At 72.7% G+C, this 56,534-nt stretch carries 56 protein-coding genes and 3 tRNA genes (2 of these 59 only partly in view); 38 read left to right on the forward strand and 21 right to left on the reverse strand.

From position 1 onward, the window contains the following. Window positions 1-1,091, reverse strand: partial view of a uracil-xanthine permease family protein gene (locus tag DEI93_RS00275; protein ID WP_111119582.1) — the 5' portion only. Its footprint begins 337 nt before the window's first position; the window shows 1,091 of its 1,428 coding nt (coding positions 1-1,091); the start codon lies at window positions 1,089-1,091; its stop codon lies off the left edge, out of view. 69 nt (window positions 1,092-1,160) lie between these two features. Between DEI93_RS00275 and DEI93_RS00280 the strand changes: the two genes are divergently transcribed. The 3 genes from DEI93_RS00280 to DEI93_RS00290 all read left to right on the forward strand — a co-directional run bounded on the left by DEI93_RS00280 (window position 1,161) and on the right by DEI93_RS00290 (window position 4,666). Continuing rightward, window positions 1,161-3,128, forward strand: coding sequence for a M13 family metallopeptidase (locus DEI93_RS00280; RefSeq protein WP_111119647.1), 1,968 nt, complete (start codon window positions 1,161-1,163; stop codon window positions 3,126-3,128). Between the two features lie 45 nt (window positions 3,129-3,173). Then, a complete protein-coding gene (locus DEI93_RS00285) occupies window positions 3,174-4,076 on the forward strand; it encodes a serine hydrolase (RefSeq protein WP_111119581.1) in 903 nt (300 codons plus the stop codon). Between the two features lie 296 nt (window positions 4,077-4,372). Then, window positions 4,373-4,666: a hypothetical protein gene (locus DEI93_RS00290; RefSeq protein ID WP_111010353.1), complete on the forward strand. Its 294-nt coding sequence runs from the start codon at window positions 4,373-4,375 to the stop codon at window positions 4,664-4,666. A 12-nt stretch (window positions 4,667-4,678) separates the two neighbouring features. On the opposite strand, the gene DEI93_RS00295 is transcribed toward DEI93_RS00290, so the two are convergent. Both DEI93_RS00295 and DEI93_RS00300 read right to left on the reverse strand, forming a co-directional pair. Next, the gene (locus DEI93_RS00295; protein WP_111119580.1) at window positions 4,679-5,074 is read right to left on the reverse strand and encodes an NUDIX hydrolase; all 396 of its coding nucleotides are present in this window, start codon (window positions 5,072-5,074) and stop codon (window positions 4,679-4,681) included. 35 nt (window positions 5,075-5,109) lie between these two features. Then, window positions 5,110-6,393 (reverse strand): glutamyl-tRNA reductase, encoded by a 1,284-nt coding sequence (locus DEI93_RS00300; protein ID WP_111119579.1) that lies wholly within the window; start codon window positions 6,391-6,393, stop codon window positions 5,110-5,112. 104 nt (window positions 6,394-6,497) lie between these two features. Between DEI93_RS00300 and hemE the strand changes: the two genes are divergently transcribed. The 13 genes from hemE (at window position 6,498) to DEI93_RS00365 (ending at window position 17,937) form a co-directional block, all read left to right on the forward strand. Next, window positions 6,498-7,646, forward strand: coding sequence for a uroporphyrinogen decarboxylase (gene hemE / locus DEI93_RS00305; RefSeq protein WP_258372219.1), 1,149 nt, complete (start codon window positions 6,498-6,500; stop codon window positions 7,644-7,646). Then, window positions 7,643-8,992, forward strand: a complete 1,350-nt coding sequence (locus DEI93_RS00310) for a protoporphyrinogen/coproporphyrinogen oxidase (RefSeq protein WP_111119578.1) — start codon at window positions 7,643-7,645, stop codon at window positions 8,990-8,992. The genes hemE and DEI93_RS00310 overlap by 4 nt, the downstream gene beginning before the upstream one ends. A gap of 97 nt (window positions 8,993-9,089) precedes the next feature. Next, window positions 9,090-9,350 carry a hypothetical protein gene (locus DEI93_RS00315; protein ID WP_111010349.1) on the forward strand — a complete coding sequence of 87 codons (261 nt, stop codon included), beginning with the start codon at window positions 9,090-9,092 and terminating at the stop codon, window positions 9,348-9,350. Window positions 9,351-9,402: 52 nt separating this feature from the next. After that, window positions 9,403-9,867, forward strand: coding sequence for a phage holin family protein (locus DEI93_RS00320; protein ID WP_111011966.1), 465 nt, complete (start codon window positions 9,403-9,405; stop codon window positions 9,865-9,867). Window positions 9,868-9,880: 13 nt separating this feature from the next. Then, window positions 9,881-10,129: a hypothetical protein gene (locus DEI93_RS00325; RefSeq protein ID WP_111010347.1), complete on the forward strand. Its 249-nt coding sequence runs from the start codon at window positions 9,881-9,883 to the stop codon at window positions 10,127-10,129. Between the two features lie 153 nt (window positions 10,130-10,282). Next, on the forward strand, window positions 10,283-11,017 hold the full coding sequence (gene hemQ / locus DEI93_RS00330) for a hydrogen peroxide-dependent heme synthase (RefSeq protein WP_111026561.1): 735 nt from the start codon (window positions 10,283-10,285) through the stop codon (window positions 11,015-11,017). Further along, window positions 11,014-12,267, forward strand: a complete 1,254-nt coding sequence (locus DEI93_RS00335; RefSeq protein ID WP_502868533.1) for a ferrochelatase — start codon at window positions 11,014-11,016, stop codon at window positions 12,265-12,267. The genes hemQ and DEI93_RS00335 overlap by 4 nt, the downstream gene beginning before the upstream one ends. Beyond that, window positions 12,264-13,238: a hydroxymethylbilane synthase gene (hemC, locus tag DEI93_RS00340; RefSeq protein WP_111011969.1), complete on the forward strand. Its 975-nt coding sequence runs from the start codon at window positions 12,264-12,266 to the stop codon at window positions 13,236-13,238. Before DEI93_RS00335 ends, hemC begins: the two co-directional genes overlap by 4 nt. 60 nt (window positions 13,239-13,298) lie before the next feature. Next, window positions 13,299-14,090: a uroporphyrinogen-III synthase gene (locus tag DEI93_RS00345; RefSeq protein WP_111119577.1), complete on the forward strand. Its 792-nt coding sequence runs from the start codon at window positions 13,299-13,301 to the stop codon at window positions 14,088-14,090. Beyond that, window positions 14,087-15,184, forward strand: coding sequence for a porphobilinogen synthase (gene hemB / locus DEI93_RS00350; RefSeq protein WP_502868534.1), 1,098 nt, complete (start codon window positions 14,087-14,089; stop codon window positions 15,182-15,184). Before DEI93_RS00345 ends, hemB begins: the two co-directional genes overlap by 4 nt. After that, window positions 15,181-16,512: a glutamate-1-semialdehyde 2,1-aminomutase gene (gene hemL, locus DEI93_RS00355; RefSeq protein ID WP_111119576.1), complete on the forward strand. Its 1,332-nt coding sequence runs from the start codon at window positions 15,181-15,183 to the stop codon at window positions 16,510-16,512. Before hemB ends, hemL begins: the two co-directional genes overlap by 4 nt. A gap of 102 nt (window positions 16,513-16,614) precedes the next feature. After that, window positions 16,615-17,109: a MarR family winged helix-turn-helix transcriptional regulator gene (locus DEI93_RS00360; RefSeq protein ID WP_111119575.1), complete on the forward strand. Its 495-nt coding sequence runs from the start codon at window positions 16,615-16,617 to the stop codon at window positions 17,107-17,109. 21 nt (window positions 17,110-17,130) lie between these two features. Then, a complete protein-coding gene (locus tag DEI93_RS00365; protein ID WP_111119574.1) occupies window positions 17,131-17,937 on the forward strand; it encodes a nucleotidyltransferase domain-containing protein in 807 nt (268 codons plus the stop codon). A gap of 45 nt (window positions 17,938-17,982) precedes the next feature. Here DEI93_RS00365 and DEI93_RS00370 read toward each other — a convergent pair whose 3' ends face one another. Together DEI93_RS00370 and DEI93_RS00375 are read right to left on the reverse strand one after the other, a co-directional pair. After that, window positions 17,983-19,341 (reverse strand): 6-phospho-beta-glucosidase, encoded by a 1,359-nt coding sequence (locus DEI93_RS00370; protein ID WP_111119573.1) that lies wholly within the window; start codon window positions 19,339-19,341, stop codon window positions 17,983-17,985. After that, a complete protein-coding gene (locus tag DEI93_RS00375; protein ID WP_111010339.1) occupies window positions 19,338-20,114 on the reverse strand; it encodes a DeoR/GlpR family DNA-binding transcription regulator in 777 nt (258 codons plus the stop codon). The genes DEI93_RS00370 and DEI93_RS00375 overlap by 4 nt, the downstream gene beginning before the upstream one ends. Before the next feature lie 200 nt (window positions 20,115-20,314). Between DEI93_RS00375 and DEI93_RS00380 the strand changes: the two genes are divergently transcribed. The 4 genes from DEI93_RS00380 (at window position 20,315) to DEI93_RS00395 (ending at window position 24,582) form a co-directional block, all read left to right on the forward strand. Beyond that, window positions 20,315-21,373: a carbohydrate kinase family protein gene (locus DEI93_RS00380; RefSeq protein WP_111119572.1), complete on the forward strand. Its 1,059-nt coding sequence runs from the start codon at window positions 20,315-20,317 to the stop codon at window positions 21,371-21,373. A gap of 85 nt (window positions 21,374-21,458) precedes the next feature. Beyond that, window positions 21,459-22,820: an extracellular solute-binding protein gene (locus tag DEI93_RS00385; RefSeq protein WP_111119571.1), complete on the forward strand. Its 1,362-nt coding sequence runs from the start codon at window positions 21,459-21,461 to the stop codon at window positions 22,818-22,820. Between the two features lie 2 nt (window positions 22,821-22,822). After that, on the forward strand, window positions 22,823-23,761 hold the full coding sequence (locus DEI93_RS00390) for a carbohydrate ABC transporter permease (RefSeq protein ID WP_111010336.1): 939 nt from the start codon (window positions 22,823-22,825) through the stop codon (window positions 23,759-23,761). Then, window positions 23,758-24,582 carry a carbohydrate ABC transporter permease gene (locus DEI93_RS00395; protein ID WP_111011977.1) on the forward strand — a complete coding sequence of 275 codons (825 nt, stop codon included), beginning with the start codon at window positions 23,758-23,760 and terminating at the stop codon, window positions 24,580-24,582. Before DEI93_RS00390 ends, DEI93_RS00395 begins: the two co-directional genes overlap by 4 nt. 34 nt (window positions 24,583-24,616) lie before the next feature. Here DEI93_RS00395 and DEI93_RS00400 read toward each other — a convergent pair whose 3' ends face one another. The 7 genes from DEI93_RS00400 to DEI93_RS00430 all read right to left on the reverse strand — a co-directional run bounded on the left by DEI93_RS00400 (window position 24,617) and on the right by DEI93_RS00430 (window position 29,895). Beyond that, window positions 24,617-25,420, reverse strand: a complete 804-nt coding sequence (locus DEI93_RS00400) for an ABC transporter ATP-binding protein (RefSeq protein WP_220037868.1) — start codon at window positions 25,418-25,420, stop codon at window positions 24,617-24,619. Between the two features lie 5 nt (window positions 25,421-25,425). Further along, on the reverse strand, window positions 25,426-26,148 hold the full coding sequence (locus DEI93_RS00405) for a GntR family transcriptional regulator (protein WP_220037867.1): 723 nt from the start codon (window positions 26,146-26,148) through the stop codon (window positions 25,426-25,428). Between the two features lie 110 nt (window positions 26,149-26,258). Next, the gene (locus DEI93_RS00410; protein WP_111119570.1) at window positions 26,259-27,248 is read right to left on the reverse strand and encodes an acrylyl-CoA reductase family protein; all 990 of its coding nucleotides are present in this window, start codon (window positions 27,246-27,248) and stop codon (window positions 26,259-26,261) included. 30 nt (window positions 27,249-27,278) lie between these two features. Next, window positions 27,279-28,262, reverse strand: a complete 984-nt coding sequence (locus DEI93_RS00415; protein WP_111010331.1) for an aldo/keto reductase — start codon at window positions 28,260-28,262, stop codon at window positions 27,279-27,281. A gap of 38 nt (window positions 28,263-28,300) precedes the next feature. Continuing rightward, entirely contained in the window at window positions 28,301-28,561 is a 261-nt protein-coding gene (locus DEI93_RS00420) for a Txe/YoeB family addiction module toxin (protein ID WP_111119569.1), read from the reverse strand. Beyond that, window positions 28,558-28,809, reverse strand: coding sequence for a type II toxin-antitoxin system Phd/YefM family antitoxin (locus DEI93_RS00425; RefSeq protein ID WP_111010329.1), 252 nt, complete (start codon window positions 28,807-28,809; stop codon window positions 28,558-28,560). The genes DEI93_RS00420 and DEI93_RS00425 overlap by 4 nt, the downstream gene beginning before the upstream one ends. Before the next feature lie 57 nt (window positions 28,810-28,866). Continuing rightward, window positions 28,867-29,895 (reverse strand): 6-phosphofructokinase, encoded by a 1,029-nt coding sequence (locus DEI93_RS00430; RefSeq protein ID WP_111011990.1) that lies wholly within the window; start codon window positions 29,893-29,895, stop codon window positions 28,867-28,869. 124 nt (window positions 29,896-30,019) lie between these two features. Between DEI93_RS00430 and DEI93_RS00435 the strand changes: the two genes are divergently transcribed. The 4 genes from DEI93_RS00435 to DEI93_RS00450 all read left to right on the forward strand — a co-directional run bounded on the left by DEI93_RS00435 (window position 30,020) and on the right by DEI93_RS00450 (window position 36,112). Next, window positions 30,020-30,991, forward strand: a complete 972-nt coding sequence (locus tag DEI93_RS00435; RefSeq protein WP_502868535.1) for a DNA-3-methyladenine glycosylase family protein — start codon at window positions 30,020-30,022, stop codon at window positions 30,989-30,991. A 146-nt stretch (window positions 30,992-31,137) separates the two neighbouring features. Continuing rightward, window positions 31,138-34,689 carry a proline dehydrogenase family protein gene (locus DEI93_RS00440; protein WP_111119568.1) on the forward strand — a complete coding sequence of 1,184 codons (3,552 nt, stop codon included), beginning with the start codon at window positions 31,138-31,140 and terminating at the stop codon, window positions 34,687-34,689. Between the two features lie 149 nt (window positions 34,690-34,838). Continuing rightward, window positions 34,839-35,624: a TIGR04255 family protein gene (locus DEI93_RS00445; RefSeq protein ID WP_111119567.1), complete on the forward strand. Its 786-nt coding sequence runs from the start codon at window positions 34,839-34,841 to the stop codon at window positions 35,622-35,624. Next, window positions 35,624-36,112: a hypothetical protein gene (locus DEI93_RS00450; protein WP_146244381.1), complete on the forward strand. Its 489-nt coding sequence runs from the start codon at window positions 35,624-35,626 to the stop codon at window positions 36,110-36,112. Before DEI93_RS00445 ends, DEI93_RS00450 begins: the two co-directional genes overlap by 1 nt. A gap of 475 nt (window positions 36,113-36,587) precedes the next feature. On the opposite strand, the gene DEI93_RS00455 is transcribed toward DEI93_RS00450, so the two are convergent. The 4 genes from DEI93_RS00455 to DEI93_RS00470 all read right to left on the reverse strand — a co-directional run bounded on the left by DEI93_RS00455 (window position 36,588) and on the right by DEI93_RS00470 (window position 39,172). Then, window positions 36,588-37,385 (reverse strand): YqjF family protein, encoded by a 798-nt coding sequence (locus tag DEI93_RS00455; protein WP_111119566.1) that lies wholly within the window; start codon window positions 37,383-37,385, stop codon window positions 36,588-36,590. Next, on the reverse strand, window positions 37,382-38,242 hold the full coding sequence (locus DEI93_RS00460; protein ID WP_111119565.1) for a nitroreductase family protein: 861 nt from the start codon (window positions 38,240-38,242) through the stop codon (window positions 37,382-37,384). The genes DEI93_RS00455 and DEI93_RS00460 overlap by 4 nt, the downstream gene beginning before the upstream one ends. A 64-nt stretch (window positions 38,243-38,306) precedes the next feature. After that, window positions 38,307-38,732 carry a hypothetical protein gene (locus DEI93_RS00465; RefSeq protein ID WP_220037866.1) on the reverse strand — a complete coding sequence of 142 codons (426 nt, stop codon included), beginning with the start codon at window positions 38,730-38,732 and terminating at the stop codon, window positions 38,307-38,309. Between the two features lie 2 nt (window positions 38,733-38,734). Continuing rightward, on the reverse strand, window positions 38,735-39,172 hold the full coding sequence (locus tag DEI93_RS00470) for an Lrp/AsnC family transcriptional regulator (protein WP_111010397.1): 438 nt from the start codon (window positions 39,170-39,172) through the stop codon (window positions 38,735-38,737). Between the two features lie 253 nt (window positions 39,173-39,425). On the opposite strand from DEI93_RS00470, the gene ddaH reads away from it, so the two are divergent. Next, window positions 39,426-40,295 (forward strand): dimethylargininase, encoded by an 870-nt coding sequence (gene ddaH / locus DEI93_RS00475; protein WP_181436018.1) that lies wholly within the window; start codon window positions 39,426-39,428, stop codon window positions 40,293-40,295. Window positions 40,296-40,323: 28 nt separating this feature from the next. Here the strand turns inward: ddaH and DEI93_RS00480 are convergent, their stop codons facing one another. The 4 genes from DEI93_RS00480 to DEI93_RS00495 all read right to left on the reverse strand — a co-directional run bounded on the left by DEI93_RS00480 (window position 40,324) and on the right by DEI93_RS00495 (window position 42,235). Next, complete coding sequence (locus DEI93_RS00480) at window positions 40,324-41,601, reverse strand: MFS transporter (RefSeq protein WP_111119564.1); 1,278 nt, start codon at window positions 41,599-41,601, stop codon at window positions 40,324-40,326. Window positions 41,602-41,906: 305 nt separating this feature from the next. Further along, a tRNA-Phe gene (locus DEI93_RS00485) sits at window positions 41,907-41,982 on the reverse strand. A gap of 60 nt (window positions 41,983-42,042) precedes the next feature. Beyond that, window positions 42,043-42,119, reverse strand: a tRNA-Asp gene (locus tag DEI93_RS00490). A 43-nt stretch (window positions 42,120-42,162) separates the two neighbouring features. Further along, window positions 42,163-42,235: transfer RNA gene (locus DEI93_RS00495), tRNA-Glu, on the reverse strand. A gap of 292 nt (window positions 42,236-42,527) precedes the next feature. Here DEI93_RS00495 and DEI93_RS00500 point away from each other — a divergent pair. Together DEI93_RS00500 and DEI93_RS00505 are read left to right on the forward strand one after the other, a co-directional pair. Further along, entirely contained in the window at window positions 42,528-43,895 is a 1,368-nt protein-coding gene (locus DEI93_RS00500; RefSeq protein WP_146244380.1) for a M23 family metallopeptidase, read from the forward strand. Window positions 43,896-43,926: 31 nt separating this feature from the next. Further along, window positions 43,927-45,420: a C40 family peptidase gene (locus DEI93_RS00505; protein ID WP_111119563.1), complete on the forward strand. Its 1,494-nt coding sequence runs from the start codon at window positions 43,927-43,929 to the stop codon at window positions 45,418-45,420. 168 nt (window positions 45,421-45,588) lie between these two features. On the opposite strand, the gene DEI93_RS00510 is transcribed toward DEI93_RS00505, so the two are convergent. After that, window positions 45,589-46,077, reverse strand: a complete 489-nt coding sequence (locus DEI93_RS00510; protein ID WP_111010321.1) for an inorganic diphosphatase — start codon at window positions 46,075-46,077, stop codon at window positions 45,589-45,591. Window positions 46,078-46,140: 63 nt separating this feature from the next. Between DEI93_RS00510 and tilS the strand changes: the two genes are divergently transcribed. From tilS to lysS, 11 genes are all read left to right on the forward strand, one after another. Continuing rightward, a complete protein-coding gene (gene tilS / locus DEI93_RS00515; RefSeq protein ID WP_111119640.1) occupies window positions 46,141-47,265 on the forward strand; it encodes a tRNA lysidine(34) synthetase TilS in 1,125 nt (374 codons plus the stop codon). Between the two features lie 50 nt (window positions 47,266-47,315). Further along, complete coding sequence (gene hpt / locus DEI93_RS00520; protein ID WP_111010320.1) at window positions 47,316-47,867, forward strand: hypoxanthine phosphoribosyltransferase; 552 nt, start codon at window positions 47,316-47,318, stop codon at window positions 47,865-47,867. Window positions 47,868-47,993: 126 nt separating this feature from the next. Then, window positions 47,994-49,991: an ATP-dependent zinc metalloprotease FtsH gene (gene ftsH, locus DEI93_RS00525; RefSeq protein WP_111010319.1), complete on the forward strand. Its 1,998-nt coding sequence runs from the start codon at window positions 47,994-47,996 to the stop codon at window positions 49,989-49,991. A 9-nt stretch (window positions 49,992-50,000) separates the two neighbouring features. Further along, a complete protein-coding gene (gene folP, locus DEI93_RS00530; RefSeq protein ID WP_111119562.1) occupies window positions 50,001-50,975 on the forward strand; it encodes a dihydropteroate synthase in 975 nt (324 codons plus the stop codon). Beyond that, window positions 50,972-51,349 carry a dihydroneopterin aldolase gene (folB, locus tag DEI93_RS00535; protein ID WP_111010317.1) on the forward strand — a complete coding sequence of 126 codons (378 nt, stop codon included), beginning with the start codon at window positions 50,972-50,974 and terminating at the stop codon, window positions 51,347-51,349. Before folP ends, folB begins: the two co-directional genes overlap by 4 nt. Continuing rightward, entirely contained in the window at window positions 51,346-51,885 is a 540-nt protein-coding gene (gene folK, locus DEI93_RS00540; RefSeq protein ID WP_111119561.1) for a 2-amino-4-hydroxy-6-hydroxymethyldihydropteridine diphosphokinase, read from the forward strand. Before folB ends, folK begins: the two co-directional genes overlap by 4 nt. Next, complete coding sequence (locus DEI93_RS00545) at window positions 51,882-52,358, forward strand: DUF3180 domain-containing protein (RefSeq protein WP_111010315.1); 477 nt, start codon at window positions 51,882-51,884, stop codon at window positions 52,356-52,358. Before folK ends, DEI93_RS00545 begins: the two co-directional genes overlap by 4 nt. 38 nt (window positions 52,359-52,396) lie before the next feature. After that, window positions 52,397-52,903 (forward strand): PH domain-containing protein, encoded by a 507-nt coding sequence (locus DEI93_RS00550; protein ID WP_111119560.1) that lies wholly within the window; start codon window positions 52,397-52,399, stop codon window positions 52,901-52,903. Continuing rightward, on the forward strand, window positions 52,900-54,621 hold the full coding sequence (locus DEI93_RS00555; RefSeq protein ID WP_258372216.1) for a PH domain-containing protein: 1,722 nt from the start codon (window positions 52,900-52,902) through the stop codon (window positions 54,619-54,621). Before DEI93_RS00550 ends, DEI93_RS00555 begins: the two co-directional genes overlap by 4 nt. After that, window positions 54,618-55,316 carry a Rossmann-like and DUF2520 domain-containing protein gene (locus DEI93_RS00560; RefSeq protein WP_111010313.1) on the forward strand — a complete coding sequence of 233 codons (699 nt, stop codon included), beginning with the start codon at window positions 54,618-54,620 and terminating at the stop codon, window positions 55,314-55,316. Before DEI93_RS00555 ends, DEI93_RS00560 begins: the two co-directional genes overlap by 4 nt. 111 nt (window positions 55,317-55,427) lie before the next feature. After that, on the forward strand, window positions 55,428-56,534 hold the 5' portion of the coding sequence (lysS, locus tag DEI93_RS00565) for a lysine--tRNA ligase (protein WP_111119559.1). 453 nt of this gene lie beyond the right edge of the window; only the first 1,107 of its 1,560 coding nucleotides appear in the window; its start codon is at window positions 55,428-55,430; the stop codon falls past the right edge of the window.

Here is a 56,534-nt window from a genome sequence, read left to right on the forward strand (position 1 = left end):
TCGACGCGGTTCTCGACCCAGATGCGGATGCCGATGATGCCGATCAAGCCGTAGAGCGCGGTCGTCGCGCCACCGAGCACCCCGGTCGGGACGGTCGCGATGACGGCGCCGATCTTCGGCGACAGCCCGAGCAGGACCGCCACGATCCCCGCGACCCAGTACGCCGCCGTCGAGAACACGCGCGTCGCGGCCATGACGCCGATGTTCTCGCCGTACGTGGTCGTGGCCGAGCCGCCGCCGAGCCCCGCGATGACGGTCGCGACGCCGTCGGCGAGGAGCGCACGCCCCGTCAGCGGGGTGAGGTCCCGTTCGGTGAGCTGCCCCACGCCCTTGACGTGCCCCACGTTCTCGGCGATCAGGGCGAGCACGACCGGGAGGAACCCGAGGTACACGGCGAGGTGCCCGCCGTCGAAGCGCGGCGCGGTGAACGTCGGGAGGCCCACCCACGCGGCCCGCGCGACCGCCGAGTAGTCGATCTGGCCCGCCAGGACCGCGGCGACGTACCCGACGACCACCCCGACGACGATCGAGAGCCGGCCGATCATGCCCCGGAACAGGACCGTGCACAGCACGATCGCCGCCAGGGTGACGAGCCCGATGACGGGGGACTTCGTGAAGTCCGCCTTCGCCGTCGGGGCGAGGTTGAACCCGATGAGCGCCACGATCGCCCCGCTGACGACGGGTGGCATGAGGACGTCGATCCACCGCGAGCCCGCGAGGTGCACCACGACCCCGACCACGGCGAGCAGCGCACCGACGAGCACGATGCCGGACAGGGCCACCGGGATGCCCCCGACCTTGGTCGCCGCGGCGATCGGGGCGAGGAACGCGAAGGAGGACCCGAGGTAGCTCGGCAGCCGGTTGCGCGTCACCACGAGGAACAGCAGCGTGCCGATGCCGCTGAACAGCAGGGTGGTCGACGGCGGGAACCCGGTGATGAGCGGGACGAGGAACGTCGCACCGAACATCGCCACGACGTGCTGGACGCCGAGGCCGACCGTCCGACCCCAGCTGAGGCGTTCCTCGGGGGCGACGATGGTGGTGGCGGAGACCGTCCGGCCGTCCCCGTGGAGCGTCCAGGGAAGGGGCATGGCCGAACCCTACCGGGGCCGGGCCGCAGCCCGGGGGAACGCCATGGGATCGTGGCTATGGTGGTCGGCATGACTGCCGAGCGCGAGCGCCCCTCCGGGATCCAGACCGACGACATCGACGCGACGGTCCGGCCGCAGGACGACCTCTACCGGTACGTCAACGGGCGGTGGATCGCCGACACCCCGATCCCGGACGACAAGGCGCGGTACGGCTCGTTCACCGTGCTCGCCGAGGCGGCGGAGGAAGCCGTCCGCTCCATCATCGAGCGGTCGCAGCAGGCCCTTCCGGGGACCGAGGCCCGCAAGGTCGGCGACCTCTACACGAGCTTCATGGACGAGCAGGCGCTCGAGGTCCTCGGCAGCGGCCCCATCGACCCCCTGCTCGGCGAGATCGACCTCGTGCAGGACGTCTCGGACGTGCTGCGACTCGTCGGCCGGTTCGAGCGCCTCGGGGTCTCGAGCTTCGTGCAGCTGTTCGTCGACAACGACCCGGGTGACCCCGAGGCCTACGTCGTGTTCCTGGAGCAGGGCGGGCTCGGGCTGCCGGACGAGTCCTACTACCGCGAGGACCGGTTCGAGGACATCCGCGGTCGCTACCGCGAGTTCGTCGGGGCCATGTTCCCGCTCGCCGGTTTCGACGAGGGCGCGATCCGCACCCAGAACGTCATCGACCTCGAGACCGCGCTCGCTGCGTCCCACTGGGACAACGTGACCACGCGGGACAGCCAGAAGACCTACAACCGCATGACCTGGGCCGAGGCCGAGGCGCTCGCCGAGGGTGTCCGGCTGTCCGAGTGGGCCGAGGCCGTCGGCGCGCCGGTCGGCGTGTTCGACACGGTGGTCGTCCGCGAGCCGCGCTTCCTGACCGGGCTGGCGCACGAGCTCCGCACGCGGCCCATCGGCGCGTGGAAGGACTGGCTGCGCTGGCAGGTCATCCGGTCCTCGGCGCCCTACCTGACCACGGCGTTCTCGGCCACGAGCTTCTCGTTCTACGGCACCGCACTCACCGGCGCGCCGAAGCAGCGCGACCGCTGGAAGCGCGGTGTCTCGCTCGTCGAGGGCGCGATGGGTGAGGCCGTCGGCAAGATCTACGTGCAGGAGCACTTCGACGAGACCGCGAAGGCCGCCATGGACGCCCTCGTCGCGAACCTCGTCGAGGCGTACCGGCAGAGCATCACGGGCCTCGACTGGATGACCGACGAGACCCGGCAGCGTGCGCTCGACAAGCTCGCCAAGTTCACGCCGAAGATCGGCTACCCCGTCCGGTGGCGCGACTACTCGGCGCTCCAGGTGACGCCGGACGACCTGCTCGGGAACGTCCGCGCCGTCGCGTCGTTCAACGTCGACCGCGAGCTCGGCAAGATCGGCAGGCCGATCGACCGCGACGAGTGGTTCATGACGCCGCAGACGATCAACGCCTACTACAACCCCGGGTTCAACGAGATCGTGTTCCCCGCGGCGATCCTGCAGTTCCCGTTCTTCGACCAGCAGCGCGACGCCGCGGCGAACTACGGGGCCATCGGCGCCGTCATCGGACACGAGATCGGACACGGGTTCGACGACCAGGGCTCGCAGTACGACGGCGACGGACGCCTCCGCAACTGGTGGACGGAGGCCGACCGCGCCGCGTTCGAGGAGCGCACGAAGGCCCTCATCGCGCAGTACGACGCGCTCGTGCCGACAGAGGTCCCGGACGGCCACGTCAACGGTGCGCTGACGATCGGCGAGAACATCGGTGACCTCGGCGGACTCGCGATCGCGTGGAAGGCCTACCTCATCTCGCTCGACGGCCAGGAGCCCCCGGTGATCGACGGCATGGCGGGTGCCCAGCGGTTCTTCCTCAGCTGGGCCCAGTCGTGGCGGATGGCGATCCGCCCGGAAGAGGCCGCGCGCCTGCTCAGCATCGACCCGCACTCCCCGAACGAGTTCCGCTGCAACCAGATCGTGCGCAACATCGACGAGTTCGCGGCGGCCTTCGGGGTCACCGAGGGCGACGCCCTGTACCTCGCTCCGGAGCAGCGCGTCGCCATCTGGTGACGAGCCGCGACCGGTCAACCCCGTCTCGAGGAGCGTGTGGGCCCAGTGGTCGAACGCGACGTGTCGCCACGGCGGCACCAGGCACGGTCGCGTGCTGCCGGGCGGCACCGCGGTGACGTCGAGGCCGCATTCGCCGCGACGGTCGACGCGCTCGGGTCACTCGCGTACGACGGAGCCCGCGTCAGTGCGTCGGTGATCGACACGACGACGGGGCGCGCCCTGCTCGCGGTCGACGAGCGGGTGGTGCTCCCGGTCGCCGGGGTGGGGAGGCTCCTCCTGCTCATCGAGGTCGCGGCCCAGCTCGAGGAGGGCCGGCTCCACGGCGACCGGCTCCAGCGCATGGCCCGGGACACCGCCGGCGGCCCTGGGCTGTGGCAGTTCCTCCAGGAGCCCACGCTGCAGGTCCCCGACCTCGCGACCCTCGTCGGGGCGACCGCCGACGCCTGGGCGACGAACGCGCTGCTCTCCACCGTCGGCATCGAGGCGGTCCGGCTCCGCGCCGAGTCCCTCGGCGTCGACCGCAGCGCCGTGCTCGACCGCGTGCGCGACCGGCGCGGCCCGGACGACGCACCCGACCAGGCCGTCGCCGCCGTGGCGGAGCTCAGCTGGCTCATGCGGGGTCTGGCGCTCGGCGAGGTCGTCGACGAGGCGACGAGCAACCGCGTGCTCGGCTGGGTGTCGCTCGGGATGGACACCACCCTCGTCGCCGGGGCCTTCGGGCTCGATCCGTTGGCGCACCGCGGGCTCGACCACGGCCTCCAGCTCGTCGCGGTGACCGGGACCGGGCCGGGCATCCGCAGCGAGACCGGGGTGCTGCGCGGGCCGTCGTCGTCCGTCAGCTACGCCGTGACCGTCGGCTTTGAGGACGACTCCCTGCAGCGGCGGCTCGCGGTCGTGGAGGCGCTCCGCACGATGGGCGCGGACATCCTCGACCACGTCCACGCCTGACGAGCTCGCCCCGCCCCTTCCGCCTGTTCTCGACGGTGCGGGCGTCGGTCGACAGCGGGGGTGTCGAACGTTCGCGTGTGCAGAGGGTGCGGGTGCATGCACCGACGAAGCAGTCGTCGTTCGACAGCGGCACCGTCGAGACAGGGCGGAGAGGGTGTGGGGCCGCTGGTGCGCCGCGGAGGCCGGGACCAGGCGGGAGGGGGAGACTGGCACCGACCGGACGCGGTGCCGACGACGACGCCGGACGGTGACCACGGCCGCCCGCGCGAGACGGACGGCCAGGAGGGCGGTTCCCGATGGCTGGCAAGCACGAGCAGACCCGGAACGACGACGGCGGACGCGAGGACGGCCCCGCGGTCGTCGCGGGCGAGTACGTCGACTCCGACATCCCGGGCGAGCAGCCACAGGCCGACGCCGAGCCGGTGGGGGAGTACGTGAGCAGCGACGTTCCCGGCGAGCTGCGGGTGGGCGACACCGACCCCGCGGGCGAGTACGACGACTCCGAGATCCCCGGCGAACCCCGGATCCGGACCGAGGAGCCCATCGGGGCCTACGACGACGCGGACGTCCCGGAGGACCGCGGGGCGTGACTCGCGCCGCCCTCAGTCGACCAGGTCGGCCTCGACCATGCGGCGGAGGGTCTCGACCCCGGCGGGCGGACACCGGTGTGCGTCGGCGGAGGTCACCCAGTCGACGGTGTCCACCTCGGCCGACGGCACGGGCTCCTGGCCGACGAGGGCGGACGGCGCGACGAGGAACAGGTCCATGGCGACGCGTGTGCCCGGCGCCTGGCCGTGTGCGTCCTCGGTGACCGTGCCGAACGGCTGGCAGTCGGCGGGCGTGAGGACGAGCGCGGTCTCCTCACGGGCCTCCCGGACGGCCGCGTCGACGGGCGTCTCGCCCGGTTCCACCTTGCCGCCGGGCAGGTACAGGACGTCGCGACCGCGCGACCGCACCATGAGCACACGGCGGTCGCGGACGACGAGCACCGCGCTCACGCGCAGCGTCCGGGAGGCCGTGCCCGGGTCGGTCGTCAGGACGCGTCCGCCGCGTGGTCGCCGAGGTCGCGGGCGCGCTCGCTCAACGGCACGACGGGCGCCGCCGGTGCCTCGGGCTCGATGCCGAAGAGCGCGTCGACCGCGGCGGTGAAGTCCTCGGCACGGCCCTGCCGACCGAGGTCGCGTGCGCGGACGGACGGGCGGTGCAGGAGCACGCCGGCCAGGTGCCGGAGGGCCTGCTCGGTGCGGTCGGACGAATCGCCGCGGTCCCGGGCGCGGGCGATCTCGGCGTCGAGGACGTCGAACACGTGCTTGCGGAGCGCGACGAGCGCGGGGGTGGCGGACTGCTCGAGTGCCGCGGTGTGGAAGCGCGTGACGGCGTCGTCGACGATCGCGCGGGCCTCCGACTCGGCGTTCAGCTCGGACAGCGGGGCGTGCAGGCTGATGGTCTCGAGGTCGAGCAGCTCGACGCCGTCGACCGATGCGGCCGCGGGGTCGACGTTCCGCGGCAGCCCGAGGTCGATCACGAGCCGACGCCCGGGGTGGTCGAGGTCCGAGGCGTGGACGACGGGCACCTCGCTCGAGGTGCAGGTGATGACGACGTCGCTCGCCGCGGCCGTGCCCGCCAGGTCCGCGACGGGCACCAGGTCGTGCTTGGCGGCGAACACCGGAGCGCGCCCGGACGGCGAGTACACCGCGATGTCGGCGACGCCACGGTCGCGGAGGGCGGCGACCGTCGTGGCGGCGTACCGGCCCGTCCCGACGAGGAGCACGTGGGTGTCGGCCCAGTCCGTGACGCGGGACGACGCGAGCTCGAGCGCGAGACGGACGATGGAGCGACCGGCGGCGCCGATGCGCGTGCGCGTCTTGACGCCGCGCGAGGTGTGGGCGGCCTCTTGGAAGAGTCGTTCGAGGTCCGACGTCGTGGTGCCGGCGGCCCGGGCGCCCTCGAGCGCGCGACGCACCTGACCCGAGATCTCGGTCTCGCCGACGACGACGGACTCGAGACCGCTCGAGACGGCGAAGAGGTGGTGGACGACGTCGGCGCCGTCGAGCACGCGGACGGAGGCGCGGACGTCGTCGGCGGCGAGGTCGCTGGCGGCGCTCACCGCGTCGATCGTGGCCGCGACGGCGGAGTCGCGGTCGCCCGCGACGTCGAGGTAGGCCTCGAACCGGTTGCACGTCGCCAGGACCACGGCGCCGTCGAGGACGTCCGATCCGCTCACGAGACCGTCCGCGGCAGCCGGTGCTCCGATGCTCAGTCGCTCCAGGAGGTCGAAGCTGGCGTTGCGATGCGACGCCGTGAGACAGATGAGCACGTACTCGATGGTACCGCGGCACGCCGACGGCCGGGGTCAGCGGGGGTCCCCCGGGCTGAGGACACGGCAAGGTGTGCACGGCGAGCGGGTGGGAGACTGGGCGCGTGATCGACTCCACGACCGTCGCGTTGCCCCCGACGCACCCGCTCGCCGACGGCCGGACCGCGGATGCCCCGCTCGTCCGGGCGCTCCGCGGGGACCGCCCCGAGCGCCTGCCGGTGTGGTTCATGCGGCAGGCCGGGCGGTCGCTGCCCGAGTACCGGGAGCTCCGTGTCGGCACCGCGATGCTCGACGCCTGCCTCGACCCGGCGATGGCGTCCGAGATCACCCTGCAGCCGGTGCGGCGCCACGGCGTCGACGCGGGCATCTTCTTCAGCGACATCGTCGTCCCGATCAAGCTCGCGGGCGTCGACGTCGACATCGTCCCCGGTCGGGGTCCGGTGCTCGGCCGGCCGATCCGCACCGCGGCGGACGTCGCGGCGCTCGAGTCCCTCGACCCGAGTGCCCTCACCCCGATCGCGGAGGCCGTGGCCCGGACCGTCGCGGAGCTCGGCACGACGCCGCTCATCGGGTTCGCCGGTGCCCCCTTCACGCTCGCCGCCTACCTCGTCGAGGGCGGCCCGAGCAAGGACCACATCCGTGCACGGACCCTCATGCACGCCGACCCCGAGACCTGGGACCGCCTGCTCGGATGGGCAGCGGACGTCTCGGGGGTGTTCCTCCGCGCGCAGGTGCTCGCCGGCGCGTCCGCGGCGCAGCTGTTCGACTCCTGGGTCGGGTCGCTGTCCCGCGCCGACTACACGGCGCGGGTCGCGCCGCACTCCGCGCGGGCCCTGGCGCACGTGGCCGACCTCGGTGTGCCGACGATCCACTTCGGTGTCGGCAGTGGCGAGGTGCTCGCCGACATGGCGGCCGTCGGGGCCGATGCGGTCGGCGTCGACTGGCGGATCCCCCTCGACGACGCCGCGCGCCGCGTGGCCGACGCCGACGTGACCCTGCAGGGCAACATCGACCCCGCGATGCTCGCCGCGCCGTGGCCGGTGCTCGAGGCCCACGTGCGGGACGTCGTGGCGCGCGGTGGTGCCGCGCGTGCGCACGTCGTGAACCTCGGGCACGGCGTGCCACCCGAGACGGACCCCACGGTGCTGACGCGCGTCGTCGGCCTCGTGCACGACCTCGGCGACGGCCGCGCGACCGGCGACGGCCGCACGACCGGTGCCGGCCGCAGCGCGCACGAGGGGCCCGGCGCATGACCGCCGTCGTGGTGGTCGGCGGCGGCGTGGGCGGCCTCGTCGCCGCGCGTGACCTCGCCAAGGGCGGCGCCGACGTGGTGCTCGTCGAGGCGTCCGACCGGCTCGGCGGGATCGTCGACCGGCACACGGTGGCGGGCATCGAGCTCGACCTCGGCGCGGAGTCGTTCGCGACCCGCGGGGACACCGTCGGCACGCTGGCGATCGAGCTCGGCCTCGGCAACGAGATCGTGACCCCGGACCCCCGCGGTGCCTGGCTCATGACGCGTGACGGACGGGTGGCACCGCTCCCGCAGGCGGGCCTCCTCGGGATCCCGGGGAGCCCGACGGCGGCGGACGTCATCGCGGTCGTGGGCACGTCGGGGGCCCTGCGTGCGCAGATGGACTCGCTGCTGCCCGGACCGGTGGGCGCGAAGGCCCGGACGCTCGGCGAGCTCGTGCGCCGACGCATGGGGGACCGCGTCCTCGACGACCTCGTCGTGCCGGTCGCGGCGGGGGTGCACTCGACCCACCCGGACGAGCTCGACCTCGACCGCGTCGCGCCGGGCCTCCGCGCCGCCCTCCTGCGCGAGGGGTCGCTCGGCCGGGCGGTCCTGGCGCAGCGGGCCAAGGCGCCGGCGGGGTCGGCGGTCGCGGGGATCCGTGGTGGCATCGCCCGGCTCGTCGACGAGCTCGTGGCGGACCTCGACACGTACGGGGTCGACGTCCGTCTCGGAACCCGCGCCGTCCGGATCGACCGCACGGCGGTGGACGTCGTCCCCGTCGACGACGGGAGCGGCACGGGACGCCCGGGTACGGCCGAGCGGCTGGTGGCGGACCACGTCATCGCGGACGTCGCGGACCCGTCCCGGCTCGTCGGCCAGCGGGACGCGGCGATCGAACTCGTCACCCTCGTGGTGGACCAGCCGGACCTCGACGCGGCGCCCCGCGGCACCGGGATGCTCGTGCACCCGGACGCCGAGCGCGTGCGGGCGAAGGCGATCACGCACGCGACCGTCAAGTGGCCCTGGCTCGCCGAGCGCGCGGGCGGACGGCACGTCCTCCGGCTCAGCTACGCGCTGTCCGCGCGCGACGGGGCGGACGCCATCGGTGTCGGCACGAGCCTGGCGGTGGACCCGGACAGCGCCGTCGCCGAGACCGCCACCGCGGACGCCGCCGCGCTGCTCGGGGTGCCGATCGACGCGGGCGTCGTGATCGGCGCCGCCCGGGTCCGCTGGCGTGCTCCGGACACCGAGCCGGCCGGCCTCGCCGAGGGTGTGCTCGGCGTCGGCGAGGCGAGCGTCGGCCGGGGTCTGGCCGGTGTCGTCGCGACGAGCAGGTCGGTGGCCGCCGGCATCCTCGACGCCTGACCGAACCGGCAGGGCGGCCGGGGGCTACTGTGGGCGGAGTCCCGTCCGTTCGCCGATGCATACCGCTCGGCGCATGCCACAACCGAGAGGTCCCAACATGCGAGGCAGACTGATCTTCCTGACCGGCGTCGGAGTCGGCTACGTGCTCGGCGCCCGCGCCGGACGTGCGCGGTACGAGCAGATCCGCTCGGCGACCACGCGCGTCTGGAACAGCGACGGCGTGCAGAAGCAGGTGCACACCATCGAGGACTTCATCGCCGACCGGACGCCCGACGTCGCGGACTTCATCGGTGAGACCACGAAGAAGGTCGTGCGCAAGGCCGGGCCCAAGGGCTCGGGCGGCTCCTCGGAGTCCTGACCGTCCGAACGGCCGAGGCACCGTGACCCCGGTGCCGGAAGGAGCAAGCACGATGTCCGATACCCGAAGCGGTGAACGCCGCTCGCGGTCGTTGTTCGGCCTGGTCAGCGACGTCCCGCGGCTGGTCCGCGAACTCGTCAGGGGCGAGCTCGCGCTGCTCAAGGCGGAGATGCTCCAGAAGGCGAAGATCTTCGCCTTCGCGGCGGCGTTCCTCATCGTCGCGGTCGTGATCCTGTTCTACGCGATCGGCGTGTTCCTGACGGCGGCGGTCCTCGGTCTCGCCACGGTGATGCCGGGCTGGCTCGCGGCGATCATCGTCGCGGTCGTGCTGCTCATCATCGCCGCGGTCCTCGGACTGCTGGGGTACCGCCGGATCAAGACCGGCCTCCCGCCGCTGCCGGCGCGCACGATCCAGAGCGTGAAGAACGACGTCAACGCCGTCCGCGGCATGGGCCGCAAGCCGAAGCCGCCGGTGCAGCAGAGCAGCCGCCGGCCGGACGTCGACGGCACCTTCTGAGACGGGACGACCAGTGAGCGACACCCACGACAACGGACCCGACTTCGCCGCGCTCGACCGCCGCGTGGCGGCCACCCGCGCGCAGCTGTTCGACACCCTCGACGCGATCGAGGACTGGTTCGACGTGCCGAAGCAGCTCGGCGTGGCGGTGCACCGCACGCGGCAGGGGTTCGAGGACCACCCCGTCCCCTACTTGGCAGCCTTCGCAGGGGGCGTCCTGGTCGTCGGGGGTATCGTCGTCTCGGTGATCCGCCGCCGGTAGGCACCGGCCGGGGTCACCCGCCCCACACGGCCCGCGCCCGGGCAGCGTGCGCGCCACCGCGACAGCAGCGGTGAGCGACACGCGGAGCAGTGCGCTGGGTGTGCGGCAACGGAGCCGAGGCGACCACCATCCGACCGAAGGACAATGGATCCCATGAGTTCCAGCGCGCCCGCGCACAGCACCGAACCCTCCGCCTCGCCGTCCGACTCCGGCATCGACGAGACCCTCCTGACCGCCTACACGCTGTGGGCGGTCTTCCGGCGTCCGGTGGGCGCCGTCGCTCCCTTCGCGGCGGACGCCGTGCCGGAGCTCGACGCCGCGGTCGCGCGGGCGGCCGAGCACGGCGTCACCGTTCGCGGCTTCTACGACGTCTCCGGGTTCCGCGCCGACGCCGACCTCATGGTGTGGCTGCACGGCGACGACGCCCAGGCGATCCAGGCCGCGCTCCGTGACCTCCGCCGCACGGCACTCCTGGTGGAGGCCGCTCCCGTGTGGCACGCGATGGGCATGCACCGCGACGCCGAGTTCAACAAGCGGCACACGCCGGCGTTCCTGCGCGGCAAGGACCCGGAGGCCTGGCTGACGGTCTACCCGTTCGTGCGGTCCTACGAGTGGTACCTCCTGCCCGAGGAGGACCGCCGCCAGATGCTCGCGGACCACGGCCGGCAGGGGGCGAAGTTCCGCCGCGTGCTCACGAACACGGTCGCGAGCTTCGCGCTCGGCGACTACGAGTGGATCCTGCCGCTCGAGTCCCCCGAGCTCGTCGACCTCGTCGACCTCATGCGGGACCTCCGGTACACGGAGGCCCGTCGCCACGTGCGCGAGGAGGTCCCGTTCTTCACGGGCCGCCGCATCGAAACCACCGAACTTCCGGAGGTCCTGTCGTGACCGAGATCACCGACACCCCCAGCGCGACCGGCATCACGAACGGTCGGGCCGTCCTGGCGGCCACGCCGGCCGCCGCGGGCGGCCCGGAGCACGTGAGCGAACCGACCGCGTACGACGCGATCCTCCTCGCCGGGTTCGGTGGACCGGAGGGACAAGAGGACGTCATCCCGTTCCTCCGGAACGTCACGCGCGGGCGCGGGATCCCGGACGAGCGGCTCGAGGAGGTCGCGCACCACTACCGGCACTTCGGCGGTGTGAGCCCGATCAACGCGCAGAACCGCGCGCTCAAGGCAGCGCTCGAGGCCGAGTTGGACCGGCGCGGGATCGACCTGCCGGTGCTCTGGGGCAACCGGAACTGGGCGCCCTACCTCGAGGACGCCGTCCGGGAGGCCGCCGCCGAGGGCGCCACGAACCTCATCGCGATCGCCACGAGCGCCTACAGCTCCTACTCGAGCTGCCGGCAGTACCGCGAGGACTTCGCGCGCGTGCTCGATGCGACGGAGCTCATGGACACCGTGCGGATCGACAAGGTGCGCCAGTTCTTCGACCACCCCGGGTTCGTCCGGCCGTTCGTCGACGGCGTCCGCGACGGCATCGCACGGGCGATCGCCGAGAACGAGGGCCTCGACGTGGGGACGGAACTCCGGGTGCTCTTCTCGACGCACTCGATCCCGTCGAGCGACGCGGCACGCTCCGGCCCCGACTTCCGGGGCTTCGGGGAGCACGGCGCGTACGAGGCGCAGCACGAGGCCGTGGCCGAGGTCGTCCTCGACGCCGCGTGGGCCGAGCTCCTCGCGTCGCCCGAGGGCGCCGCGCTCCAGGGCTCGTCGAAGCCCGCCTGGAAACTCGTCTACCAGTCACGGTCGGGGCCGCCGAGCATGCCGTGGCTCGAGCCGGACATCAACGACTACATGAACGAGGAGCTCGCGGGCGGTCCCACGCGTGCCGTGCTCATCGTCCCGCTCGGCTTCGTCAGCGACCACATGGAGGTCATGTGGGACCTCGACGAGGAGGCAACGGAGACGGCGCAGGAGCTCGGCTTCTGGTCGATCCGGACGCCCACGCCGGGGGTCGACCCCGCGTACGTCGCCGGTCTCGTCGACCTCGTGCTCGAGCGCGTGCAGGGCACCCCCGTCGCCGACCGCCCGCACCTCACCGACATCGGCCCCTGGTACGACGTCTGCCGCCCGGGGTGCTGTGAGAACGTGCGTGCCGGGTTCAAGCCGGCGGTCGCCGGGCTCGCGCCGTGAGCCCCGAGGCCGAGGCGGGACCCACCCCGATCCGCGTCGGGACCCGCGGCAGCGCGCTCGCGCTCGCGCAGTCGCAGGCCGCGGCCGCCGCGCTCGGCAAGGCGGCGGGTCGGCCCGTCGAGCTCGTCACCGTGCACAGCGAGGGCGACCGGACGAGCGAGTCCCTGGCGACCCTCGGTGGCACGGGCGTGTTCGCGTCCGCGCTCCGCGAGGCCCTGGTCGCCGGCGAGGTCGACGTCCTCGTCCACTCGCTCAAGGACCTGCCGACAGCGCCGTACCCCGGCCTGCGGATCGGCGCGGTGCCCCGCCGTGCGGACGCCCGTGACGCCCTCTGCGCCCGCGACGGTCTGACGCTCGAGACCCTCCCCGAGGGCGCGCGGGTCGGCACGGGATCGCCGCGCCGGGCCGCGCAGCTCCGCCGTCGTCGCCCGGACGTCGAGATCGTCGACATCCGCGGGAACGTCGACACGCGCCTCGCCCGGGTCGGGGTCGACCTCGACGCGGTCATGCTGTCCGCCGCCGGCCTGGGGCGCCTCGGTCGTCTCGCCGACGCCACCGAGCTCATCGGCCTCGGCTTCTGGCCGACCGCGCCCGGGCAGGGCGCGCTGGCGATCGAGGTCCGTGGGGACCAGGGCGACCGCGCGCTCGAGCGGGGCCTCCGCGGCATCGAGCACGCGGAGTCCCGGCTCACGGTCACCGCCGAGCGCGAGGTCCTCGCCCGCCTCGAGGCCGGCTGCACCGCGCCGATCGGGGCACACGCGGTCGTCGACGCGGAGCTCCTGCTCGTGAGCGCGACCGTGTACCGGCCCGACGGCACCGAGTACCGCACCGCGTCGCACGGCGCACACCTCGAGCCCGGCCCCGCGCACGAGCGCCTCGACGAGGCCCGCGACGTCGCCCGCAGGGTCGCCGAGGAGCTCCTGGCGAACGGCGCCGCCGATCTCGCCGACTTCCACCTGAGCAGCGAGTAGGCACCGACCACGGCCAGCACGAGCGACACCGGCGCCGGAACTCCCGCGACGAGCACGGGCGTGCGCGCCGGCGGCGGTCCGGCGGCCCCGGACGCCCGGCGTCCCACCGTGCTCGTCCCGCGCGGCGGCACCTGGGGCGAGCGGGTCGCCCGGGAGGCCCGGCACCGGGCCCTGGAACCGCTCGTCGTCCCGCTCATCACCGACACCGACCCCGCCGACCCCGCCGCGTTCGCGGCCGCCGTCGACGCCCTCGCCGCCGGGACGTACGCCTGGATCGTCGTGACGAGTGCGACGGCGGTGCGGCGCGTGGCGGAGCGGTTGTCGGGCCTCCCGGCCGGAACGCGGGTGGCGGCCGTGGGCCACGCGACCGCGGCGGCGTGTACCGACGTCGGGTGGCGGGTCGACCTGGTGCCGGCCGCGGCGTCAGCGGCCGAGCTGGCCGCCGTGGTGCCGGGCACAGCGGGCCGGGTGCTGTTCCCGCGGAGCGCGATCGCGGCCCCGACGCTCGTCGCGGGGCTGCGTGCCCGCGGCCTCGACGTGGACGACGTCGAGGCGTACCGTACCGTGGGGACCGGCACCGGACCGGTCGTGGTGCCCCGCCCACCGGACGCCGTGATCGTCACGAGCGGCAGTGTCGCGGGCGAGGTCGCGGCCCGGCTCGTCCCGCTCGACGACCGGACCCGGCTCGTCTGCATCGGGCCCGGGACCGCCGCCGACGCCCGCGCGCTCGGCCTCCCCGTCCACGGCGTCGCCGCCGCCCGGACCACCGCATCGTTGCTCGACGCCGTCGTCGAGGCGCTCCACCCGGACCCCGCCGTCGGCGCCGGTCCCGACACCCAACCAGGAAGGTGACCGTGTCCGCACCCCACACCCCCGTCGGCCAGTTCCCCCAGGTGCGCCCGCGCCGTCTCCGCGCGACGCCCGCGATGCGTCGACTCGTCGCCGAGACGCGACTGCACCCGGCCGAGTTGGTCCTGCCGATGTTCATCCGCGAGGGCGCCGACGCCGCGGTGCCGATCACGAGCATGCCCGGGGTGGAGCAGCACTCGCTCGACTCGTTCCGGCGCGCGCTCGTCGAGGCGGCCGAGGTCGGCATCGGCGGCGTGAACCTCTTCGGAGTCCCGCAGCACAAGGACGCCACCGGATCCGGCGCCACCGACCCGGACGGCATCCTCAACGTGGCGATCCGTGTGGCGAAGGAGGAAGTGGGCGACGCGCTCGTCGTCCAGTCCGACCTGTGCCTCGACGAGTTCACCGACCACGGTCACTGCGGGGTGCTCGCTGCGGACGGCTCGGTCGACAACGACGCGACGCTCGAGCGCTACCGCGACATGGCGGTGGCCCAGGCCGAGGCCGGCGCCGAGCTCGTGTGCATGAGCGGGATGATGGACGGCCAGATCGCCGCCGCCCGCGACGCGTTGGACGGCGCAGGTCACTCGGGTACGGCCCTCCTGGCGTACGCGGCGAAGTACGCGAGCGCGTTCTACGGGCCGTTCCGCGAGGCCGTCGCGTCGACGCTCGTCGGCGACCGCCGCACCTACCAGATCGACTCCGGCAACGGGCGTGAGGGCCTGCGCGAGGTCGAGCTCGACATCGAGGAGGGCGCGGACGTCGTCATGGTGAAGCCCGCGATGAGCTACCTCGACGTGCTCGCCGCCGCCACGGCGATCTCGCCGGTGCCGGTGTGGGCCTACCAGATCAGCGGCGAGTACGCGATGATCACGGCGGCCGCGCAGAACGGCTGGATCGACCGCGACGCCGCCGCGATGGAGAGCGTCCTCGGCATCAAGCGTGCCGGTGCGGACGCGATCCTGACCTACTTCGCCGTCGACCTGGCGAAGCGGCTGCGCCAGGAGTCCGGTGCGAGCGGCCGGGTCAGCGGCGCCACCCCGGCGGCCGGTGCCGAGACCGTGGAACTCTCGAGCGTGGGGAAGTCGACCCGATGACGACGAACGACGAGCTGTTCGGTCGCGCGAAGCACGCGATCCCCGGCGGCGTGAACTCCCCGGTGCGGGCCTACGGCTCGGTCGGCGGGACGCCCCGCTTCCTCGTGGCCGCGCAGGGGCCGTACGTCACCGACGCCGAGGGGCGCGAGTACGTCGACCTCGTGGCGTCGTGGGGCCCGGCGATCCTCGGGCACGCGCACCCCGGCACGGTCGCCGCTGTGCAGGAGGCCGCTGGCCGCGGGCTCTCGTTCGGTGCCTCCACGCCGGGCGAGACCGAGCTCGCGGAACTCGTCGAGCAGCGCGTCCGGGTCGGCGGCGCCGGTCCTGTCGAGAAGCTCCGGCTCGTCTCGACCGGGACCGAGGCGACGATGACCGCGATCCGCCTGGCCCGTGGCTACACCGGCCGGGACCTGCTCGTGAAGTTCGCGGGGCACTACCACGGCCACTCGGACTCCCTGCTCGCCGAGGCCGGGTCGGGTGTCGCCACGCTCGCACTGCCCGGATCCGCCGGCATCACCGCCGAGACCGCCGCGCAGACCCTCGTGCTGCCGTACAACGACCTCGACGCCGTCCGGGCCGCGTTCGACGAGCACCATGAGCGGATCGCCGCGGTGATCGTCGAGGCCGCCGCCGCGAACATGGGCGTGCTCGCGCCCGAGCCGGGGTTCAACCGGGCGCTCGCGCAGATCGTGCAGGAGCAGGGCGCGCTGCTCATCCTCGACGAGGTCCTCACGGGGTTCCGCGTCGGCCCGGCCGGGTGGTGGGGTCTCGAGGCCGGCGGTGTCGTCCCCGACGGCACCGGATGGCAGCCGGACCTCATCACGTTCGGCAAGGTCGTCGGCGGCGGGATGCCCCTGGCGGCCCTGGGCGGTCGGGCCGAGGTCATGGACTTCCTGGCGCCGCTCGGTCCCGTGTACCAGGCGGGGACCCTGTCCGGGAACCCGCTCGCCGTCGCGGCCGGGCTCGCCACGCTCCGCGCCGCCGACGACGCCGTGTACGCGCACCTCGACCGCACCGCCGACCTGCTGTCCGGCGCGGTCTCCGCGGCGTTGACCGCCGAGGGCGTCGCCCACACCGTGCAGCGTGCCGGGAACCTGTTCTCGTTCGCGTTCACCGCCGAGCCGCCGCGGACCTACGACGACGTCCGTGCGCAGGAGGCCTGGCGGTACCCGCCGTTCTTCCACGCCATGCTCGACGCGGGCGTCACGCTGCCGCCGAGCGTGTTCGAGGCGTGGTTCCTGACGGCCGCGCACGACGACCGCGCCATCGGTCGCGTCCTGGAGGCCCTGCCCGCCGCCGCCAGGGCCGCTGCCGCCGCCTCGGCGTAGGCAGGGCCGGGAGCGGGCCGCTGGTCGGCCGGTCGCCGGTCGCCCGTCGCGGGTCGGCCGGCTCTGTCGCGAACGCCTCCGTTGTGTCAGTCTGGGGATCCCATGGACGCCGCCGCCGAGGACCTGACCGCCGTGCTCCCGCCGTCGGCTGCCGTGCTCGCCTCGCGGGCGATGCTCGGGATCGTCGCCGCCTCGCTCGAGTCCGCGCTCGAGCAGGTGACCGTCCCGCAGCTCCGGACCCTCGTGGTGCTCGTGGCGCGTGGGCCGGTCCGCGCGGGGGTCCTCGCCGAGGAGACCGGTGCGAGTCCGTCGACCCTCACGCGGACGGTCGACCGCCTGGAGCGGGACGGCTGGGTCCGGCGGAACAGCGCGCCGAGTTCCCGCCGCGAGACCCTGGTGGTGCCGACGCGACGGGCGATCGCGCTCGTCGAGGACGTGACGCGCCGGCGGACCGAGGGGATCGAGCGGGTCCTGGCCCGGCTGTCCGACCAGGATCGGGCGGCCGTCGTGCGCGGATTCGACCTGTTCAGCGGAGCCGCCGGCGAGTTCGACCGGCGGCGGCTGCTCGGGCTCGGCATCGGCGACGAGCGCGGCTGACGGATGCCGGAGCACTGACCGATGTCCTCCCCCCAGCACACCCTCGACGACGACGCGTTCCTCGACGACGTCGCCGACCGCCTGGCAGCGCTCCCCGGCGTGGAGGCCGTCGCACTCGGCGGTTCCCGAGCGCAGGGGACGAACCGCCCGGACAGTGACTGGGACGTGGCGGTCTACCACCGCGACGCGTTCGATCCGCAGGTGGTCCGGGACCTCGGGTGGCCCGGGCACCTGACCGGACTCGGTGGCTGGGGCAGGATCTTCAACGGTGGCGGCGCGGTCACCGTGGACGGACGGTCCGTCGACATCCACTACCGTGACCTCGACCTCATCGACGCGGTCCACGACGACGCCGTCCGCGGACGGTTCACCATCGAGCCCCTGCTGTTCCACCAGGCGGGCCTGCCGAGCACCATCCTCCTGGCGGAACTGGCCTCGAACCGCACCCTCCGTGGGCAGGTGCCCCGGTGGGAGTACCCGGAGGCGCTCCGCACGTCCGCCCCCGGCGTGTGGTGGACGAACGCCGACCTGACCCTGCACTACGCGAGGGAAGGCCACGCCCGCCACGGACGGGTCGCGCAGTGCGCCGGTCTCATCAGCGAGGCCGCGTGCCACGCCGGGCATGCCGTCCTGGCACGTCGCGGCGAGTGGGTGACGAACGAGAAGCGACTCCTCGCCCGGGCGGGGCTGTCGGGCATCGACGACGTGGTGGCGGGTCTGGGGACCGAGGTGCCGGACCTCCTCCGGGGCGCGGACCGGGCGCGGGCGTTCCTCGAGGCGGCGGTCCGGCGCGAGGGGATCGGGGGCGAGCCGCCCCGCGCCGGGTGAACCGACGGGTCGGCCCCGTCCGCCCACACGCCGGATCCCGCTCGGTCAGTGCGTCAGGACGGCCGCCACCTCGGGGATCCGCGCGACGTACCCGTCGAGCAACGAGCGCGCGACCGTGACGCTGTCGACGAGCGGATGGAGCGCGAACGCCTGCAGGGCCTCCGATCGCGACCCGGTGAGCCCGGCGGCGATCGTGTGCCGCTCGACGTCCTTGACCTGCGCCATGAGCCCGATCTGGTGGAGGTCCGGCTGCTCCGTCGCCAACGGGTGCACGCCGTTCGCGTCGACCATCGTGGGCACCTCGACCACGGCGTCGTCGGGCAGGGCCTGGATCGTGCCGCGGTTCCGGACGTTGAGGATCATCGTCTGCCGCTCGTTCCGGCTGATCGCGGCCATCACGCCGAGGGCGACCCCCGCGTAGCCCTGGTGCGCGGGGTCGGTCTCGCGCTCCTTCGGGTCGACGGGCTCGTCCTGCGTGCCGCCCTTCGCCTCGGCCATGTACGAGGCACTGCGCCGGGCGACGGTCTCGCGCCAGAGATCGGCGACCCCGTTCCCCGCGGCCGTGGCCCGGTCGTAGAAGGCGCCCTGGGACTCGGCGAGGAAGTCACCGCGGGTCTTGCCGGAGTCGATGATCGTCCGCACGGCGTCGCGGTTGAAGTAGTAGTAGAAGAGGTACTCGTTCGGGATCGCGCCGAGGGAGCGGATCCAGTCGAGTCCGAAGACGTGGCCCTCCTCCATGGCGGCGAGGCGGGCGTCGTCGGCCAGCAGCTCGGGCAGGACGTCGCGGCCGTCGTACAGGACGCGGCGCATCCAGCCGAGGTGGTTGAGCCCGACGTAGTCCATCTGCACCCGCGTGTGGTCGAGCCCGAGGGTGCCCGCGACGCGACGCCCGAGACCGGACGGGGTGTCGCAGATGCCGAGCACGCGGTCGCCGAGCACGGTCTGCATCGCCTCGGTGATGATGCCCGCGGGGTTCGTGAAGTTCATGACGTAGGCGTCGGGTGCGAGGTCCGCGATGACCCTGGCCGCCTCGACCATGACCGGGACGGTGCGGATCGCGTACGCGAGGCCGCCGGGTCCCGTGGTCTCCTGGCCGAGCACGTCGAGGTCGAGGGCGACGTGCTCGTCGCAACGCCGTCCCTCCAGGCCGCCGACGCGGAGCGCGGCGAACACGTACTGGCTCCCCGCCACGGCGTCCTGGAGGACCGTGGTCGGCACGAGTCGCGGCGCGTCCTCGAACCCGGCCGCGAGCTCGGTGAGGATCGCGACCATGGCGGCGAGGCGGCGTTCGTCGACGTCGTACAGCGCGACCTCGTCCACGCGGGGCGTGCCGGTGTCGCGGAGCAGCGCCTGGTACACGTACGGCGTGCGGAACCCGCCGCCTCCGAGGATGCAGAGCTTCATGCGATGGTGACCTCTCCGCCGGCGTTCCGGCACAGTGCGAGCGTGTCGTCAGGGGCGCCCGTGGTGGTGACCAGGGCGTCGACGTCGGTGAGGGAGCAGAGCCGGAGGGCTCCGGTCCCGGGGAACTTGGCCTCGGACGCGAGCAGGACGACCTTGTCCGACGCCGCGATCATCGACTGCTTGATGGGGGCCTCCACGGCCATGTTGTCGACGACGTGCCCGTTCGCACGCACCCCGGTGCACGACAGGAACAGGACGTCCGCGCTGATCTGGCTCAGCGCGAGTTCGGCGAGGGACCCGACGAGCGTGCGGTAGTTGCGGCGGACCACGCCGCCGAGCAGGACGAGCCGCACGGCGCGGTCGTCGCGGAGCTCGTCGAAGACGGCGAGGTTCGAGGTGACGACGGTGACGTCACGACCGTGCAGGCGGCGCGCGAGCAGCGGCGTCGTGGTGCCGATGTCGAGCAGCACGACGTTCCCGTCGGCGACCATCGCGGCCGCGGCCTCGGCCATCCGTTCCTTGAGATCGAGGTCGCGCCCGTCGTCGAACGGCCCCTCGGCGCGGACGCGGCCGTGGTCCTCGACGGTCGTGCCGGGCTTCAGGACCGCGCCGCCGTACGTGCGGGTCAGCTCGCCGTTGCGGTCGAGCACCTCGAGGTCGCGGCGGATCGTCGCCTCGCTCACGTCGAGCGCGGCGGCGAGTTCCCGCACGGAGGCGGCACCCTCGGCGCGCAGGGCGCTGATGATGCGGTTCTGCCGTTCGCGCAGGATCATGCCGTCACTCTAACCACGCCGTGCTCGACTTCGGGCAAACCCGAGCAGAACCGCACCGGAGATGAACAGGATTAACAGAACCGCGTCACTTCGGTAATGTGCCGGAAACACCGAGTGCACAGGCTTGCAGGACATCGGGCGGAACCGCGACGTCGTGCAGCACGCACCCGGACGCGGAACCGCGATGACGAGGAGCCTCCGTGACCGACAGCCAGCGCGCCGACCCCGGCGGGACGGACCTGCCCGCCACCGGCCTGCCCCGCGCCGCCGACCTGCCCCCCGCCGCCGACCTGCCCGGTGCGGCCGACCTGCCCGGTGCGATCGACCTGCTGTTCGCGGGCGACGTCTTCTGCGACGTCGTGTTCTCGGGCGTCTCCGTGCCCGAACCCGGCACCGAGGTGTACGCCGACGGGTTCACCGTGACGCCCGGCGGTGTCGCGAACCGCGCGGTCGCCGCGGCCCGGGCCGGTGCGAGCACGCGGATCCTCGCCCGCCTCGGCGACGACCCGCTGGGCACCCACGTCCGCGCCGTGCTCGACGCCGAGCCGGACCTCGACACGAGCCTGCTCGAACTGGTGCCCGGACACCAGAGCCCCGTCACGGTGGCCCTCACCGGTGCGCACGACCGGAGCTTCATCACCTACCAGGAGGCCCTCGGGCACCTCGAGCTCCCGGACGACCTCGGGCCCGTCGGCGCGACGCACGTCGGCATCGCGCACGAGCTGCCGCCATGGGTCGCCCGGCTGCGCGCGGCGGGCACGACCGTCGTCGGCGGTGTCGGCTGGGACCACACCGGCGAGTGGGGGTCGCACGTGCTCGACCGCCTCGCCGAGGTCGACGTGTTCGTGCCGAACGACGTCGAGGCGATGCGCTACACCCGCACCGACGACGCAGTCGCCGCCGCACGCGTGCTCGCCGAGCGGGTCCCGCTCGCCGTCGTCACGCGTGGCGCGGCGGGCGTCGTCGCCGTCGACGGCGGCACCGGTACGGTGGTCGAGGTCCCGACCGTGACCGTCCCGGTCGTCGACCCCACCGGCGCCGGCGACGTCTTCGTCGCCACGTTCATGGCGTCGGCATCGCGCGGCTGGGACCTCCGCACGCGCCTCCGGTTCGCGGGGCTGTGCGCGTCGATGTCCGTCACCGGACTCGGCGGTGCCGCGAGCGCACCGCGACCTGCCGACCTCGTCGCGTTCGTCGACCGGCACCGTCCGGACGGCGACTGGGCGTTCCTCCGGGAGGCCCTGCTCCCGACCGCCTGACCGGCCCGCTCCGTCACCACCACCACACCCGCCCACCACCTCCACCGCCGCCGCGCTCCCCGCGACCCGGAGATCGGAACGAACCATGAAGACCACCAGGAAGGCACCGCTCCTCGTCGGTGTGGCGACCGCGCTCGCGCTCGGCCTCGCAGCGTGCACCCCCGGCGGCACGTCCGCCTCGAGCGACCAGAGCCTCGGCCCCGTGTCGAAGAGCGTCGGATCGGGCCGGACGACCCTGACGGTGTGGGACCAGAACACCGACGGCGGCATCGACGAGGCGCAGCAGCAGCTCAACGCGGCGTTCGAGAAGGCGCACCCGAACATCACCGTCAAGCGGGTCTCGCGGTCGTTCGCGGACCTCAAGACGACGCTGAAGCTCGCGCTCTCGGGGGACAACCCGCCCGACGTCGTGCAGGCGAACCAGGGCTACCCGGACATGGGCGCGTTCGTCAAGGCCGGACTGCTCCGTCCCGTCGACGACTACGCGAAGCTGTACGGCTGGAACGACTACTACCCGTCGAGCCTGCTCAAGCTCAACTCGTTCTCGTCGAACGGAACGACCTGGCAGGGCGACCACCTGTACGGCGTCTCGCAGACGGGTGAGCTCGTCGGGCTGTACTACGACAAGGCGGTGCTCGCGAAGGCCGGGATCACGAACCCCCCGACGACCGTGTCCGAGCTCACCGACGACATGGCGAAGGTCAAGGCCGCCGGATCGCTGCCGCTGAGCTACGGCGACGTCGAGAAGAGCCCGGGCATCCACCTGTACGGCTTCGTGCTCTCAGCGCTCGCCGGGCACGACGCGGTGAACGACCTCGTCACGTCGGAGCGCGGCTCGTGGACCGGCTCCGACGAGGTCACCGCGGCGAAGACGATCCAGGGCTGGCAGGAGAAGGGCTACATCACGCCGGGCGCCAACGGGGTCTCGCGTGACGACGCCGTCGCGGCCTTCGGCAAGGGGCAGTCCGCGTTCCTCGTGACCGGGACCTGGTACGAGGCGACGCTCGAGGCCGCCGCCGCCGCGAAGGACATCGGCTTCACGGCGCTCACCCCGAAGGGCTCGGACACGCCGGTCACCATGGGCGGCGAGGGGCTCGCGTGGGCGCTGACCTCGAAGACGATGCACCCGGACGCCGCGGCCGCGTACGTCGACTTCATCACGAACGCGAAGGCGTCCGAGACCCTCGTGAAGACGGGCAACCTGCCCACGGTCGTCCCGAGCAGCGACACCCCGGCCTCGGGCACGATCTCGGGCGACATCACGAGCGAGTACAAGGAGATCTCGCAGGCGAACGGCATCACGCCCTACCTCGACTACGCGACCCCGACGTTCTACGACACCCTCACCGCCGCGGCGCAGGACCTCGTCGCGGGCAAGGCGACGCCGCAGCAGTTCACGCAGACGCTGCAGACGGACTACGCGGCGTTCGGCAAGAGCCGCGGCTGAGCATGGTCGACGCCCTGCCCCGGGTCACCGCACCCGCACCCGCGGTCCGCGTTCGGACGCAGCCGCGGCGGCGACGCAGGCGCAGCCTCGTCCCGTACCTGTACGTGCTGCCCGCGTTCGTCGTGTTCGCGGTGTTCCTCGGGTGGCCGTTCCTGCAGACGGTGCAGTACTCGTTCTTCGACTGGGACGGCCTGTCGACCGCGACCTGGGCCGGGTTCGCGAACTACGTCGACGTCGTGCAGGACGCCGAGCTCCGCGGGGCGTTCCTCCACGCCCTCGTGCTCATGGTGTTCTACTGCGCGGTGCCGGTCGCGCTCGCGTTGTTCCTGACGGCGCTCATCTCGCGGGCGAACGCGCTGCCGGGGATGAGCGTGTTCCGGACCGTGCTGTTCCTGCCGCAGGTCATCGCGTCGGTCGTCGTCGCGACGATCTGGGTGTCGATCTACTCCACCGACGGTCTGCTCAACCAGGTCCTCCGGCTCGTCGGACTCGGCGGCCTGGCGCGGGTGTGGCTCGGCGACTACGGCACGGCGCTGCCCGCGATCGGGTTCGTGGGCACGTGGCTCAACGTCGGGCTGTGCCTCGTGCTGTTCCTCTCGGGCGTCGGCAACATCGCGCCCGCGCTGTTCGAGGCGGCGCGGCTCGACGGTGCCGGGGCGGCGCGCGAGTTCTTCTCCATCACGTTGCCGTCGCTCCGCGGGCAGATCGCGGTGGCGCTGACCCTGACGATCGTGTCGGCGCTCAAGACCTTCGACCTCGTGTACATCACCACGCGCGGCGGTCCGGGCAACTCGACGACCGTACCGGCGTTCGAGGCGTACAACCGCGCGTTCAACACGGGCCAGGTCGGCGCAGCTGCCGCCGTCGCGGTCACCCTGACCGTCGTGATCATGATCGTCACGGCACTCGTGAACCGGATCCAGCCGAAGGACACCGAATGAGGATCACCACGCGCGAGAAGGTCGTCGACTACGTCGTCCTGAGCCTCTTCGCCCTGTTCGCGATCGTCCCGCTCGTCGGTGTGCTGTTCTCGGCCGTCACCCCGGCGACCGAGAACACCGGCTCGTTCACGCTGCCGACCCGGATCGACCTCGGGAACTTCGGGGACGCGTGGAGCCAGGGGCACTTCGGGTCGTACATGCTGTCGAGCGTCGTCGTGACGGTGTCCGTCGTGCTGCTGACGACCGTGCTCGCGGTGTTCGCCGGGTTCGCGTTCGCGCGCCTCGACTTCGCCGGGTCCGGGATCGTGTTCTTCGTGATGCTCGCCGGGCTCATGCTGCCGGCCGAGGCGTTCATCATCCCGCTGTACTTCGACCTGCGGGGTGTGGGCCTGACGGACACGTACGAGAGCCTCATCCTGCCCCAGACCGCGCAGTCGCTCGCGTTCGGGATCTTCTGGATGCGGAACCAGTTCCGGACGTTCCCGACCGAGGTGATCGAGGCCGCGCGGCTCGACGGTGCGCGCGACGTCCGGCTGCTGTGGCGGGTCGTCGTTCCCGCGTCCATCGCGCCGATCATGACGATGGGCGTGCTCCTGGCGATGTGGACCTGGAACGAGTTCCTGCTCCCGCTCGTCCTCATCACGAGCGAGGACCACCGGACCGCGCCGCTCGGTCTCGCGTTCTTCCAGGGCCAGCACCTGACCGACTACTCGCTGCTGTCGGCCGCGGGCGTGATCGTCGCCCTCCCGATCGTCGTGCTCTACTTCTTCCTGCAGCGACGGTTCATCTCGGGCATGCTCGGCGGCGTGACCGCGAAGTAGCGCGGACCGCCGGGCCGGTGCCGCGCCTCCCGGCTCAGTCGGCCCGGCGCGCCTGCCAGCGTCCGTCGGTGCGCGTGATCGCGAGCGGGAACGCGAAGCAGGCGGACACGGCCTCGGACGTGATGACGTCGTCCGCGCGGCCCGCGGCGACCACTCCGCCGTCGCGGAGGAGCATCGCGTGCGACGTCGACGCGGGCAGGTCCTCGAGGTGGTGCGTCACCATGACGCTCGCGAGCTCGGGATGCCGGTGGCGGAGGGCGTCGACCGTCTCGAGCAGGTGCTCGCGGGCCGCGACGTCGAGGCCGGTGGCGGGCTCGTCGAGCAGGAGCAGGCGCGGCTCGGACATGAGCGCCCGGGCGATGAGCGTGCGACCGCGCTCGCCCTGCGACAGGACGGCCCAGGACGCGTCCCACCGGTCGCGCAACCCGACGTCGGCGATGTGCTCGAGGGCGAGTGCACGCTGCTCGGGGGTCGGTTCCCACCGCATCATGAGGTCGGTCGTGCCCGTGAGCCCGGTCAGCACGGTGTCGAGGACCGAGAGCGGCGTGAGCATCCGGTGGCGCGGGTCGACGTGGCCGATGTGCTCGCGGAGCTCCCGCACGTCGGTGCGCCCGAGTCGTCGTCCGAGCAGGTCGACGCTGCCGGCGCTGGGGTGGCTCGTCGCGCCGAGCACGGCGAGCAGCGTCGACTTGCCGGCGCCGTTCGGTCCGAGGAGCGCCCAGTGCTCCCCGGCGCGCACGACGAGGTCGACCTCGTGCACGAGGTCGCGGCCGCCGCGGGTGACGCGGAGGCCCCGTGCGTCGACCAGGGGGCTGTCGGAGGTGGTGCTGGTGCTCACCCGGGTCAGATCCCGGGACCGGAGGTGATGACGAGCGCGGCTTCCTCGGGCTCGGCGGTCGTGAGGTCGGCGGCCCGGACGGCGTCGAGGTGGTCGGCCATGCCGTCGGCGAGGGCGCGGACGGCGGCGGCACCGGCCTCGCCGTCCCGGTCGGTGGCCGCGTCACGGAGGCTGGCGACCGCGTCCGCCGCGGCGGCGAACACGGGTTCGGCGCTGCCGACGGTCACGAAGCGCGCCCGGGCGAGGACCGAGGCGCTCAGCTTCGTGAGCAGCGCGTTGTCCGCGTGGTCGACGAGGAACCCGATGAGGGCGTGCACGTCGTCGTCCACGGCCCGGTCCCTCGCCGCGGCGTGGGTGCGGACGTCCGCGAGCAGAGCGTCGAGCGCGTCGGTGTCCTCGTCGGTGAACCGGGGGAACGCCCAGCGGGCGGCGAGTTCGGCGAACCCGAACAGCACCGAGAACGCCTCGTGGTACTGCCGACCGGTCGGGGTGGCGATGCGCGTGTAGCGGTTCGCCTCCATCTCGACCAGGCCGTAGTCGACGAGCTTGGCGATGGCCTCGCGGATGGGCGTGCGGGAGACGCCGAGCCAGCGCACGAGCTCGTCGTCGTTGAGCCGTTCGCCGGGCTGCAGCGTTCCGTCGTGGATCGCCGCGAGCATCTTGTCGAACACCACGTCGCGGAGCAGGCGGCGCGGTGCGGCGTCGGCGGAGGGCTGGGGGACCGGCATGGGGGCGACCTTTCGGGCACGAGGGTCGGGACGCGTACCCGAATCCTAGGAGGTGATTTCACAATCACTTGACATGCAATGCGGGGGAACCCGCGGGCGAGGTGACGGTGTCAGGCGCGCACGTCGACGACCGTGCGCCCGTGCACCCGCCCGGCCAGGACCTCCCGGCCGACGGCGACCACGTCGGCGAGTCCCACGGTCGTCGTCACCCCGTCGAGCAGCGCCGGATCGAGGTCCGCGGCGAGGAGCGCCCACGCCCGTTCGCGCAGGTCGCGCGGTGCCGCGACCGAGTCGACGCCGAGCAGCGCGACCGAGCGCAGGATGAACGGGAGGACCGACCCGGCCAACCGCGCGTCCTGCGCGAGCCCGCACGCCGTCACGGCGCCGCCCCACGCGGTCTGCGCCAGCACGTTCACGAGCGTCGCGCCCCCGACGCTGTCGACCGCACCGGCCCACCGTGGGCGCTCCACCGGACGGCCCGGGGTGTCGAAGTCGTGGCGGTCCACCACCTCGGCCGCTCCGAGCCGGCGCAGGGTCTCGGTGTGCTGCGGCCGACCCGTCGACGCGGCGACCCGGTGTCCCCGCGCCGCCAGCAGCGCGACCGCGATCGACCCGACCCCGCCCGACGCTCCCGTGACGAGCACCGTACCGGCGCCCGGCGCGACGAACCGCTCGAGCGCGAGCACGCTGAGCGCGGCCGTGTACCCGGCCGTACCGATCGCGGCGGCCCGCTCCGCCGTGATGCCCGCGGGGACCGGCAGGAGCACCGCGGCGGGGAGGACCGCGAGACCGGCGTACCCGCCGTCGCGGGTCTCGCCGAGCCCGGCGCCGTTGAGCGTCACGAGGGTGCCCGGGGCCGGGGCGGAGGCGGTGCCGTCGCCGACCGCGCGGACCGTCCCGACGACGTCGATGCCCGGCACGAGCGGGTCGGCGCGCTGCACGCCCGGGTCACCCGCCAGGGCCATGCCGTCCTTGTAGTTGACGCTCGAGTGCGTCACGTCGACCAGGACCTCGTCCGGACCCGGGGCGCCCACCTCGTGGTCCTCGACGACCGGTCCGGCACCGGTCCGGACGACGACCGCGCGCGTGCGCTCGCTCACCGGGAGGCCCGACCCGCGGTCACGGGAGCGTCACCACCGGTCGTGCACGGACGCCCGGAACCAACGGTCGTACACCTCGTGGACCCGACGGTCGAGGTCCGCCCCGAGCGCCGGCAGCGACCCCGCCGCCGCGTTCGACCGGGCCTGCTCGACGTTCCGGGCGCCCGGGATCGCCGCCGTGACGCCGTCCTGTTCGACGATCCAGGCGAGCGCGGCCTGCGGGACGGAGACGCCTTCGGGCACGGCCGCGGCGAACTCCTGCGCCGCGTGCACGCCGTCCTCGAAGTCGACACCGCTGAACGTCTCGCCCTGGTCGAACGCCTCACCGTGGCGGTTGTACGTCCGGTGGTCCTGCGAGGCGAAGGTCGTCTCGGTCGTGTACTTGCCCGAGAGCAGCCCCGAGGCGAGCGGGACGCGGGCGAGGATGCCGACCCCGGCCTCCCGTGCGGCGGGCAGGACCGCGTCGAGCGGCTTGAGGCGGAACGCGTTGAGGATGATCTGCACGCTCGCGACACCCGGCCGGGCGATCGCGGTGAGGGCCTGATCGGTCTCCTCGACGCTCACGCCGTACGCGGCGATGGAGCCGTCGGCGACCAGGGCGTCGAGCGCGTCGTACACCGCGTCGTCCTCGAACACGGCGGTCGGCGGGCAGTGGAGCTGCACGAGGTCGAGCGTGTCCTGGCCGAGGTTCCGGCGCGAGCGGTCCACCCACGTGCGGAAGTTGGCGGCGACGTAGTTCGCGGGGACCTGGTCGGCGCGGCGACCCATCTTCGTGGCGACGGTCAGCGGCACGTCCGGGTTGGCGGCGCGCCACCGACCGATGAGCTGCTCGCTCCGGCCGTCCCCGTACACGTCCGCGGTGTCGAACAGCGTGACGCCGGCCTCGGCCGAGGCGTCGAGGAGTGCCATCGCGTCGGACTCCGGCACGTCACCCCAGTCACCCCCGAGCTGCCACGTCCCGAGTCCGATGACGGACACGTCCCGACCAGTCCTGCCCAAGGTGCGACTCTGCATGGGGACGACGGTAGTCCGCGGCGCGCGGTCCGGCGTCGTCACTCGTCGTGGTGGTACCGGCACTGCGCGATGAGGACGCTGTCATCCGTGACGCGGTACGCGAGACGGTGCTCGTCCGTGATGCGCCGGGACCAGTACCCACGGAACCCGTGCTTGAGCGGCTCCGGTTTGCCGATGCCCTCGTTGCCGTTGCGCGCGATGTCACGGAGCAGCCCGTTGATCCGCTTGACGATCTTCCGGTCCTGCTGTTGCCACCACTCGTAGTCGGCCCAGGCAGCGTCGTCCCAGACGTACCTCACTCGTCCAGGTCCCGCTCCGTGCCCTCCCCGCGCTCCAGGCGCTCGATCGAGGCGAGCAGCCGCCGGGCGTTCGCGGGGTTCCTCAGCAGGTAGGCGGTCTCCTTCAGGGACTCGTAGTCGTCGAGGGACACGAGCACGACCGATTCGTGGCCCGCGCGCGTGACCACGACCTCCTCGCGGTCGTCCGTGACGGCGTTGAGGGTCTCGGCGAAGTGGGAACGCGTCTCCGAGTAGCTGAGGATGCGCATTGTGACCTCCTGACGTACGCAGAATTGTACGTCAGCTGCGACGCCAGCGCCATGCGGTCAGCCGAACAGGATCGCCGCCTCGTCGTAGCGCTCCTGCGGCACCGTCTTGAGCTCGCCGATCGCGTCGGCGAACGACACGTGCACGATGTCCGTCCCGCGCAGCGCGACCATGCGGCCCCAGCGTCCCTCGACCACGGAGTCGATCGCCGCCATCCCGAGCCGCGTGGACAGCACCCGGTCGTACGACGTCGGGGTCCCGCCGCGCTGGATGTGGCCGAGCGTCGTGGCGCGGGTCTCGATGCCCGTCATGCCCTCGATGAGCGGTGCGAGGCGCTCGCCGATGCCGCCCAGGCGCGGGCGACCGAACGCGTCGAGGCCACGCTCCGAGTGCGCGTCGTCCTCCTGGTCCGGCACGAACCCCTCGGCGACGACGACGAGCGGCGCCCGACCGCGGTCGTGGGCCGAGCGCACCCAGTCCGCGATCTGCGCCATGCTCGTCTTCTGCTCGGGGATGAGGATCGCGTGCGCCCCGGCCGCCATGCCGCTGTGCAGGGCGATCCACCCGACGTGGCGTCCCATCACCTCGGCGACCATGCAGCGGCTGTGCGACTCGCCCGTCGTCCGGAGCCGGTCCATGGCGTCGGTCGCGATCTGCACCGCGGTGTCGAAGCCGAACGTGTAGTCCGTCGCGCTCAGGTCGTTGTCGACGGTCTTCGGCACCCCGACGATCTTGAGGCCCGCGTCCGTGAGGCGGCGCGCGGCGGCGAGGGTGCCCTCGCCGCCGATCGCGATGATCGCGTCGATGCCGAGCCGGTCGAGGTTCGCCGCGATCGCCGCGGCGCCCCCGTTCTCGCCCTCGAACGGGTTCGTCCGGCTCGTGCCGAGGATCGTCCCGCCCTGCTTGGCGATCCCCTGGATCTCCTTGCGACCGAGCGGCACGACGTCCGCCTGCACCACGCCGCGCCAGCCGTCACGGAACCCCACGAACTCGTGCCCGTGGATCGCGATGCCCTTGACGACGGCGCCGCGGATGACCGCGTTGAGCCCCGGGCAGTCGCCGCCGCTGGTGAGGATGCCGATGCGCATGAGGGAGCACTCCGTGGTGTCGGGCCCGGCCCGTCCGGCCGCGCGGTGGTCCCCATCATCGCGGACCGGGTCGACGACGGCATCCCCTCCGCTTCCCGGGAGGCCCACCCCGGCCGGTTCGGCGATGTCACCGCCGCCACGTACGATCCTCCGCGTGATCGTCGAACCTGCCGCACCCCCGGCGCAGCGACACGACACCGTCTACCGGCCCGGGCACCACGTCGACGTCCGGGCCACGCTGCGCCCGCTCATGCGCGGCACGGGGGACCCTGCCTTCCGTCAGGTCGACGCCACGACCTGGCTCGCGCTCCGCACGCCCGCCGGTCCCGTGACCGTCGCCGTCCGCGCCGTCGGCGACGAGGTCCGGGTGTCCACCTGGGGCGACGGCGCCGAGTGGGCGATCGCGCACGCGCCGGAACTCCTCGGTCGGGGTGACGACTGGACGGGGTTCGACGTCAGCGGCAACGCCTTCCTCGCCGCGGCGCGACACCGTCAGCCGGGGTTACGCCTCTGCCGCACGAACACCGTCGTCGCGATGCTCGTGCCCGCGATCCTCGAGCAGAAGGTCACGAGCCGCCAGGCCTGGCGCGCCTGGCGGTTCCTCGTCCGGCGGTACGGCACCCCCGCGCCGGGCCCCGCCCCCGAGGGCATGGCGGTCCCGCCCGACGCCGACACCTGGGCGCGGGTGCCGAGCTGGGAGTGGCACCGGGCGGGGATCGAGCCCGGCCGCTCGGCGACGGTGATGCGCGCCGTGCGGGTCGCCGCGTCGCTCGAGCGGACCCTGTCCCTCGGTCGTGGCGGCAGTGTCGTGGCGGAACGCCTCATGTCGATCCCGGGCATCGGCGTGTGGACCGCCGCCGAGACCACGCAGCGCTCCCACGGCGACCCGGACTCACCGAGCGTCGGCGACTACCACCTGCCGGCCGTCGTGGGATGGGCGCTCGCCGGCGCTCCGGTCGACGACGACGGCATGCTCGAGCTCCTCGAGCCGTGGCGGGGACACCGGGAACGGGTCATGCGGCTCATCACGGGCAGCGGCTTCCGGAAGCCGTCGTTCGGTCCGCGCATGACGATCCAGGACCACCGCTTCCACTGACCGGCCGCACCCGTGGTCGCCGCGGCCGTGGGCCTCCCGCCGCGGCCCCGGGCCTCCCGGTGGGGGACGGGCGACACTCGGCCCGCGTCCACCGCGCGCCGGGCGCGCCCCCAGGTCCCGTCGGACCGCCCGAATACCATCGGAGGATGCCGGACCCGCGCCTCCAGGACTGCACCGACGACGCGGTCGCCCTCGTCCGCCGTTGGACCGCGGCGGCCGCGATGCTCCGGCCGGACGCCGGGGCCGTCCGGCTCGCGGGGGTGCTCCGCGACGAGCGCGGCCTCGACGTCACGCTCGGGTTCATCGACCGCGTCGGCCGACCGCAGGACCCGAAGGTCGCCGCGCAGCACCTCGAACGACTCGCGCGTGAGGTCCCGGACCCCGTCGCCTGGCACCTCCGCGGCGCGGCCACCGTCGGCGGTGGGTTCGCGCAGATGATGCCGTGGGCCGTCGTCCCCCCGGCACGCCGTGTGCTGCGCCGCATGGCCGGACACCTCGTGGTCGACGCCGCACCGGCGCGCCTCGGCGCCGCCCTCGCCAAGCTGGCGGTCCCGGGCACGGTGCTCGACGTCCTGCCGCTCGGACGCCCGGTGTCCGGTGACGACGAGTCCGACCGGCAGCTCCGGCGCACCATCGACCTGCTCGGTCGCGACGACGTGGACCGCGTCACCACCTCGGTCGCCGTGGCGCTCCCGCAGCCCGTGCTCTGGGCGTTCGACGACACCGTCGTCCGCGGAGTCGAGCGCCTGCTGCCGCTGTACCGGGCGGCCGTGGCGGGTGGCAGCCGCGTCACGCTCCGGGTGGACACCCACGACGACCTCGACCTGACGCTCGCGGTGTTCCGGACCCTGCTCGACCGGCCCGAGTTCCTCGAGCTCCCGGCGGGCCTCACCCTGCCCGCCGCGGTACCGGACACCCGGTGGGCCCTCGACGACCTCACCGCCTGGTCGCAGGCCCGCCGCGCCCGGGGCGGATCACCGATCACCGTCCGGATCGACGCCGGCGCCGCCGACCCCGTCGAACGGGTGGAGGCCGCGCTCCACGACCGCCCGCTGGCCACGTTCGGCACCACACAGGAGATCCAGGCGGCGACCCTCCGCCTGCTCGACGCCGCGCTGACGCCCGCGCGGACGGACGCCGTCCGGATCGAGGTCCTCGGGCACGACCTGTACGACCTCGCCACCGCCCGCGTGCTCGCCGAGCGCCGTGGTGTCGTCGACGCCCTCCAACTCGGCATGCTCCTCGGTGTGGACGGCACCCACCTGCAGGCCGTCCGGGCCGACGTCGGGTCGGTGTTCCTCGTCACGCCGGTCGTCGACCCCGACGAGTACGACGCCGCCGTCGGGTACCTCGCCCGGCGGTTGTACGACCTGGCGGACCCCGAGCAGGCCGCGGGTTCCTCGACGACGACCGACACCGCGAGCGCCGGGTCCGAGCAGCGGCGAGAGCGGTACCTGGCCGCGGTCGAGGCGCTGGACGAGCCCGTCCCGTCGACGTTCCGCACCCAGGACCGCACGGCCCCGCTCGGACCCCCGCCGCACGTCGCCGACTTCCACAACGCGCAGGGCACCGACCCGACCATCCGCGCCAACCGCGCCTGGGCCGGCGAGGTGCTGCGTCGTGTGCCGGGATCGTCGCTCGGTCGGCAGACGATCCGGAACGCGGGCGTCGCCGACCGGAACCGGCTCGAGCGCATCGTCGCCGCCACCGCGCAGGCGGGCGTGAACTGGGGACGGCAGGACCCGCAGGACCGCGCCGAGTTGCTCGACCTCATCGCCCACGAGCTCGAGGTCCGGCGGGGCGACCTCGTCGAGGTCGCCGTCGCCGAGACGGGCTCGACGCTCGCCGAGGCGGACGCCGAGGTGGGCCGAGCCGTCGACGCCGCACACCACGCCGCCGACCGCGCCCGGCACCTCGCGGACATCACGGGCGCGACCCCGGTGCCGCCGCGCCTCACCGTCGTCGTGCCGACCTGGACCTCCCCGATCGCCGTCGTCGCAGGGGACGTCCTGGCGGCGATCGCGGCCGGCAGCGGTGTCGTGCTCAAGCCGGCGCCGGCCGCTCGGCGGACCGGTGCGCTCGTGGCCGACGTCCTGTGGGACGCCGGGGTGCCGCACTCGCTGCTCGTCCTCGTCGACCTCGACGTCGACCGGCTCGGCCGCGACCTCGTCGCCCACCCCGCGGTCGACCGCGTGCTCCTCACGGGCACGGCGGACACCGCGCGGTCCTTCGCCTGGTGGAGGGCGGGCCTCCCGCTCACCGCCGCGACGACCGGCACGAACGCGATCGTCGTCACGCCGTCCGCCGACGTCGACCTCGCCGTCCGCGACGTCGTGCGGAGTGCCTTCGCGCACGCCGGGCAGGACCGCGCCGCGGCGTCGCTCGTCGTCCTCGTCGGTGCCGTGCGTGAGGACGACCGGTTCCGCCGGCTGCTCGTCGACGCGACCCGGAGCCTCCGCGTCGCCTGGCCGGACGACCCCGCCGCCCAGATGGGACCGCTCGTCGACGAGCCCCGGGGGAGCGTGCGGCAGGCACTCACCGAGCTCGGACCGGGGGAGTCGTGGCTCCTGCAGCCGCGGCCCCTGGACGACTCCGGGCGGCTCTGGTCCCCGGGCATCCGCGACGGCGTCCGACAGGGCAGCACGTTCCACCAGACACCCGTGCCCGCACCCGTGCTCGGGATCGTCGAGGCCGAGACCCTCGAGGACGCGATCGCGATCCAGAACGGCACCGACTACGGTCTCGCCGCGGGCATCCACTCCCTCGACACCGACGAGGTCGCCCGTTGGCTCGACCGCGTACAGGCGGGTGACCTGTTCGTGAACCGTGCGACGACCGGCACCCTGGTCCGCCGACAGCCCACCGGCGGCTGGAAGCGCTCCGCGATCGGCACCGGCACCAAGTCGGGCGCCCCGCTGTCCGTCGCGACACTCGGCCGCTGGGAGCCCACGCCGCACACCCCGCACGGGAGCATCCGACTGCACGGCGTCCCGGCCCGGATCGCGGCCGTGATCGAGGCCGCGCGGAGCGGCCTGACGTTCGAGGAGTTCGACCGGGTGCGGTCCGGGGCGCGGAGCGACGTCGTCGCGCGCTCCGCGGAGTTCGCCCGCCCGGCGGACACCGCCGGTCTCGGGGTGGAACGCAACGTGCTCCGCTACCGGCCCCAGTCGGTCATCGTCCGCGCGTCCGAGGGCACGTCGGCCGGGGACCTCGTCCGCGTGCTCGTCGCCGCGACCGCCGCCCGCGCCCACGTGCTCGTCAGCACCGCGGTGCCGTTGCCCGGCAGCCTCGTGCAGCTGTTCGCCGGTCCGCGGTCCCCGCTCGACGTCGTCGACCAGATCGTCGAGTCCGACGACGAGTGGCTCGGGCGCGCGGCGGCCGGCGCGGTGTTCCGCGAGCAGTGGTCGTCGGACGAGCCCACGCCCGAGGACGAGCTCGCCGCGGTCCTGTCGCCGACCTACGAGCCGGTCCCGCACACCGCGTTCGGTGGTCCCGGTGCCCGGATCCGCCTGCTCGGCGGCGACCCGTTGGCGCTCGAGGAGGCCCTCGGTGCCTCGATCGACGTGGCGGTGCACGCGGGCCCCGTGGTCGAGGCCGGACTCGTCGAGATGCTGCCGTTCCTCCGCGAGCAGACCGTGACGATCACGGCGCACCGGTTCGGGGTGCCGGACCGGGCGTTCGTGGAGCTGAAGTTTTGAGCTGAGCGCCCTCGCCTGCGCTTCGGGTCCGTGTCTGTCATCGCACTCAGAAGGATGACGGGTGCATCTGCCAGGGTGTCGCAACAGCCTGTTGATGTACGCGGGAGGGTAGTAACCGACTATGTTGAGAACATGTTGAGGGCGCAGAAGTGAACCAGTCCTTCCCGAACGCACCTTTGATCGAGCTAGCAGCGCAAGTCCGTTGGACCGAACCAGCACTCAAGCGTCCGGACGAGGGTGATGACTTCGTCGTACTGGCTCAGACCTGGGATCCCGTTTTCGACCGTCTTGGCCAGGTGCTGGCGCGGCACGGATATTCGCGCACTGAAAGACTTCTTCCTCAGGGTTCTGAGATTGAGGAAGGGCAGCCGGTCATTCGCTATCGACGTGCCGAAGACACCGAAACCACTGTTATTTTCCAGGCGGGCGCTGGCGCCTTTTCCGTCAACGCCATTCCGCCCTACAAAACATGGTCTGATTTTCGGCCGGCAATCGAGATCGGCCTCATGTCCTTGGTTGAAGCCCTTGCGGAATCTGATCTCGATCGACTGACAACGTCCATCAGCCTCAACTACATCAACGCCTTCGACGAACGGTTCACCGGCGGCGACAGGATGAAGTTCCTCGAGTCCACCCTTGGCTTCAATGTGCAGATCCCGCCGGGGGTACAGAATGCGCTGGCTGGTGAGCCCGACAACGCTTTCTTGTCGCTGAGCGGCCGGACAGCGGACGGCGACAGGATGCAGTTCAAGACAGGCCTGGGCAATGTGCAAAATACGCCCCAGGTAATTCTCGATTGTCTTGCACTCTCTAGGGCCAGTGCAAGTTTGAACATGTCAGAAGTGATGCTGGTCTTCGACCGGCTTCACTCGGTGATTCACGACACATTCATGACGCTCGCCAAGAGCTTCATTGGAGTACTCGAGGGGGAGTAGTGGACTCGTTTTATGCGCACGGTGGAACTCAATTGTATGGTACTCCACGTAATAAAGCTGCTGAAAGCAGGACCGTACGTCCGGCCCGACGTCAAGAATTTCGCTTTGAGGCCGAAACGGCGCGTACGAACCTGCGCGCTCTAGAGCATCTGGAGGCCAATTGGGACGGCTACGGGGCCCAGGTACTCTCGAAGGCAGTGCGGTTGAACGCCTGGGCTTGCCTGGACAAAGCGCTGAATCTCTCACTCGTTCCTGACGTTCTTCCTACTCCTGAAGGAACCATTTCCTTTGAATGGGAGATCGATGAGTTCGAGGCGCACCTGCAGATTGGCCGAACGAGTTATTCGATGTATATCAGGAGTCCCGACGGTCCGAGCCAGTATTACAACGGGGAGATGAAAGAGGGCCCCGACCGCGCGCTTCAGTCTTTGCGTCGAGTTATCGATGAACGAAATGGCGTAACAGGCGCTTCTTTCACGCTCGGCTGATGGACAAACCCGCGTACCTTACGCACGAAGTCGATTCGGCTGAAACAGTAGTACGGGCTATCAAGTCGCCATTCCACGTCAAGAAAGGCACGCAGCTAAGGCGAGCCGCTTTCATGCCCCCTCGAGGGAGGCGTGACCTGTCAGTGATCCGTCTCAGGGCTGGCGCTGGGCACTGCAAGGATATGGGTAAGCGGGCCGTTTCTGGACCTGATGCGCAATACAGAGGGCTTGCGTCGGGTGGCGTTGGCTATCTCCTTTCAATTGGTGCCGGTGTAGATTGCGACCAAATCCCCTTTGTCGGGCATGCCAACATAATTCTCCCTGAGGTGTTCCTAAGCTCTGCTACTGAGGAACCTCCCCCACCGGAGGACCTGGAAGAAAGAGATAATGTTCTCAAATTGCTTCTAAACCATTTCAGGTACTTTCCCGACCCGGACCCGGAAGGGCAAGGGTGGAGTGGTCCGCCTCTGTCTCGCTAGTTTGTCCCGCGGGCGAACGACGTCGTCACACCGGGCGACCACAGCACGGAGTCCGGCGGGACGTCGGCGAGCGAGCGCGGCAGCCCGACCTCGCCCATCAGGTCGTCGTGCACCGACTCGGCCCTCGCGTGGTGCAGGGGCCAGGCCGGGTGCTCGTTCGGCCAGAACCGGGTCGCCCCGAAGCGGTGGACGTGCATGCCCCACCGGGCGGTCAGGAACTGCTCGAGCGGTGACGGTTCGGCGATGGGCGCACCGACGTGCACGGCGAACCGCGAGCGCGCCGAGGACCCGTGGCGCCGCATCGCGTACGCCACGCGACCGCCCGCGCCGTGTCGGCCAGCGGCGGCACCCCGGCCGCGCGTCCCGTCCACGCCCCACCGCGTCGCCGCGTGCGCCCAGTGGTACGGCAGCCCGAGCATCGCCCGCGCCGCGACCGCCGGGAGGAACCGGCCCGCGTCCAGCGACAGGAACACGACGCCGTGCCGCCCCCGGTCGTCGACCGTGTAGACCCGCACGTTGACCTCGACGAACGTCCCGAGCCGCCGCATCGGCGCGAGCGGCGGGAATGCGGTGTCCGTGAACCGGAACCCGATGAGGCCGACCCAGGTGGTCACCCCGTCGTCGACGCCGTCCGCGCCCATGGTGTCCGGTCGGAGGCCGGCCGGGAGGAGCGGGGCCACGGCCGACACGTCGACCCGCCAGTGCAGGAACACGACGTCGTGCCACCCCTGCCGGATGAACGCGCGGCCGGGCAGTGCCGGGGCGGTCGTCAGGACGGGAGCGCCCCCCGTCACGACGCGTCCCTCCCCGAGGTCGTCGCGTCGGCCGCCGGGTCGTCCTCGATCGGCGTCACGAGCGGTGCGTCGTCCCAGCCCGTCTGCGGCGTGCGACACGTCCCGCGGAACACGTACTGCGACGGCCGCTTCCGCTCGTTCGACACCCAGTCGATCGCGGGGCGGCGGCGCTCGGGCGGCAGGTACCCGAGCCGGAACACGGCCATGAGCTCGAGGTCGTCCGGCACCCCGAGGACGTCCTCGACCTCGGCCCAGGCGCTCGGGATCTCCATCGGGAACGACACGAACTGGATGCCCATGCCGAGCTGGGTCGTGGCGAGCCAGATGTTCTCCATCGCCGCGCCCATGCTGAACACGGAGTAGAACGCGTTCGTCTCCTCGTGCCGGTACTCGTGCCGGTCGAGCATCACCCCCATGAGCAGCGGCGATCCCGCGACGAGCTTCCGGTTCTCCTCGCCGAGGGTCTGCGGCACCCGCAGCGTGTTCATGAGCTTCTGGCCGCGGGGCGTGAACACCTGCTTCGTGAACGGTCGGAGCGGCGCGGGCAGCTTGTCGAACAGCATCCCGTCGCGCCGGGCCTCCATCTCGGCCTTCGAGAACCGGAAGTACGGCTTGTACCGCTCGAAGAACGTGCCCTCGGCCATCGTCCGCGTCATCGACGAGCCGCTGATCGCGGCGATCCGCTCGATCGTCGGTCGCTCCTCGACGAGCACGAACCGCCACGGCTGGCTGTTGAGCTGCGAGGGCGCGCGCCCGGCGAGCTCGATCAGCAGACGCTGGTGTTCCTCGGAGACGGGATCGGGCAGGAACGCCCCGTTCGTCGTCCGTCGCCGTCTGATCGCCTCGATGAGCTCCACTGCCGCTGTCCTTCCCGGCGGTCGGACGGGGGGCCCGGTGCACGCGGGTGGGCCGGCTCCCGGGTCAGGAGCGCTCGGGCCATCCCGCGCGGAGTCCGAGCACGGCGCCGAGGTAGGACGGTGCCGCCGCGACCGCGACTCTCCAGTGTGCACGCGATCGGGCGGGGATGCGCGGTGCGGCGGCGAGGGGCACGAGTGCGGGCAGGAGGAACGCCGCGGCCCGCGAGCGGGTCCACACGGGCGTCGTCACGGCGGCGCCGGTCAGGGTCGCCGTCACGACGAACAGCGCGTGGTGCACGACCCGGAGCCGCTTCGTCCGGATGACGCCGGTCGCGACCGCGGTGCCCCACGCGCAGTTCGCGAGGTAGGCGACGGTGGCGGCGGTGACCAGGAGGCGGGCCGGAGCGGTGCCCGCGCGACGGGTGCCGGGCCTCCCGGGCGAGCGCGGGACGGAGCGGCGGACCGGCGTCCGGGTCGTGCGCGGTGCCACGCTCACAGCGACTCGCGCGAGACGAGTCGCGACAGCACGATCGCACTGCGGGTGTGGTCGACGTGCGGGGCGGAGCGGACGCGGTCGAGGGCCTCCTCGAGCGACGCGATGTCCCGACTCCGCATGTGCACGACGGCGTCGGCGCTCCCGGTGACCGTTCCGGCGTCGACGACCTCGGGCACGTTCTCGAGCACGGCGCGGAGTTCGTCGGGCGAGACGGTGCCGCGGCAGTACAGCTCGACCCAGGCTTCGGTCCCGCGTTCCTCGACGGCGGGGTCGACCTTGATCGTGAACCCCTGGATGACGTCGTCGGCCACCAGGCGGTCCACGCGGCGCTTCACCGCGGACGCCGAGAGCCCGACCACCGCGCCGATGTCGCCGTAGCCGGCGCGGGCGTTCTCGCGGAGTTGGTCGAGGATGCGGTGGTCGAGCGAATCCATCGCCGTCATGCTACGCGCGGTCGTTGCGTCCGCCCCGGAGCGGGCGCACGGATCCTGCGCGGACGCACATGCGATCGGCGCCGCCGCGACACCCCCATGGCGGGGTCTGTCCGCGGGGAGCGCCGCGTGGCACACTGTGCCGGGGCGTCGACCTGGTCCGCCTCGTCCACGGGTGAGTGAGCCTGCACCTCACCCCAGCGCTCCTCGAACGGTGTCCCCTGGCAGGCTCGGGTCCGCCGCCCAGGAGACCCCCTTGTCGAACCCGGCCCCCGCCACCACCACAGCGCCCACCCGCACGGCGACCAAGCGCACCGTCCTCATGTGCAAGCCGACGCACTTCACGGTGAGCTACCGCATCAACCCCTGGATGCACCCCGAGGAGCCGACCGACACCGCGAAGGCGGTCGCCCAGTGGCAGACCCTCGTCGACACGTACGAGCGGCTCGGGTTCGACATCCACTTCATCGACCCGATCGAGGGGCTGCCCGACATGGTCTACGCGGCCAACGGCGGGTTCGTGCTCGACGGCGTCGCCTACGGCGCGAAGTTCCAGTACCCGGAGCGCCAGCCCGAGGGCCCCGCGTACATGGACTGGTTCCGCGAGCACGGCCTCCGCGTCGCCGAGCCGGTCGAGACGAACGAGGGCGAGGGCGACTTCCTGCTCGTCGGGGACGTCATCCTGGCCGGCACCGGGTTCCGCAGCGACAGCACCTCGCACGAGGAGATCGCCCGCGTGTACGGCCGCGAGGTCGTCACCCTGAAGCTCGTCAACCCGGCGTTCTACCACCTCGACACCGCGATCGCGGTCCTCGACCCCGAGCCGGTGGACGGCGTCGCGAACATCGCCTACCTGGAGTCCGCGTTCGACGAGGCCTCGCTCGCCGAGCTCCACCGCCGGTTCCCCGACGCGATCATCGCCACCGAGGAGGACGCCGCGATCCTCGGGCTCAACTCCTACAGCGACGGCCACAACGTCGTCATCGCGGCCCGCGCGACGACCTTCGCCGAGCAGCTCCGCCAGCGCGGGTACAACCCGATCGGGGTCGACCTGTCCGAGCTGCTGCTCGGCGGCGGTGGCGTCAAGTGCTGCACGCTCGACCTGCACCCCGTCGAGACCGCCTGACCGGTCCCTGCTCCCGAGCCCGTCGTGACTACGCGGCGGCGGGCTCGGCCGGGAGCTCCCGCATGCCGAGCAGGGGCGAGAGCAGGACGGGCAGCGCCGCGAGCACGGCACCGACGCCGGCGACCCACATGGTCGCCTCGACACCGAGCCAGGTGCCGAGCAGTCCGGCCGTGATGCCCCCGATGGGCACCACGCCCCACACCACGAACCGGATCGACGCGTTCATCCGGCCGAGGAGGCGCGGCGGACAGATTCGCTGCCGGTAGGTGACCTGCGTGATGTTGTAGACGAGGACCCCGGCGCTCGTGAGGAACTCGGCCAGCACGAGCAGCGGGACCGCGAGCGTCGGCACCAGCCCGGGCGTCGCGAGCAGCAGCGCCCCGACCCCGGCCGCGACGGCCGCGACGGGGATCGCCGTGCCCTCGCCGACGCGTCGGGCCACCCTGCCGGCGGCCAGCGCGCCGAGGAGTCCCCCGACCGCGCCGACGCTCGTCGCGGCGCCCCACACGAGCGTGCCGAGGTGCAGGTCGCGGAGGACGAGGAGCGGCAGCACCGTCCCCCCGATCCCCGAGAACAGGTTCAAGCCGGCCGTGCACAGGACGACCCGGACCAGGAGCGGCTGGTGGAACACGAACGCCAGGCCCTCGCGGATCTCGGTCACGAGTGGCAGGCGTTCGTGCTCTGGCCGCGGCTGCTCGTCGTCCCGGATCCCGAGGAGTGCGACGAACGACGCGAGGTAGCTCAGCGCGTCGATCCCGACGACGAGCGCCGGCCGCAGCGCCGCGAGCAGGGCACCCGAGGCCGCGGGACCCCCGACGCGCGCGACCTGCTGTGACGCCTCGAGCTTGCCGTTCGCGTCGCCGAGGAGCGCCGACGGCAGGATCATCGGCGGGTAGCTCTGGTACGCCACGTCGAAGAACACCGTCGCCGCGCCGACCAGGGCCGCCACGACCATGAGCTGCCAGATCGTCAGCGCGCCGAGCAGCCACGCGACGGGGATGGTCGCCAGGAGCAACGCGCGGGTCAGGTCCGCCGCGAGCATCACCCGGCGCTTCCGCATCCGGTCCACCCAGGCGCCCGCGGGCAATCCGATGACGAGGAACGCCACGGTCTCGAGCGCGGTGAGGACGCCGATCTCGAACGTCGAGGCGGCGAGCACCGTGACCGCCAGGGTCGGGATCGCCAGCACGGCGAGCTCACTGCCGACCGCGCTCGCCGACTCGCCGCTCCACAGCCGGAGGAACGGTGCGTTGCGCCATACCGTGGCGGGTTCCGCCGCCCCCGTCGTCCGACCCGGCTCCGTCATCCGCTCAGTATGCCGGGAGGCCCGTCCCGGCCGGGAGGCCCGTCCCGCCCCCCGTCGCGCCCCGCTTCGCACACGCGCCGTTCGGCTTCGAACACGCGCCGTTCGGCTTCGAACACGCGCCGTTCGGCTTCGAACACGCGCCGTCCGGCTTCGCACACCCGCCGTCCGGCTTCGAACACGCGCCGTCCTGTTGCATCCCGCGATGCCGTTGTTCAACGGGACACGACGTGTTCAACGCTCGGCGAGAGTCCGATCGGCGGCAGTCGGGAACGACGAAGGCCCCCGCTCCCGGGAGGGCCTTGCGATGGTGGCTGGACACGGCATCGATCCGTGGACCTTTCGATTTTCAGTCGAACGCTCTACCAACTGAGCTATCCAGCCGTGGGCGACTCGATGGATCGAGTGGTGCCCGGGACGACTCGGTCCGAGGACCGGACGCCATGGCGACCCTGACGGGACTTGAACCCGCGACCTCCGCCGTGACAGGGCGGCACGCTAACCAACTGCGCTACAGGGCCATGCTTGTTGAGTTGTGGGCGGCGCCGGACACCCCGCCTGCAGTGACCCCAACGGGATTCGAACCCGTGCTGCCGCCGTGAAAGGGCGGTGTCCTAGGCCACTAAACGATGGGGCCGTCAAGCGATGCTTCACAGCTACCGGAGAACCAGCATACGGAAGCTCGCCGCGAATGCCAAACCGAGCGGATACCGCCTCGCCGGTCGGCGTGTCGCGGGCGTCGTGACCGGGGCATCCGGGTTCACTCGCCGCAGAGAGAACCCCGTGCCGTCGTTCCCCGTGGGTCCGACGTCGGTGCCCCATGCCCCTCGCCAGGGGGGTGGAGTGTCCGACACCCCTGTTGTTACTGTTGCGACTGTTGACAGTGTGACTCGGGTGCGCCTCGCCGTGCTGTTACGAAATCGAGACCGATGACTTCTTCCTCCTCCATCAGCCGCCGATCCGCGCCCCGACGCGCCGCTCGGGCCCTCGCCGTCCCCGCGAGCCGACCCCGTGCCCTCGTCCTCGCCGTCGTCGTCGCGCTCACGGGGGGTGTCCTCGCCGCGACCGGGACGCCCTCGTCGGCGTCCGCCACGTCCTACCCGAGCTGGTCCGACGTCCAGGCGGCCAAGGCGTCCCAGGCCGCCCAGCAGGCGAAGGTGACCGAGATCAAGGGACTCATCGCGTCCCTCCAGTCCCAGGTGTCGGCCAAGCAGGCCGCCGCGGAGAAGGCCGGCGAGGCCTACCAGACGGCGCAGACCGAGTACGACGAGGCCGCGCTCAAGGAGCAGAAGCTCCGGACGCAGGCGGACGAGGCCCGCAAGACCGCGGCCGCGTCGGAGCGCCAGGCCGGGCAGCTCGCCGCGCAGCTCGGACGCTCGTCGAACAACGACGTCACCTCGAACCTCCTGGCGCACCCGTCCGGAGCGAAGGACCTGCTCTACCAGCTCGGCGCGATGTCGAAGCTGTCCGAGCAGGCCGACGGCATCTACGAGCAGGCGAGCCAGGACCGGGGCACGGCGCAGGCGCTGACCGACCAGGCCGGGGTGGCGAAGAAGGCGCTCGGAACACTCCGTGACGCCGCGCAGCAGAAACTGGCCGACGCGAACGACGCCGCGACGGCCGCGCAGAGCGCTCTCGACGACCAGAACGACAACCAGGCGCGGTTGCAGGCGCAGCTCGTCCTCCTGACGACGAACGCCAAGAACGTGCAGGCGAACTACGACAAGGGCGTCGCCGTCGCCAAGGCCGCGGCTGCCGCGCGAGCCGCCGCTGCCGCGCGAGCCGCTGCTGCTGCCCGGGCGGCTGCCGCTCGCGCCGCCGCTGCCGCCCGGACCGGGGGCGCCGGCGCGCAGACGAGCACGGGCGCCACCACCACGACGCCGAACGGGTCGGGCTGGGTCCGCCCGTCCGCCGGGTACCAGACGAGCCCCTACGGCTACCGCGTCGACCCCTACACCGGTGCGTACGCCCTGCACGCCGGGGTCGACCTCGCGCCGGGCTGTGGTGCGCCGATCTACGCCGCCCACAGCGGGACCGTCACCTTCGCCGCGAACGGCGGGGGTTACGGCAACGAGGTCATCATCGACAACGGTGGCGGCATCTCGACGGCGTACGGCCACATCGTCAACGGCGGGTTCCTGGTCCACGCGGGCCAGACCGTGGTCGCGGGACAGCAGATCGCGCTCGTCGGCTCGACCGGCTGGTCGACCGGCTGCCACCTCCACTTCGAGACCCGGGTGAGCGGCGCTGCCGTCGACCCGGTCCCCTTCATGGCTGCGCGGGGGATCTCGGTATGACCACGAGCGCGCCCAGGAGGCACTGACCCGCATGAAGCCAGCACGCGTCCTCATCGGAGGCGCCGCGACCCTCGCGGTGCTCGGACTGACGTTCACCGTCGCCGCACCGGCGTCGGCCAGTCCGTCCGCTCCCTCGTGGGCCGACGTGCAGGCGGCGAAGCAGTCCCAGGCGGCGACGCAGCACCAGGTCGACACGTTGACCTCGTCGCTCGACGCGCTGCAGACCCAGGCGGAGCGGGCCTCGGTCGCCGAGCAGCAGGCCGGTGAGGCGTACCAGCGGGCGGCATCGCGACAGCAGGCGGCGCAGACCCGGCTCGACACCCTGACGCGCCAGTCGAAGCAGGCCGAGGCGAAGGCGGAGGTCTCCGCCCAGCAGGTCGCCGGCCTCGTGGTCGAGCTCTCGCGGACGGGCGGCGGCGACCTCTCGACGGCGATGCTCGTCGACGGCGCCGACGCGAAGGACCTGCTGTACCAGGTCGGCACGATGTCGCACCTGTCGGCTCGCTCGGCGGGCATCCTCGCCGACGCCGAGGCCGACCAGCGGCAGGTCGACGCCCTGCAGCACCAGGCGTCCGCGGCCGAGACCGCGCTCGGCAAGGCCACGACGGCCGCCAAGACGTCGCTGTCCGACGCGAACGACCAGGCCGCGAGCGCCGCCGGACGGCTCAAGAGCGTGCAGGACCAGCAGTCGACGCTCTTCGACCAGCTGGCGTACCTCAAGGGAACGACGGCGAGCACCGAGGCCGCGTACTTCGCCGACCAGCAGGCGAAGCAAGCCGAGCGGGCGATCGCGACCTCGACGACCAGTGGGAGCGCCGGCACGACGAAGGCCGCCGCGACCGGAAGCACCGGGACGACCGCGTCGAAGCCCACGGCGTCGAAGCCGACCGGTTCGAAGCCGACCGGTTCGAAGCCGACGGTGTCGAAGCCGACCGGGACGGGCACGGCCCCGAAGCCGGCCGCGCCTGCGCCGAAGCCGGCCGCGCCGGCCCCGAAGCCCGTCGCAGCGCCCAAACCGGCCGCGCCGGCCCCGAAGCCGGCCGCGCCTGCCCCGAAGCCGGCCGCGCCGGCGCCGAAGCCGGCCGCGCCCGCGCCGAAGCCGCCGACGTCGAGCACCGGCTCGTCCTCACCGTCCAAGGGCTCCGCCGCGCTGGCGTTCGCGTCCGCCCAGATCGGCAAGCCGTACGTGTTCAGTGCCGCCGGTCCGAACTCCTACGACTGCTCGGGGCTCGTGATGGCCGCGTACAGCAGCGTCGGCGTGGCCGTCGGTGGGCACCGGGTCGACTGGCAGTACGAGCACTTCGCCGCACTCGGCCGACTCGTGCCGCTGTCGCAGGCGCAGCCGGGCGACATCATCTTCTACTCGACGACGGGCACGAACCCGGCGGGGATGTACCACGACACGATCTACGCCGGCGGCGGTCGGATGGTCGAGGCCCCCAAGCCGGGACTCAGCGTGCGGAACTACGCTGTGTACACGTACCAGATCGTCCCCTACGTGGCGCGCCCCACCGGCTCGCTCTGATGACCCGGCCGGGACCCCTTCGGGTGGGGTTCCGAGCCGATGACGGTGCCGACCCCTTCGGGTGGGGTCGTCACCGGACGAAGGCGGCGGGCGCCCCATGGGCACCCGCCGCCTTCACTTCTCCCAGCCGGCCGCCTGGCCAACGCCGCGCCTCGGGGCGCGACGGACTCAGTGGCCCGGCTGGTACGCGGCGAAGCCCGCCGCGACGATCTCCTCGGCCTCGGCGGCGTCACCCCAGCCCTCGGCGTTGACGAACTTGCCCGGCTCGAGGTCCTTGTAGCGCTCGAAGAAGTGGGCGATCTCGGCCTTCGTCTGCTCGTCGACGTCGGCGATGTCCTGGATGTGCTGCCAGCGCGGGTCCTTCGCCGGGACGCAGAGCACCTTGGCGTCGGAGCCGGCCTCGTCGCTCATCTTGAACACGCCGACCGGGCGGACCTTGACGCCGACGCCGGGGAACGCGGGGTACTCGAGCAGGACGAGGGCGTCGACGGGGTCGCCGTCGAGCCCGAGGGTGTTCTCGAAGAAGCCGTAGTCGGTGGGGTAGACGAACGACGTGAACAGGACGCGGTCCAGGTACACCCGACCGGTCTCGTGGTCGACCTCGTACTTGTTGCGGCTGCCCTTGGGGATCTCGATGACGACGTCGTACGCGGCCATGTGGCACTCCTCGATGTGGATGGTTCTGCGGTCCTACAGCGCCGATAACGTTACAGGGTGGACATGCACCGGCCCCGGCTCGGACCCGCCGTCGCCGCCGTGCGCCGCGCGGTGCGCACGTCCCTCGCGGACGCCCGTTCGGCGGGCGTCCTCGCCTCCGGTGACCTCGTCCTCGTGGCGCTGAGCGGCGGCCCCGATTCGCTCGCACTCGCGGCCGCGACCGCGTTCGAGGCGCCCAGGCAGGGCCTCCGCGCGGGCGTCGTCGTCGTCGACCACGGCCTCCAGGCGGGCAGCGGGGCGGTCGCGAGCGCGGCCTCCCGGCAGGCGGAGGCGCTCGGGCTCACGCCCGTCGTCGTCGACCACGTCCGCGTCGGTGACGCGGGTGGGCCGGAGGCCGCCGCCCGGGAGGCCCGGTACCGGGCGATCGCGGCCGTCGCCGCGGCGGAGCGGTCGCCGCTGGTCCTGGTCGGGCACACGATGGACGACCAGGCCGAGACGGTCCTGCTCGGCCTCCTGCGCGGCAGCGGTCCGGACAGCCTGTCGGGCATGCCGGCGCGGTCACCGGCGCCGGTGACGCCCGGGCCGCTGCTCGCCCGCCCGCTGCTCGGCGTCCGGCGGGCGACGACCGTCGCGGCCTGTGCCGAGAGCGGCCTGGAGCCGTGGACGGACCCGCAGAACAACGACCCCGCGTTCGCCCGGGTCCGGGTGCGCGCGCGCGTGCTGCCGGTGCTCGCCGAGGAGCTCGGCGACGGCGTGGTCGAGGCCCTGGCTCGCACCGCCGACCAGATCCGCGAAGACGCGAGCGCGCTCGACCACTTCGCCGAGGAGCTCGCCGAGGAACTCGCGGAGCACGCCGAGGCGGGCATCGCGGTGTCCGTGTCGGGACTCGCGGCCAACCCGCCGGCCCTGCGGCAGCGACTCGTGCGCCTCGCGGTCGAGGGGGAGTTCGGCGTCGTGCTCTCGCGGCTCCAGACGCTCGAGGTGTGCCGGCTCGTGACGGACTGGTCGGGACAGGGGCCGATCGACCTGCCCGGCGTCCGCGTGCGGCGCGAGGGCGACCGCCTGCTGTTCGCGAGCACGACGTCCGGGCCGGTGTCCGGGTCCGGGCGGCCGGTGTCCGAGTCCGGGCCGGGGTCGCCCGGCCGTATCCTGGGAGACCCGGGCGGCACCGGCCCGGCGCACCACTGACCCGCGCACCACTGACCCGGCGCATCACTGATCAGAGAGGGCACGCCCCCGTGGAACTCACCGACGTCCAGGCCGACCTGAGCGAGGTCCTGTTCACCGCCGAGCAGATCGACGCCCGGATCGCCGAGCTCGCCCGCGCGGTCGAGGCCGACTACACGGGGCGCGACCCGCTGCTCGTCGGCGTGCTCAAGGGCGCGGTCATGGTGATGGCGGACTTCTCGCGTGAGCTCAAGCTCCCGATCACCATGGACTGGATGGCGGTGTCGTCCTACGGGTCCGGCACCAAGTCGTCCGGCGTCGTGCGGATCCTCAAGGACCTCGACACCGACCTGCACGGCCGCGACGTCCTCATCGTCGAGGACATCATCGACTCCGGGCTCACCCTGTCCTGGCTCCGGCAGAACCTCGTGAGCCGCGGGGCCGCGAGCGTCGAGATCGTCGCGTTGCTCCGCAAGCCCGAGGCGGCCAAGGTGCAGGTGGACGTCAAGTACGTCGGCTTCGACATCCCGGACGCGTTCGTGATCGGGTACGGCCTCGACTACGACGAGCGTTACCGCAACCTGCGCGGTGTCGGGGTCCTGGCGCCGCACGTCTACTCCTGACGAACGGCCCTCCGGACGTCGAGTTCGCCCTCGGAGGACACCCACTCGCCCCACAGAGTCCCGGCCGTATGCTGACTTCCACGCAACATCGGCAGAGAAAGGTGTCGGGCGTGTCGCCCGGATCACATGGACTTCAAGCGCATCTTCCGTGGGCCGTACCTGTACGTGATCATCGCGGTCATCGGGATCTGGATCGGCTGGGCCGTGATCAGTCAATCCGGGACGTCGCAGATCACGACGCAGAAGGGCCTCGAGCAGCTCGGTGACGGCAAGGTCGCCTCTGCCACCATCAACTCCACCGAGCAGCGCGTCGACCTCGTGCTCAAGGACGGCAACCAGACGGAGCAGTTCTACTACTCCACCCCGCGTGGGCCGGACGTCGTCTCGGCGGTCGACAAGGCGAACCTGTCGAAGGGCTACAACGACACCGTCCAGCAGTCGAACGTGTTCGTCTCGCTCCTGCTGACGTTCCTGCCGTTCCTCGTCATCGGTCTGGTGTTCTGGTTCCTCCTGTCGAGCGCCCAGGGCGGCGGCTCGCGCGTCATGCAGTTCGGCAAGTCCCGCGCGAAGATGAACAACAAGGAGAACCCGCAGGTCACCTTCGCCGACGTCGCCGGCGCGGACGAGGCCATCGAGGAGCTCCAGGAGATCAAGGAGTTCCTCAAGGAGCCGGCCAAGTTCCAGGCGGTCGGCGCGCGGATCCCGAAGGGCGTGCTGCTGTACGGCCCTCCCGGGACCGGCAAGACCCTGCTCGCCCGCGCCGTCGCCGGCGAGGCCGGGGTGCCGTTCTTCTCGATCTCCGGTTCGGACTTCGTCGAGATGTTCGTCGGTGTCGGTGCGAGCCGCGTGCGTGACCTGTTCGACCAGGCCAAGCAGAACGCTCCCGCGATCATCTTCGTCGACGAGATCGACGCCGTCGGTCGTCACCGCGGTGCCGGCATCGGCGGTGGCAACGACGAGCGCGAGCAGACGCTGAACCAGCTCCTCGTCGAGATGGACGGCTTCGACGTCAAGACGAACGTCATCCTCATCGCCGCGACGAACCGTCCCGACGTGCTCGACCCCGCGCTCCTCCGGCCGGGCCGCTTCGACCGCCAGATCGGGGTCGACGCCCCGAGCCTCATCGGCCGCAAGCAGATCCTGCAGGTGCACGGCAAGGGCAAGCCCCTCGCCGCGAGCGTCGACCTCGACGTCCTCGCCCGCAAGACCCCCGGGTTCACGGGTGCCGACCTGGCGAACGTCCTCAACGAGGCCGCGCTGCTCACCGCGCGCTCGAACGCGCAGCTCATCGACAACCGCGCGCTGGACGAGGCCGTCGACCGCGTCATGGCCGGTCCGCAGCGCCGGACCCGCGTCATGAGCGACCAGGAGCGCCTCATCACCGCGTACCACGAGGGCGGTCACGCGCTCGCGGCGTCGGCCATGCGGCACACCGACCCCGTCACGAAGATCACGATCCTCCCGCGCGGTCGTGCCCTCGGGTACACGATGGTGCTCCCGCTCGAGGACAAGTACTCCGTCACGCGCAACGAGCTGCTCGACCAGCTCGCCTACGCCATGGGCGGTCGTGTCGCCGAGGAGATCGTGTTCCACGACCCCACCACGGGTGCGTCGAACGACATCGAGAAGGCCACGGCGACCGCACGCAAGATGGTCACCGAGTACGGCATGAGCACGGCGGTCGGTTCGGTCAAGCTCGGCCAGGGGTCGGGCGAGCCGTTCCTCGGCCGTGACATGGGCGCCCAGCGCGACTACTCGGAGAACATCGCCGAGACCGTCGACGCCGAGGTCCGTGCCCTGCTCGAGTCCGCGCACGACGAGGCCTACCAGGTCATCAACGCGAACCGCGACATCCTCGACCACCTGGCGGGTGCCCTCCTCGAGAAGGAGACGCTCGACCAGAACGAGCTCGCCGAGATCTTCAAGGACGTCCGGAAGCTGCCCGAGCGCCCGCAGTGGCTCTCGAGCGACAGCCGCCCCGTGAGCGACCTGCCCGCGATCTCGCTGCCGGTCAAGGCGCCGGTGGACGAGGGCGCCGTCGACGGCGGCATCGACTCCGAGCCCCCGGCGAAGCCGCGTCGGGCACGGGCCCCTCGCGGGAACCCCGGTATCGCGCCGGCGTAGGCCAGCGGGATGACCGACCTCCCCAGCCGGTGCGAGCGCCGGATCTCCGAGGCGAGCCGCGCCCGCGCCGCCGCAGCCGAACCGGCGACCGTCGCCATCGACCTCCCTGCCCTGCAGCAGGAGGCGGCGACGCGTCGCCGGTCGGCGCGTGCGGAGGGCGCGGCCCCGTCGACGCCGGGCCGGGCGCGGATCATGGGCATCCTCAACGTGACGCCCGACTCGTTCAGCGACGGTGGCGAACACCACCGACGCGATGCCGCCGTGACGCACGCGCGCCGGCTCGTGGCCGACGGCGCCGACCTCGTCGACGTCGGCGGCGAATCCACCCGGCCGGGTGCGCCGCGGGTGCCGGTCGACGAGGAACAGCGTCGCGTGCTGCCGGTCGTGCAGGACCTGGTCGCCGAGGGCATCACGGTGAGCGTCGACACGATGAACGCGGCGACGGCCGAGCGGTCGCTCGAGCTCGGGGCGTCGATCGTCAACGACGTCTCCGGCGGGCTGGCCGACCCGGACATGGCCCGCGTCGTCGCCGCGAGTGGGGCGGGCTTCGTCGTCATGCACTGGCGCGGCCACAGCGACGTGATGCACCGGAACGCCGTGTACGAGGACGCCGTCGAGGACGTCCGCCGCGAGCTCGAACTCCGGGTCGCGGAGCTCATCGTGCTCGGTGTGCACCCGGACCAGGTCGTCGTGGACCCGGGGCTCGGGTTCGCGAAGCACGGTCGGCAGAACTGGGAGATCCTGGCCGGGTACGAGCGCTTCGCGTCGCTCGGGCTCCCGGTGCTCGTCGCGGCGTCACGCAAGCGCTTCCTCGCCGGCGTCGGGAGCGATCCGGACGCCGCACCCCGGGACCGGGACCTGGCGACCGCGGCGATCACGCTGCTCGCCGCCGAGCGTGGGGCCTGGGGCGTCCGGGTCCACGACCCCGCCCCGAACCGCGCGGTGCTCGACGTCTGGGACGCCTGGAGGGCCGCGCGATCGTGAACGACGTCATCCGCCTCACAGGGGTCCGGGCCCGCGGTCACCACGGGGTCTTCGACCACGAGCGCGCCGACGGGCAGGACTTCGTCGTCGACGTCGCCGTCGAGGTCGACGCCCGTGCCGCCGCGGGCCCCGACGACCTCGACCGCACGGTGCACTACGGCGTGCTCGCCGAGCAGGTCGTCGCGGCCGTCGAGTCCGACCCCGTCGACCTCATCGAGACCCTGGCGGAGCGCATCGCCGCCGTCGTCCTGGGGCATCCGGCGGCACTCGCCACCGAGGTCACCGTGCACAAGCCCCAGGCGCCGATCACGGTGCCGTTCGCGGACGTGTCGATCACCATCCGCCGGGACCGCTCCGCGCGGGTCGACCCGTGAGGCGCGCCGTCATCGCCCTCGGCGCCAACCTCGGCGACCGGGGGTCGACCCTGCGCGAGGCCGCTGCGGCGATCCTCGCGGTGCCGGGGGTGCGCCCGGTGGCCGCATCGCACGAGGTCGAGTCCGTCGCGATGACCCTCTCCGGGCCCGACGAGACGAAGCCCCGGTACCGCAACGGGGTGGTCGTGGTCGACACCGATCTCGAGCCGGACGCACTCCTCGCCGCGCTGCACGACATCGAGGACGCCCACGGCCGGGTCCGCGTCGAGCGGTGGGGGGACCGGACGCTCGACCTCGACATCGTGGCCGTCGACGACGTCGTGCTCGACGCCGCCGACCTGACGCTCCCGCATCCCCGGGCCGCCGAGCGGGCGTTCGTGCTCGCGCCCTGGCTCGACGCCGACCCCGACGCGGTCCTCCCCGGCGCCGGTCCGGTCGCCGCGCTGCTCTCCGCGGTCGGCGACGACACCGTCCGCGTCGAGGAACCCCGACTGTTCGCGTCCCGTCCGTCCGAGCTCCCGGGAGCACCCCAGTGAGACACACCCGCGCCTCCACCCTGATCAGCGTCGCGATCGTCGCCGGTGTCGCCGGGTTCGCCCTCGACGCTGCCCTGGCGTCCCGGCAGCGGCCCGTCATCGTGCTCTCGTCGGCGCTCGGGCTGACCCTGGGCTTCATCGGCATCGCGCTCGTGCTCATGGCGATCCCGGTCCGTCGGCACGCCCGTGGCACCGCGACCCGCCCCGTCGACGCCTTCTACGCGACGCGGGTGGTGGTCCTCGCCAAGGCCTCGAGCATCTGCGGCGTGCTGTTCGGCGCGTTCACGGGTGGCGGGCTCGCGTTCGTCCTCACGCGGGCCGTCGTCCCCGCGCTAGGCTCCATCCTGCCCAGCGTCGTCGCGGTGTTCGGTGGTCTGGTGCTCATGGTGTGTGCGCTCGTCGCGGAGCACATGTGCACGGTGCCGCCCCGGGACGACGACGACTCCGACCCGGGTGGGACGACCGCGATCTGACCGACCCGGCAGCAGCGACGCCGACGACAGGGGGACCGATGCCGAGGGAACGTCTCGACCTGCCGGGGATCCCCTGGAGCCGGGTGTCGCCGCGCCTGGTCTGGACCGAACTCGTCACCGTCCTCGTCGTCGGGGTGGTCATCACCGCCGGGTGCTTCCTCATCGGCGTGGCGTTCCGGGGGTCCTCGCCGACCACCGCGCTCGTGTGGACGCTCATCGGGCTCGCCGCCGCGGTGGTCACCGCCCTCGTCGCTGCCTTCACGCCCCGGCGGATCCGGTCGATCGGGTACGCCCTCCGCGGCGACGACCTCGTGGTGCGGCGCGGACTCATGTTCCAGCGGTTCATCGCCGTCCCGTACGGCCGCATGCAGCTCGTCGACATCAGCCGCGGTCCGCTCGGTCGTGCCCTCGGTCTGAGCGACCTCCGGTTCGTGACGGCGGCGGCGAGCACGAACGTCCGGCTGCCCGGGCTCCCCGAGGCCGACGCGGACCGCCTGCGCGACGAACTCGTCGCGATGGCCGAGAGCCGACGGGTCGGGCTGTGACCTCCCGGCCGTCCGGCCCGCCGCTGCCGCCGCTGCCGCCGCTCCCGCAGCCCCACCGGCAGGGCGACGCCGCCGCGGCCGCCGACCTGACCGACGGGACGTGGCACCGCCTGCACCCGCTGACGCCGCTGCTCCGCGGAGGGATCGCGTTGCTCGTGATCCTCGGGTGGGTGGTCAACACCCTCCGCGAGCGGCTGCTCGACCTCGTGATCCCGGGTGGTGCCCGGGGCGGCGAGCAGGGCGACCCGATCGACTACGTCGTCCGCCACGACTACGTGGGCGTCGCGCTCCTCGGGGTGCTCGTGTTCATCCTCGTGCTCATCGGCCTGTTCACGCTGTCCTGGCGCATGCACACCTTCCGCGTGACCGGCGAGGTCGTCGAGGTCCGCTCGGGCGTGCTGTTCCGGAACCACCGCAAGGCCCGCCTCGACCGCATCCAGGCCGTCAACGTCGTCCGCCCGTTCGTGGCCCGGCTCGTCGGCACGGCCCGGCTCGAGATCTCGCAGGCGGGCAACGACGCGAACGTGCAGCTGGCGTACCTCGGCTCGCGGCCGGCCGACGACCTGCGGCAGCGCATCCTGCTGCTGGCGAGCGGTGCCCGCGCCGACGTGCCGGGCGGGTCCCGGGCCTCCCGGCCGGCGGGACGGTTCGTCGACGAGCGGATGACGGAGTTCCTGGCCCCGGAACTCGACCCCGCCGCGGTGCGCGCCACGCGCGTCGTGCGCGTGCACACCGGGCGGCTCATCGGCTCCGTGCTCCTGTCGAACACGACCGTCGTGCTCGCCCTCGCCGCGGTCGGCATCATCGTGAGCGTCGCCGTGACCGGCCAGTACTTCCTCCTCGTGACGTTGTTCCCGGCGATGATCGGCGCCGTCGGGGTCACGGTCCGCCGCTTCACGAAGTCGCTGCAGTACTCGATCGCGGCGACTCCGGACGGGATCCGCATCGGCTACGGCCTCGTGTCGACCTCGAACGAGACCCTGCCGCCCGGGCGCATCCACGCCGTCGCGGTCACGCAGCCGCTGCTGTGGCGTCCGTTCGGCTGGTGGGACGTCCGCGTCAACCGCGCCTCGCACGCCGGCGGCTCCCGTCAGAACCAGCAGACGTCCTCGGTCGTGCTGCCCGTCGGTGACACCGCGGACGTCCGTGCGGTGCTCGAGATCATCCTGCCGGAGCTCGTCGGCACCGCGGTCGCCGGGCCCGCCGCCTCCTTCGCCAGCCTGCAGGAGGGCTCGGCCGCCGCGGTCGACGTCGTGCAGGGCAGCCTGACGGGGTCGGGCGACGCCGGTGGGTTCACGCGGTCACCCGGTCGCGGCGCCTGGCTCCGACCGCTGTCCTGGCGTCGCAACGGCTACCGGAGCGTCCCCGGGGCGGTGCTGCTCCGCCTCGGCGCGGTCTGGCGGTCGCTCGTCGTCGTGCCCCTGCCGCGCGTGCAGAGCATCCGGGTGGCACAGGGCCCCCTCGAGCGCGCGCTCGGGCTCGCCGAGGTCCACGTGCACACCGTGCACGGACCGGTCGTCGCGCGCATCGGCGCGCTCGCCGTGCCCGACGCGATGCGGCTGTTCTCCGGCACCGAGGCCGAGGCCGTCCGCGCGGCCGCCGCCGACACCTCGCACCGGTGGCGTGACGACCGGGAGGCCCGGGGCGCCGACCCCGCGTCGGTCGCCGCACCGGTGGGGTGGGAGCACGTGCCACGACCGGACGGAGGACCACGATGAGCGAGCGGGCCGGACGACTCGGGGTCGGCGTCGTCGGTGCGGGCCGGGTGGGCCCGGTGCTCGGCGCCGCGCTCGCGAACGCGGGGCACGCGGTCGTCGGCATCACCGCGGTCTCCGACGCGGGACTCGACCGGGCCGAGGCGCTCCTGCCCGGCGCGCCCGTGCTCGGGACCCCGGAACTCGTCGAGCGGAGCGAACTCGTTCTGCTCGCCGTGCCGGACGACCAGCTGCCGGGGCTCGTGCAGGGTCTGGCCGACGCCGGCATCTGGCAGGCGGGACAGCTCGTCGTGCACACGAGCCCGGACCACGGAGTCGGGGTCCTCGCGCCCGCGACCGCCCAGGGCGTCATCCCGCTGGCGATCCACCCCGCGATGGCGTTCACGGGCACGAGCGTCGACCTCGCCCGCCTCCGGGACGCCTACTGCGCGGTGACCTCGCCCGCGCCGGTGTTGCCGATCGCGCAGGCGCTCGTGGTCGAGATGGGTGCCGAGCCGGTCGTCGTCCGTGAGGCCGACCGCGCCGCCTACGCCGACGCGGTCCGGGCCGCGGTGGACTTCTCGAGCGCGATCGTCGACCAGGCCGCCGGGACGCTGGCGGCGATCGGCGTCGACCACCCGGGACGGGTGCTCGGTGCGCTCGTCCGGTCCGCCGTCGAGAACGCGCTCGCGCAGGCGGACGGGCAGCAGGCGCTGTAGCGGTGCGCGGTCCCCGGCAAGCGTCTCCCGGCCGGCGTCTCCCGGCCCGCTGCGCCGTGGTGGGCCGGTAGCATCGACGCATCCCCCACGACCCCCGGAGCTGCGCGCGCGATGACCGACGAACCCGCTGACACCACCGACCCCGAGGCCGTCGCCCTCGAGACCGCCCGCGTCGACGCCGAGGCAGCCGCCGCGGCCGAGACGAGCGAGCAGCGTCAGGTGCGCCTCGACAAGCGGGAGCGGTTGCTGGCGGCGGGCATCGAGGCCTACCCGGTCGAGCTCGGGATCACGACGACGATCCCCGCGGTCCGCGCCGAGCACGCCGACCTGCCGAGCGGCGAGGAGACCGACGACGTCGTCGGGCTCGCCGGCCGCGTGGTGCACGCGCGGAACACGGGCAAGCTGTGCTTCGCGACCCTCCAGTCCGGCGACGGCTCCCGCATCCAGGCGATGGTGTCGCTCGCCGAGGTCGGGGACGAGTCGCTCGCGCGCTGGAAGGAGTTCGTCGACCTCGGTGACCACGTGTTCGTGCACGGCCGCGTGATCTCGTCCCGCCGCGGCGAGCTGAGCGTCATGGTCGACGACTGGGCGATCGCGGCGAAGGCGATCCTGCCGCTGCCGAACCTGCACACCGAGTTGAGCGAGGAGACCCGGGTCCGCGCCCGCTACCTCGACCTCATCGTCCGCGAGCAGGCCCGCACCACCGTGCGCGCACGTGCCGGCGTGATGCAGTCGCTCCGCGCGACGTTCGCGGCCCACGACTACCTCGAGGTCGAGACGCCGATGCTGCAGACCCAGCACGGTGGCGCGTCGGCCCGCCCGTTCGTGACGCGCTCGAACGCGTTCGACACCGAGCTGTACCTACGGATCGCGCCCGAGCTGTTCCTCAAGCGCGCGGTCGTCGGCGGCATCGAGCGTGTGTTCGAGATCAACCGGAACTTCCGGAACGAGGGCGCCGACTCCACGCACTCGCCCGAGTTCGCGATGCTCGAGGCGTACCAGGCCTACGGGAACTACGAGCAGATGGCCGACCTGACGCAGGAGCTCGTGCAGAACGCCGCGCTCGCCGTCACGGGCGGGCTCGTCGTGACGCTCGCCGACGGCACCGAGTACGACCTCGGCGGCGAGTGGGACCGCATCGACATGTACGCCTCGCTCTCCGCCGCGGCCGGTCGCGAGATCACGCCCGACACCCCGCTCGCCGAGCTGCAGGCGCTC

The sequence above is a fragment of the Curtobacterium sp. MCBD17_035 genome, assembly GCF_003234815.2.
Lineage (GTDB): Bacteria > Actinomycetota > Actinomycetes > Actinomycetales > Microbacteriaceae > Curtobacterium.

Bases quoted from the DNA above. Each gene is read 5' to 3' on its own strand.
- DEI93_RS00320 (WP_111011966.1), top strand. From the start codon at position 9,403: ATGTCCGATACCCGAAGCGGTGAACGCCGCTCGCGGTCGTTGTTCGGC.
- DEI93_RS00425 (WP_111010329.1), bottom strand. From the start codon at position 28,809: ATGCGCATCCTCAGCTACTCGGAGACGCGTTCCCACTTCGCCGAGACC.
- folP (WP_111119562.1), top strand. From the start codon at position 50,001: ATGACCGACCTCCCCAGCCGGTGCGAGCGCCGGATCTCCGAGGCGAGC.
- ftsH (WP_111010319.1), top strand. From the start codon at position 47,994: ATGGACTTCAAGCGCATCTTCCGTGGGCCGTACCTGTACGTGATCATC.
- DEI93_RS00510 (WP_111010321.1), bottom strand. From the start codon at position 46,077: ATGGCCGCGTACGACGTCGTCATCGAGATCCCCAAGGGCAGCCGCAAC.
- DEI93_RS00500 (WP_146244380.1), top strand. From the start codon at position 42,528: ATGACTTCTTCCTCCTCCATCAGCCGCCGATCCGCGCCCCGACGCGCC.
- hemQ (WP_111026561.1), top strand. From the start codon at position 10,283: ATGAGTTCCAGCGCGCCCGCGCACAGCACCGAACCCTCCGCCTCGCCG.
- DEI93_RS00360 (WP_111119575.1), top strand. From the start codon at position 16,615: ATGGACGCCGCCGCCGAGGACCTGACCGCCGTGCTCCCGCCGTCGGCT.
- DEI93_RS00370 (WP_111119573.1), bottom strand. From the start codon at position 19,341: ATGAAGCTCTGCATCCTCGGAGGCGGCGGGTTCCGCACGCCGTACGTG.
- DEI93_RS00430 (WP_111011990.1), bottom strand. From the start codon at position 29,895: ATGCGCATCGGCATCCTCACCAGCGGCGGCGACTGCCCGGGGCTCAAC.
- tilS (WP_111119640.1), top strand. From the start codon at position 46,141: ATGCACCGGCCCCGGCTCGGACCCGCCGTCGCCGCCGTGCGCCGCGCG.
- DEI93_RS00415 (WP_111010331.1), bottom strand. From the start codon at position 28,262: ATGCAGAGTCGCACCTTGGGCAGGACTGGTCGGGACGTGTCCGTCATC.
- DEI93_RS00280 (WP_111119647.1), top strand. From the start codon at position 1,161: ATGACTGCCGAGCGCGAGCGCCCCTCCGGGATCCAGACCGACGACATC.
- DEI93_RS00310 (WP_111119578.1), top strand. From the start codon at position 7,643: ATGACCGCCGTCGTGGTGGTCGGCGGCGGCGTGGGCGGCCTCGTCGCC.
- DEI93_RS00560 (WP_111010313.1), top strand. From the start codon at position 54,618: ATGAGCGAGCGGGCCGGACGACTCGGGGTCGGCGTCGTCGGTGCGGGC.
- DEI93_RS00315 (WP_111010349.1), top strand. From the start codon at position 9,090: ATGCGAGGCAGACTGATCTTCCTGACCGGCGTCGGAGTCGGCTACGTG.
- DEI93_RS00505 (WP_111119563.1), top strand. From the start codon at position 43,927: ATGAAGCCAGCACGCGTCCTCATCGGAGGCGCCGCGACCCTCGCGGTG.
- DEI93_RS00375 (WP_111010339.1), bottom strand. From the start codon at position 20,114: ATGATCCTGCGCGAACGGCAGAACCGCATCATCAGCGCCCTGCGCGCC.
- DEI93_RS00385 (WP_111119571.1), top strand. From the start codon at position 21,459: ATGAAGACCACCAGGAAGGCACCGCTCCTCGTCGGTGTGGCGACCGCG.
- DEI93_RS00290 (WP_111010353.1), top strand. From the start codon at position 4,373: ATGGCTGGCAAGCACGAGCAGACCCGGAACGACGACGGCGGACGCGAG.
- DEI93_RS00390 (WP_111010336.1), top strand. From the start codon at position 22,823: ATGGTCGACGCCCTGCCCCGGGTCACCGCACCCGCACCCGCGGTCCGC.
- DEI93_RS00405 (WP_220037867.1), bottom strand. From the start codon at position 26,148: ATGCCGGTCCCCCAGCCCTCCGCCGACGCCGCACCGCGCCGCCTGCTC.
- DEI93_RS00365 (WP_111119574.1), top strand. From the start codon at position 17,131: ATGTCCTCCCCCCAGCACACCCTCGACGACGACGCGTTCCTCGACGAC.
- DEI93_RS00480 (WP_111119564.1), bottom strand. From the start codon at position 41,601: ATGACGGAGCCGGGTCGGACGACGGGGGCGGCGGAACCCGCCACGGTA.
- DEI93_RS00435 (WP_502868535.1), top strand. From the start codon at position 30,020: ATGTCACCGCCGCCACGTACGATCCTCCGCGTGATCGTCGAACCTGCC.
- DEI93_RS00470 (WP_111010397.1), bottom strand. From the start codon at position 39,172: ATGGATTCGCTCGACCACCGCATCCTCGACCAACTCCGCGAGAACGCC.
- DEI93_RS00395 (WP_111011977.1), top strand. From the start codon at position 23,758: ATGAGGATCACCACGCGCGAGAAGGTCGTCGACTACGTCGTCCTGAGC.
- DEI93_RS00440 (WP_111119568.1), top strand. From the start codon at position 31,138: ATGCCGGACCCGCGCCTCCAGGACTGCACCGACGACGCGGTCGCCCTC.
- DEI93_RS00550 (WP_111119560.1), top strand. From the start codon at position 52,397: ATGCCGAGGGAACGTCTCGACCTGCCGGGGATCCCCTGGAGCCGGGTG.
- hemL (WP_111119576.1), top strand. From the start codon at position 15,181: ATGACGACGAACGACGAGCTGTTCGGTCGCGCGAAGCACGCGATCCCC.